Source organism: Streptomyces lothianensis, from assembly GCF_047779955.1.
GTDB lineage: Bacteria > Actinomycetota > Actinomycetes > Streptomycetales > Streptomycetaceae > Streptomyces.
On the sequence record NZ_JBLMKT010000035.1, the window covers coordinates 1 to 45552 of the forward strand.

44 protein-coding genes are annotated in these 45552 nt (G+C 69.1%); 33 read left to right on the top strand and 11 right to left on the bottom strand.

Annotation, left to right across the window (positions count from 1 at the left end):
• Positions 1-354: 354 nt before the first annotated feature.
• The 7 genes from ACLF6P_RS11255 (at position 355) to pstB (ending at position 8654) form a co-directional block, all read left to right on the top strand.
• Positions 355-2580, top strand: coding sequence for an RNA degradosome polyphosphate kinase (locus ACLF6P_RS11255; protein ID WP_415949887.1), 2226 nt, complete (start codon positions 355-357; stop codon positions 2578-2580).
• A 106-nt stretch (positions 2581-2686) separates the two neighbouring features.
• Entirely contained in the window at positions 2687-3685 is a 999-nt protein-coding gene (locus ACLF6P_RS11260; protein WP_415949888.1) for a CHAD domain-containing protein, read from the top strand.
• 16 nt (positions 3686-3701) lie between these two features.
• Entirely contained in the window at positions 3702-4118 is a 417-nt protein-coding gene (locus ACLF6P_RS11265; RefSeq protein WP_415949889.1) for an NUDIX hydrolase, read from the top strand.
• A gap of 243 nt (positions 4119-4361) precedes the next feature.
• Positions 4362-5495 (top strand): phosphate ABC transporter substrate-binding protein PstS, encoded by a 1134-nt coding sequence (pstS, locus tag ACLF6P_RS11270; protein ID WP_415949890.1) that lies wholly within the window; start codon positions 4362-4364, stop codon positions 5493-5495.
• Positions 5496-5734: 239 nt separating this feature from the next.
• Positions 5735-6751, top strand: coding sequence for a phosphate ABC transporter permease subunit PstC (gene pstC, locus ACLF6P_RS11275; protein ID WP_415949891.1), 1017 nt, complete (start codon positions 5735-5737; stop codon positions 6749-6751).
• Entirely contained in the window at positions 6748-7821 is a 1074-nt protein-coding gene (gene pstA, locus ACLF6P_RS11280) for a phosphate ABC transporter permease PstA (RefSeq protein ID WP_415949892.1), read from the top strand. The genes pstC and pstA overlap by 4 nt, the downstream gene beginning before the upstream one ends.
• Positions 7822-7877: 56 nt before the next feature.
• Complete coding sequence (pstB, locus tag ACLF6P_RS11285; protein WP_415949894.1) at positions 7878-8654, top strand: phosphate ABC transporter ATP-binding protein PstB; 777 nt, start codon at positions 7878-7880, stop codon at positions 8652-8654.
• A 266-nt stretch (positions 8655-8920) separates the two neighbouring features.
• Here pstB and ACLF6P_RS11290 read toward each other — a convergent pair whose 3' ends face one another.
• Both ACLF6P_RS11290 and ACLF6P_RS11295 read right to left on the bottom strand, forming a co-directional pair.
• Complete coding sequence (locus ACLF6P_RS11290) at positions 8921-9919, bottom strand: inorganic phosphate transporter (protein WP_415949895.1); 999 nt, start codon at positions 9917-9919, stop codon at positions 8921-8923.
• A gap of 6 nt (positions 9920-9925) precedes the next feature.
• Complete coding sequence (locus tag ACLF6P_RS11295; protein WP_415949896.1) at positions 9926-10546, bottom strand: DUF47 domain-containing protein; 621 nt, start codon at positions 10544-10546, stop codon at positions 9926-9928.
• A gap of 225 nt (positions 10547-10771) precedes the next feature.
• Between ACLF6P_RS11295 and ACLF6P_RS11300 the strand changes: the two genes are divergently transcribed.
• The gene (locus tag ACLF6P_RS11300) at positions 10772-11152 is read left to right on the top strand and encodes a metal-sensitive transcriptional regulator (RefSeq protein ID WP_415949897.1); all 381 of its coding nucleotides are present in this window, start codon (positions 10772-10774) and stop codon (positions 11150-11152) included.
• Positions 11153-11176: 24 nt separating this feature from the next.
• Here ACLF6P_RS11300 and ACLF6P_RS11305 read toward each other — a convergent pair whose 3' ends face one another.
• Positions 11177-11365 (bottom strand): hypothetical protein, encoded by a 189-nt coding sequence (locus ACLF6P_RS11305; protein WP_415949898.1) that lies wholly within the window; start codon positions 11363-11365, stop codon positions 11177-11179.
• 238 nt (positions 11366-11603) lie between these two features.
• On the bottom strand, positions 11604-12515 hold the full coding sequence (locus ACLF6P_RS11310) for an SCO4651 family lipoprotein (RefSeq protein WP_415949899.1): 912 nt from the start codon (positions 12513-12515) through the stop codon (positions 11604-11606).
• Between the two features lie 143 nt (positions 12516-12658).
• Here ACLF6P_RS11310 and ACLF6P_RS11315 point away from each other — a divergent pair, with 143 nt between their 5' ends.
• The gene (locus tag ACLF6P_RS11315; RefSeq protein WP_415949900.1) at positions 12659-12832 is read left to right on the top strand and encodes a hypothetical protein; all 174 of its coding nucleotides are present in this window, start codon (positions 12659-12661) and stop codon (positions 12830-12832) included.
• Positions 12833-13070: 238 nt separating this feature from the next.
• Positions 13071-13418, top strand: a complete 348-nt coding sequence (locus ACLF6P_RS11320) for a hypothetical protein (protein WP_415949901.1) — start codon at positions 13071-13073, stop codon at positions 13416-13418.
• Positions 13419-13523: 105 nt separating this feature from the next.
• Here ACLF6P_RS11320 and ACLF6P_RS11325 read toward each other — a convergent pair whose 3' ends face one another.
• From ACLF6P_RS11325 to ACLF6P_RS11335, 3 genes are all read right to left on the bottom strand, one after another.
• Positions 13524-14378, bottom strand: a complete 855-nt coding sequence (locus ACLF6P_RS11325; protein WP_415949902.1) for a phosphatase PAP2 family protein — start codon at positions 14376-14378, stop codon at positions 13524-13526.
• Between the two features lie 246 nt (positions 14379-14624).
• Positions 14625-15656: a C40 family peptidase gene (locus ACLF6P_RS11330; protein ID WP_415949904.1), complete on the bottom strand. Its 1032-nt coding sequence runs from the start codon at positions 15654-15656 to the stop codon at positions 14625-14627.
• Positions 15657-15841: 185 nt separating this feature from the next.
• On the bottom strand, positions 15842-17365 hold the full coding sequence (locus ACLF6P_RS11335; protein ID WP_415949905.1) for a DUF7059 domain-containing protein: 1524 nt from the start codon (positions 17363-17365) through the stop codon (positions 15842-15844).
• Positions 17366-17505: 140 nt separating this feature from the next.
• Between ACLF6P_RS11335 and ACLF6P_RS11340 the strand changes: the two genes are divergently transcribed.
• Entirely contained in the window at positions 17506-17790 is a 285-nt protein-coding gene (locus ACLF6P_RS11340) for a hypothetical protein (RefSeq protein ID WP_415949906.1), read from the top strand.
• A gap of 130 nt (positions 17791-17920) precedes the next feature.
• Positions 17921-19024, top strand: coding sequence for a PDDEXK nuclease domain-containing protein (locus ACLF6P_RS11345; RefSeq protein WP_415949907.1), 1104 nt, complete (start codon positions 17921-17923; stop codon positions 19022-19024).
• A 247-nt stretch (positions 19025-19271) separates the two neighbouring features.
• Here the strand turns inward: ACLF6P_RS11345 and ACLF6P_RS11350 are convergent, their stop codons facing one another.
• Positions 19272-19733 carry a nuclear transport factor 2 family protein gene (locus tag ACLF6P_RS11350; protein ID WP_415949908.1) on the bottom strand — a complete coding sequence of 154 codons (462 nt, stop codon included), beginning with the start codon at positions 19731-19733 and terminating at the stop codon, positions 19272-19274.
• Between the two features lie 104 nt (positions 19734-19837).
• Here ACLF6P_RS11350 and ACLF6P_RS11355 point away from each other — a divergent pair, with 104 nt between their 5' ends.
• Positions 19838-20398 (top strand): TetR/AcrR family transcriptional regulator, encoded by a 561-nt coding sequence (locus ACLF6P_RS11355; RefSeq protein ID WP_415949909.1) that lies wholly within the window; start codon positions 19838-19840, stop codon positions 20396-20398.
• Positions 20399-20540: 142 nt separating this feature from the next.
• Here ACLF6P_RS11355 and ACLF6P_RS11360 read toward each other — a convergent pair whose 3' ends face one another.
• Positions 20541-21050: a hypothetical protein gene (locus ACLF6P_RS11360; RefSeq protein WP_415949910.1), complete on the bottom strand. Its 510-nt coding sequence runs from the start codon at positions 21048-21050 to the stop codon at positions 20541-20543.
• Between the two features lie 34 nt (positions 21051-21084).
• On the opposite strand from ACLF6P_RS11360, the gene ACLF6P_RS11365 reads away from it, so the two are divergent.
• The 8 genes from ACLF6P_RS11365 (at position 21085) to ACLF6P_RS11400 (ending at position 31308) form a co-directional block, all read left to right on the top strand.
• Positions 21085-23361 (top strand): hypothetical protein, encoded by a 2277-nt coding sequence (locus ACLF6P_RS11365; RefSeq protein WP_415949911.1) that lies wholly within the window; start codon positions 21085-21087, stop codon positions 23359-23361.
• Positions 23361-24056, top strand: coding sequence for a hypothetical protein (locus tag ACLF6P_RS11370; protein WP_415949912.1), 696 nt, complete (start codon positions 23361-23363; stop codon positions 24054-24056). The genes ACLF6P_RS11365 and ACLF6P_RS11370 overlap by 1 nt, the downstream gene beginning before the upstream one ends.
• A 36-nt stretch (positions 24057-24092) precedes the next feature.
• The gene (locus tag ACLF6P_RS11375) at positions 24093-24599 is read left to right on the top strand and encodes a hypothetical protein (RefSeq protein WP_415949913.1); all 507 of its coding nucleotides are present in this window, start codon (positions 24093-24095) and stop codon (positions 24597-24599) included.
• 37 nt (positions 24600-24636) lie between these two features.
• On the top strand, positions 24637-26133 hold the full coding sequence (locus tag ACLF6P_RS11380) for a translation initiation factor IF-2 (RefSeq protein ID WP_415949915.1): 1497 nt from the start codon (positions 24637-24639) through the stop codon (positions 26131-26133).
• 29 nt (positions 26134-26162) lie between these two features.
• Positions 26163-27407, top strand: a complete 1245-nt coding sequence (mycP, locus tag ACLF6P_RS11385; protein ID WP_415949916.1) for a type VII secretion-associated serine protease mycosin — start codon at positions 26163-26165, stop codon at positions 27405-27407.
• A gap of 131 nt (positions 27408-27538) precedes the next feature.
• Positions 27539-27928 (top strand): hypothetical protein, encoded by a 390-nt coding sequence (locus tag ACLF6P_RS11390; protein ID WP_415949917.1) that lies wholly within the window; start codon positions 27539-27541, stop codon positions 27926-27928.
• Between the two features lie 98 nt (positions 27929-28026).
• Positions 28027-30252 carry a hypothetical protein gene (locus ACLF6P_RS11395; protein ID WP_415949919.1) on the top strand — a complete coding sequence of 742 codons (2226 nt, stop codon included), beginning with the start codon at positions 28027-28029 and terminating at the stop codon, positions 30250-30252.
• Positions 30253-30273: 21 nt separating this feature from the next.
• Complete coding sequence (locus ACLF6P_RS11400; protein WP_415949920.1) at positions 30274-31308, top strand: hypothetical protein; 1035 nt, start codon at positions 30274-30276, stop codon at positions 31306-31308.
• Positions 31309-31349: 41 nt separating this feature from the next.
• Here ACLF6P_RS11400 and ACLF6P_RS11405 read toward each other — a convergent pair whose 3' ends face one another.
• On the bottom strand, positions 31350-31805 hold the full coding sequence (locus tag ACLF6P_RS11405) for an ATP-binding protein (RefSeq protein ID WP_415949921.1): 456 nt from the start codon (positions 31803-31805) through the stop codon (positions 31350-31352).
• Positions 31806-31974: 169 nt separating this feature from the next.
• Between ACLF6P_RS11405 and ACLF6P_RS11410 the strand changes: the two genes are divergently transcribed.
• The 8 genes from ACLF6P_RS11410 (at position 31975) to ACLF6P_RS11445 (ending at position 40922) form a co-directional block, all read left to right on the top strand.
• Entirely contained in the window at positions 31975-32820 is an 846-nt protein-coding gene (locus ACLF6P_RS11410) for a helix-turn-helix domain-containing protein (protein ID WP_415949923.1), read from the top strand.
• A gap of 9 nt (positions 32821-32829) precedes the next feature.
• Positions 32830-33192, top strand: coding sequence for a DUF397 domain-containing protein (locus ACLF6P_RS11415; RefSeq protein WP_415949924.1), 363 nt, complete (start codon positions 32830-32832; stop codon positions 33190-33192).
• 305 nt (positions 33193-33497) lie between these two features.
• Positions 33498-33806: a hypothetical protein gene (locus ACLF6P_RS11420; RefSeq protein ID WP_415949925.1), complete on the top strand. Its 309-nt coding sequence runs from the start codon at positions 33498-33500 to the stop codon at positions 33804-33806.
• A 154-nt stretch (positions 33807-33960) separates the two neighbouring features.
• Positions 33961-34848 (top strand): hypothetical protein, encoded by an 888-nt coding sequence (locus ACLF6P_RS11425; RefSeq protein WP_415949927.1) that lies wholly within the window; start codon positions 33961-33963, stop codon positions 34846-34848.
• The gene (locus ACLF6P_RS11430) at positions 34838-36205 is read left to right on the top strand and encodes a hypothetical protein (protein ID WP_415949928.1); all 1368 of its coding nucleotides are present in this window, start codon (positions 34838-34840) and stop codon (positions 36203-36205) included. The genes ACLF6P_RS11425 and ACLF6P_RS11430 overlap by 11 nt, the downstream gene beginning before the upstream one ends.
• Complete coding sequence (locus ACLF6P_RS11435; RefSeq protein ID WP_415949929.1) at positions 36202-37755, top strand: SCO6880 family protein; 1554 nt, start codon at positions 36202-36204, stop codon at positions 37753-37755. The genes ACLF6P_RS11430 and ACLF6P_RS11435 overlap by 4 nt, the downstream gene beginning before the upstream one ends.
• 37 nt (positions 37756-37792) lie before the next feature.
• Positions 37793-39253 carry an ATP-binding protein gene (locus tag ACLF6P_RS11440; protein WP_415949931.1) on the top strand — a complete coding sequence of 487 codons (1461 nt, stop codon included), beginning with the start codon at positions 37793-37795 and terminating at the stop codon, positions 39251-39253.
• Positions 39254-39473: 220 nt separating this feature from the next.
• Positions 39474-40922, top strand: coding sequence for a P-loop NTPase family protein (locus tag ACLF6P_RS11445; RefSeq protein ID WP_415949937.1), 1449 nt, complete (start codon positions 39474-39476; stop codon positions 40920-40922).
• A gap of 44 nt (positions 40923-40966) precedes the next feature.
• Here the strand turns inward: ACLF6P_RS11445 and ACLF6P_RS11450 are convergent, their stop codons facing one another.
• Positions 40967-41512, bottom strand: coding sequence for a GNAT family N-acetyltransferase (locus tag ACLF6P_RS11450; RefSeq protein WP_415949933.1), 546 nt, complete (start codon positions 41510-41512; stop codon positions 40967-40969).
• A gap of 202 nt (positions 41513-41714) precedes the next feature.
• Between ACLF6P_RS11450 and ACLF6P_RS11455 the strand changes: the two genes are divergently transcribed.
• From ACLF6P_RS11455 to ACLF6P_RS11470, 4 genes are read left to right on the top strand one after another with little or no spacing between them, the layout of a single operon-like run.
• On the top strand, positions 41715-42644 hold the full coding sequence (locus ACLF6P_RS11455) for an ABC transporter ATP-binding protein (RefSeq protein WP_415949934.1): 930 nt from the start codon (positions 41715-41717) through the stop codon (positions 42642-42644).
• A complete protein-coding gene (locus ACLF6P_RS11460) occupies positions 42641-43450 on the top strand; it encodes an ABC transporter permease (RefSeq protein WP_415949935.1) in 810 nt (269 codons plus the stop codon). The genes ACLF6P_RS11455 and ACLF6P_RS11460 overlap by 4 nt, the downstream gene beginning before the upstream one ends.
• A gap of 43 nt (positions 43451-43493) precedes the next feature.
• A complete protein-coding gene (locus ACLF6P_RS11465; protein WP_415949938.1) occupies positions 43494-44804 on the top strand; it encodes a sensor histidine kinase in 1311 nt (436 codons plus the stop codon).
• Entirely contained in the window at positions 44801-45469 is a 669-nt protein-coding gene (locus tag ACLF6P_RS11470; RefSeq protein WP_415949936.1) for a response regulator, read from the top strand. The genes ACLF6P_RS11465 and ACLF6P_RS11470 overlap by 4 nt, the downstream gene beginning before the upstream one ends.
• Positions 45470-45552 lie beyond the last annotated feature (83 nt).

Genomic DNA, 45552 nt, shown 5'->3' on the forward strand with positions numbered 1-45552 from the left:
GAGAGTGCGTGCCGGGCGTCGCGGGGCAGAAGCGACTTTCGAAACACGCCCTAGGCACATACACAGGCCACCAGGCGTCACCCCGAGTCCCACTTCTGGCCCATCCAGTGGTGGAAGCCGGCCTGGTGCTCGCGCTCGCCGCGGCCCTCACCGCACTCTGCTTCTGGCTCCTGCGGCGCCGTACGCCTTGAGTGTCCCGGCACGTCATGTCCTCGTAACCGGTGATTAAGCCTCGCTTGCGAGCCTCGGTGGATGCAGGCCCCGCCCGAGCGCCCGACCACCACCTCTCCCCCACACCCCCGCGAAGCGGCAGCCGTAATCGCCCTGACGCCGACCGCGCGGAACAATAAGCACATGAACACGCCCCAGGTCCCCGTGCACGCCCAGCCCTCCGTCGGTTCCATCGCCGCGCACCGGCCGCACACCGTGGCCGCCGCGGTCTCCGACCTGGAGCCGGACCTCGATGCCGACCTCGACGCGTACGAGGACGACGGGGACGGTGCCGAGCTGCCGCAGGGGCGGTTCCTGGACCGGGAGCGCAGCTGGCTGGCGTTCAACGAGCGGGTGCTCGAACTCGCGGAAGACCCGAGCACACCGCTCCTGGAACGGGCCAACTTCCTGGCGATCTTCGCGAGCAACCTCGACGAGTTCTTCATGGTGCGCGTGGCCGGTCTCAAGCGCCGTATCGCCACCGGAGTCGCCACCCGTTCCGCCTCCGGTCTGCAGCCCCGCGAGGTCCTGGACCTGATCTGGAACCGTACGCGTGAGCTGATGGCCCGGCATGCGGCCTGCTTCCAGGAGGACGTCGGTCCGGCGCTCGCCGAGGAGGGCATCGGGATCGTCCGCTGGGCCGATCTCACCGAGAAGGAGCAGGCGCGGCTGTTCACTCTCTTCCGGCAGCGGATCTTCCCGGTGCTCACGCCGCTGGCCGTCGACCCGGCGCACCCCTTCCCGTACATCTCGGGCCTCTCGCTGAACCTCGCGGTCGTCGTACGCAACCCGGTCAGCGGGCACAACCACTTCGCGCGGGTCAAGGTGCCGCCGCTGCTCAACCGTTTCCTCGAAGCCTCGCCCGGGCGCTACGTGCCCATCGAGGACGTGATCGCGGCGCCCGCGCACCTCAAGGAGCTGTTCCCCGGCATGGAGGTGCGCGCGCACCACATGTTCCGCGTGACCAGGAACGAGGACCTGGAGGTCGAGGAGGACGACGCCGAGAACCTGCTGCAGGCCCTGGAGAAGGAGCTGATGCGGCGGCGCTTCGGGCCTCCGGTGCGCCTCGAGGTCGAGGAGTCCATCGACCGGTACGTCCTCGATCTGCTGATCCGGGAGCTGAAGATCTCCGAGGCGGAGGTCTATCCGCTGCCCGGGCCGCTGGACCTCACCGGCCTCTTCAACGTCTCTTCGCTCGACCGGCCCGAGCTGAAGTACCAGAAGTTCGTGGCCGGTACGCACCGGGACCTCGCCGAGGTCGAGTCCGCCTCCGCGCCGGACATCTTCGCCGCGCTGCGCGAGCGCGATGTGCTGCTGCACCACCCCTACGACTCGTTCTCCACCTCCGTACAGGCCTTCCTGGAGCAGGCCGCCGCCGACCCGGACGTGCTCGCGATCAAGCAGACGCTGTACCGGACCTCGGGCGACTCGCCGATAGTGGACGCCTTGATCGACGCCGCCGAGTCCGGCAAGCAGGTCCTCGTCCTCGTCGAGATCAAGGCGCGCTTCGACGAGCAGGCCAACATCAAGTGGGCGCGCAAGCTGGAGGAGTCCGGCTGCCATGTCGTCTACGGGCTCGTGGGCCTCAAGACGCACTGCAAGCTGTCGCTCGTCGTCCGCCAGGAGGGCGAGACCCTGCGGCGCTACTCGCACGTCGGGACGGGGAACTACCACCCCAAGACGGCCCGGCTGTACGAGGACCTGGGCCTGCTCACCGCCGATTCGCAGGTGGGGGCGGACCTGTCCGACCTCTTCAACCGGCTCTCCGGCTATTCGCGCCGCGAGACCTACCGGCGCCTGCTCGTCGCCCCCAAATCGCTGCGCGACGGGCTGATCTCGCGGATCAACGACGAGGTCAGGCACCACCGGGCCGGGCGGCCCGCGTACGTCCGGATCAAGGTGAACTCGATCGTCGACGAGGCGCTGATCGACGCGCTGTACCGGGCCTCGCAGGCGGGTGTGCCCGTCGATGTGTGGGTGCGGGGGATCTGCGCGATCCGGCCCGGCGTCGAGGGGCTCTCGGAGAACATCCGGGTCCGTTCCGTGCTCGGCCGCTTCCTCGAACACTCCCGGATCTTCGCCTTCGGCAACGGCGGCGAACCCGAGGTGTGGATCGGCAGCGCCGACATGATGCACCGCAACCTCGACCGCCGTATCGAGGCACTCGTCCGGGTCGTCGACCCGGCCCACCGGGCAGCACTCAACCGGCTCCTGGAGACCGGGATGTCCGACACCACCTCGTCCTGGCACCTGGGCCCCGACGGCGACTGGACCCGGCAGGCCACGGACCCCGAAGGACAGCCCCTGCGCAATGTGCAGGAGATGCTCATCGACGCGCGGAGGCGCCGGCGTGGCTCAGCGAAACCCTGAGAATTCCCCTGCGGCGAGGATCGGGTGGACCGCGCCGCCCGAGCGGGCGGCCGGCGGCTCCGTCGGCACCCGCGGCCTGTCGGCTGCGGGGGGCAGGGCGTCCGGCGTGGGCTCGCCCGGCCTCCGGACGCCCCCTCCCGGCGGCGGCACCGACGAACTCGTCCGGTACCTGCAGGCCCAGGCCACCGAGTTCCTGCGCGCCCTGCGGCGCCACCGGGAGAGCGGGGTCGAGGACGCCGCCGAGCCCGCGCTCGCGCTGCGGCGTTCCGCGCGGCGGATCAGCGGCTGCCTGCACACCTTCCGGCCGCTGCTCGACGCCGGCTGGTCGGACGGGCTGCGCAGCGAACTCGCCTGGCTCTCCGGCACCCTGGCCCACGAACACGCCTACGCCAAGCGCCTCACCCGCCTGCTCACCGCCCTGCAACGCCTCGCGGGCAGCACCGGGCCCATCCCCGCCCAGGCCACCACCGGCGGCCGCGTCACCGTCGGCGCGGCGAAGGCGGGCGCGCTGCTCGACCGCCGGCTCACCCTGGCCCGCACCCGCGCCCACTCCACGGCCCTGCAGGCCCTCGGTTCGGCCCGTTTCCACGCCGTGGCGGATTCGGTGGCCGTCCTGGCCGGCGATGTTCCGCTGCGCCGGGACGCGGCCGCCCACCCGCTGGCCCCGTTCGCGGCCGATGTCGAGGCCCGCCTCACCGAGGCGGTGACCGCGCTTCCGCTCGTACGGGCCGGTCATCCGTACAACGCGGAGGCGCTCGTGCACGGGCTTGCCGCCGACGACGGGGCACCCGAGTCCCAGGACACCCCCTGGCACCAGGTCCGCCTCCTGCTCCGCCTGCACCGCTACGCCCGCGAGACCCTGCGCGTACGCGATGTGGAGGACCGGCTGCTCGACGCGAGCCGCACCCTCGACCGCCACCGCGACGCCGCCGAGGCGGCCGCGGCCGCCGCCGACGCGGCCCGCACCCCCCGTATCGCCCCGTCCACGGCCTACGCGCTCGGCGTCCTGCACGCGGACCAGCGCCACGAGGTCGAGGCGGCACGTTTCGCCTTCAAGGGCGCCTGGCAGCGGACGGCCTCGGGGCCGCCGGTGAGTACCCCGTGAACGCGGTGAGCACCCCGTGAACGGCGGCCCGGTCCGCGCGGCGGGCTGCGTGCTGTGGCGGATCTCGCCGGTGCACGACACGCTGGAGATCTGCCTCGTGCACCGGCCCAAGTACGACGACTGGTCGCTGCCGAAAGGAAAGCTGAAGCGCGGCGAGGGCGCGCTCGCCGGTGCGCTGCGCGAGGTCGCGGAGGAAACCGGCCACAGCTGCGCGCCCGGCCCGCGGCTGTCCACCGTCGGCTACCTCGCCGGCGGACGGCCGAAAACCGTCGACTACTGGGCCGCCGAGGCGACCGGCGGCCGCTTCACGCCGAACGACGAGGTCGACCGCCTCCTGTGGCTCTCCCCCGCCGCGGCCCGCACCCGCGTCACCCAGCCCCGCGACCGGGAGCTGATCGACGAGGCCGTCGCCCTCCTGGGCACCCACCGCTGAGGCTCCCGTTCCGCGGCCCGCATCCCCCACTCCGTAACCGTCCCGTGACCTAACCACACGGACCGCGTAGGTTCACCTCCCGTTCACTCTCGGCCATGGGCCACTTCACCTGTCCTGCCTAATTTCGGCATTACGCGGTGCGTGTCGCTGGAATCGGCAGCAGGCGCCCCGCCGAGATGACCGAGATGACCTCATCGCACGCCGCTGCAAACAGACGGCGGCTCCTGGAAGGAACTCCCGAAAGTGAAGCTTCAGCGCATGAACCGGCGGGCCCTCACCCTCGGTGCTCTCGCCGTCTCCGGCGCCCTGGCCCTCACGGCGTGCGGCTCCGACGACACGAGCGGCGGCGGCAACGGCGGCGGCGACACGAACACCGCCGCCGCGCCGTCCGACATCAAGTGCGACGACGCCAAGGGCCAGCTCCTGGCCGCCGGCTCCTCCGCGCAGGCCAACGCGGTCCAGACCTGGATCAAGGCGTACAGCGCGGCCTGCAAGGACGTCCAGGTCAACTACAAGCCCACCGGCTCGGGCGCGGGCATCACCTCGTTCCTGCAGGGCCAGACCGCGTTCGCCGGTTCGGACTCCGCCCTCGACGCCGAGGAGATCGCCGAGTCCGCGAAGGTCTGCAAGGACAGCCAGGCCATCGACCTGCCCATGGTCGGCGGCCCGATCGCGGTCGCGTACAACCTGGAGGGTGTCGACAGCCTGGTCCTGGACGCCAAGACCCTGGCCGACATCTTCAACAACAAGATCACCAACTGGAACGACGAGGCGATCAAGAAGCTCAACCCGGAAGCCGAGCTGCCCGACCTCAAGATCCAGGCCTTCCACCGCTCCGACGAGTCCGGCACCACGGACAACCTGACCAAGTACCTGAAGGCCGCCGCGCCCGACAACTGGCCGCACGAGACGGGCAAGGCCTGGCAGCCGAAGGGCGGCCAGGCGGCCCCCGGCTCCTCCGGTGTGGCCCAGCAGGTCAAGCAGACCAACGGCGCCATCTCCTACATGGAGCTGAGCTACGCCAAGGACGGCGTCAAGACCGTGGCGATCGACACGGGCGCCTCCGCCCCGGTCGAGGCCAGCACCGACAACGCCTCCAAGGCGATCGCCGACGCCAAGGTCGTGGGCAAGGGCAAGGACCTCGCCCTTGAGCTGAACTACTCCACCAAGGCCGAGGGCGCCTACCCGATCACCCTCGTCACCTACGAGATCGTCTGCGAGAAGGGCAACAAGGCCGAGACCCTGGCCGCCACCAAGTCCTTCCTCGGCTACATCGCCTCCGAGGAGGGCCAGGCCACGCTGAAGGACCAGGGCTACGCCCCGATCCCGGCCGAGATCGGCGCCAAGGTCCGCGAGACCATCGCCGCCCTGAGCTGAGCCCAGCCGAACCCCGGCCCGTACGAGCCGGCCCGCACGCCCTGACGCGCACGGCTTCGACCCGTACGACCTGACGCAAAGCCGAGTGCGGCCCGGCGGTCGCAGCACACGCACCACACGCGCAGCGCCAGCGCACGCAGCACACGCAGCGCACGCAGCAGCGACCGCCGGCCGTCACCGTCCGGTGCACCGCCGCCAGGAGCAGCCCCCGCGGGCCGCTCCGCAGACCGGAGAACCTCATGGACATAACACCTTCCACCACCGCACCGCCCCCACCACAGGACGCCCGCCCGACACCGCCCGCCGCGCACAAGGCGGACGGCAAGCGCCGCTCCACCCGCCCCGGTGACCGGATCTTCCTCGGTCTCTCCCGCGGCTCCGGCATCCTGCTCCTGGCGATCATGGCCGCGATCGCGGCCTTCCTGGCGTACCGCGCCTCGATCGTGCTCGCCGACAACGAGGGCAACTTCCTCACCACGTTCGAATGGGACGCGAACGCCAACCCGCCGGTCTTCGGTATCGCGGTCCTCGCCTTCGGCACGATCGTCTCGTCGGTCATCGCCATGCTGATCGCCGTCCCGATCGCCGTCGGCATCGCACTCTTCATCACGCACTACGCACCGCGCAGGCTGAGCGGTCCGATCGCCTACGTGATCGACCTGCTCGCCGCGGTGCCCTCCATCGTCTACGGCCTGTGGGGCGCCCTCTTCCTGGTGCCGCACCTGACCGGCGTGTTCAGCTGGCTCGACGACTACTTCGGCTGGACCGGCATCTTCGAGTGGAACGACGGCGCCCCGCGCTCGCTGCTCACCGTCGGCATCCTGCTCGCGATCATGATCCTGCCGATCATCACCAACGTCAGCCGTGAGGTCTTCCGGCAGGCACCCCAGATGCACCAGGAGGCGGCGCTCGCGCTCGGCGCGACCCGCTGGGAGGTCATCCGGATGTCGGTGCTGCCCTTCGGCCGCTCCGGCATCATCTCCGCCTCGATGCTGGGCCTGGGCCGCGCGCTCGGCGAGACGATGGCCGTCGCGACCGTGCTCTCCCCGAGCTTCCTCATCAACGCCAGCCTGCTCGACCCGGGCGGCGGCACCTTCGCCCAGAACATCGCCAGCAAGTTCAACGAGGCGACCGCACAGGGCCGTGACGCGCTGATCGCCTCCGGTCTCGTGCTCTTCGTCATCACCCTGGTGGTCAACGGCGCGGCCCGCGCGATCATCGCCCGCCGCAAGGAGTACTCGGGGGCCAACGCATGAGCCACGCAGTCGACACGAAGCCCCGGCCCGCCGCCCCCGCCGAGCTGCGCGGAGCGCGCCTGCCCAAGTGGGCCCCGTACGTCATCGCCGCCGGATCGCTCGCCGCGGGCTGCGGCATCGGCCTCGTGGGCGGCCTGGAGAGCCGGGTCCAGTGGGGTCTGATCTCCGCGCTGCTGTTCGTCCTGGTGACCTACCTCCTGGCCACGAAGGTCGAGGGCCGGCGCCAGGCCAAGGACCGCATCGCCACCAGCATCGTCTGGGTCGCGTTCCTGCTCGCGGTCATCCCGCTGGTCTCCCTGATCTGGGAGACGGTGGTGCGCGGCATCAAGGTCTTCGACGCCTACTTCCTGACCACCTCGATGGGCTACCTCGCCGACACCGACGTCGGCGGCGGCATCTACCACGCCCTGATCGGCACCCTGGAACAGGTCGGCCTCGCCACCCTGATCGCCGTCCCGATCGGTCTGCTCACCGCCGTCTACCTGGTCGAATACGGACGCGGCAAGCTCGCCAAGGCCGTCACGTTCTTCGTGGACGTCATGACCGGTATCCCGTCGATCGTCGCCGGTCTGTTCATCCTCAGCTTCTGGATCCTGATCCTCGACATGGGCTACTCCGGCTTCGCCGGCGCGATGGCGCTCGCGATCCTGATGATGCCGGTCGTCGTCCGCTCCACCGAGGAGATGCTCAAGCTCGTCCCCAACGAGCTGCGCGAGGCCTCGCTCGCCCTCGGCGTGCCGAAGTGGCGCACGATCCTCAAGGTGGTGCTCCCGACCTCGATCGGCGGCATCACGACCGGTGTGATGCTGGCCGTGGCACGTATCGCCGGTGAGACGGCGCCCGTGCTGCTGCTGGTCTGGGGCAACCCGCTCATCAACACCAACCCGTTCGAGGGGCCGCAGGCCTCGCTGCCGCTGTACATCTACCAGCAGTACGCGAACAGCGCCGGCTCCCCCGCGGCCTACGACCGGGCCTGGGCGGCGGCGCTCACCCTGATCCTCCTGATCATGATCCTCAACCTGGTGGCCCGCGGCATCGCCCGCTGGAAGGCCCCCAAGACGGGCCGCTGAAGCGGCCATTTCAGCGACCCTCCTCGCAAGATCTTCCGAAAGAAGCAGTGATCCCCATGGCCAAGCGAATCGACGTCGGCGGCCTGACCGCCTACTACGGCTCCCACAAGGCGATCGAAGACATCTCCATGACGGTCGAGCCGCGCTCGGTGACGGCCTTCATCGGCCCCTCCGGCTGCGGCAAGTCGACCTTCCTGCGCACCCTGAACCGGATGCACGAGGTCACCCCCGGCGGCCGCGTCGAGGGCAAGGTCCTCCTCGACGGCGAGGACCTGTACGACTCCGGCGTGGACCCGGTGAACGTGCGCCGCACCATCGGCATGGTCTTCCAGCGCCCGAACCCCTTCCCCACCATGTCGATCTTCGACAACGTGGCCGCCGGCCTGAAGCTCAACGGCAACTACCGCAAGTCCGAGCTCGCCGAGATCGTCGAGAAGTCGCTGCGCGGCGCGAACCTCTGGAACGAGGTCAAGGACCGGCTGAACAAGCCCGGCTCCGGCCTCTCCGGCGGCCAGCAGCAGCGCCTCTGCATCGCGCGGGCCATCGCGGTCGAACCGCAGGTCCTGCTCATGGACGAGCCCTGCTCGGCTCTGGACCCCATCTCCACCCTCGCGATCGAGGACCTGATCGGCGAGCTGAAGGAGCGCTTCACGATCGTCATCGTGACGCACAACATGCAGCAGGCGGCCCGCGTCTCCGACCGCACGGCCTTCTTCAACCTGGCGGCCGTCGGCCAGCCCGGCCGCCTCATCGAGATCGACGAGACGGAGCGCATCTTCTCCAACCCGTCGGTCCAGGCCACCGAGGACTACATCTCGGGCCGCTTCGGCTGAGCCCGCCGCGCGGATCCGCCCCGGATCCGCCCCCGGATCTGCTGCGCGGTGCTGCATGGCGGTGCCACCGCACAGCACGGACCCGCCCCCGGTTCTCCGGGGGCGGGTCCTTTTCACAGTGCAGCCCGACCCAGCCCGTCCGGCGTTTGAGGACGAGCGTGTTCAGCGCGGCAGGGGGTCCGGGGCGGAGCCCCAGGTTTCGGGAAGGGGCGGGGCGGGGGGGGGGAGAGCACGCCGCAGGCGCTACTGCGAGCACCCCCACGCCCCTACACGAACGCCAGGTTCACGACCCAGAAGCTCAGCGCGGCGACCGCCGCCGCCGCCGGCATGGTGATGAACCAGCCGAGGACGATGTTCTTGGCGACACCCCAGCGCACCGCGTTGACCCGCTTCGTGGCCCCCACACCCATGATCGCCGAGGTGATGGTGTGTGTCGTGGAGATCGGCGCACCGTAGATCATCCCGGCCGTGAACATGATGCCCGCGCCCGTGGTCTCCGCAGCGAAGCCCTGCGGCGGATCCAGCTCGATGATCTTCCGGCCGAGCGTCCGCATGATCCGCCAGCCACCCGCGTACGTACCGAGCGAGAGCATCACCGCACAGGCGATCTTCACCCATACGGGGATCGGGTCGCCGGGCGCCTCGACGTCGGCGATGACAAGGGCCATCACCACGATGCCCATGGTCTTCTGCGCGTCCTGCAGGCCGTGCCCGAGCGCCATACCGGCCGCGGACACCGTCTGGGCGATACGGAAGCCCCGCTTGGCCTTGTGCGGATTGGCCTTCCGGAAGATCCACATGATCGCGACCATCACCAGATAGCCGACGATGAGACCGACGACCGGCGACAGGAACATCGGGATGACGATCTTCTTGAAGATCCCGGACCAGATGACCCCGATCCCGCCCGCGAGCGCCGCCCCCACGAGACCGCCGAACAGGGCGTGCGAGGACGAGGAGGGCAGCCCGAAGTACCAGGTGATGAGGTTCCAGACGATCGCGCCGACCAGGCCGGCGAACAGGATCCACATTCCCCGGTTGCCGTGCGGGGTCTCGATGATCCCCTCGCTCACGGTCTTGGCGATCCCGTTGCCCAGGAAGGCGCCCAGGAGGTTCATCACGGCGGCCATCGCGAGCGCCGCACGCGGCGTCAGGGCACGCGTGGAGACGGATGTGGCGATGGCGTTCGCGGAGTCGTGAAAGCCGTTCGTATAGGTGAAGAAGAGGGCGACACCGATGGTGACGACCAGTGCGAAGGTGTCCACGAAGCCTCAGGACTCCTTGACCGCGATGGTCTCCACGGTGTTGGCGACGTGCTCGAACGCGTCGGCCGCCTCCTCCAGCACATCCACGATCTGCTTGAGCTTCAGCACCTCGATGGCGTCGTACTTGCCGTTGAAGAGGTGCGCGAGCAGCTTGCGGTGGATCTGGTCGGCCTGGTTCTCGAGGCGGTTGACCTCGATCCAGTACTCCGTGAGGTTCTCCATGGTCCGCAGGTGCGGCATGGCCTCGGCGGTCAGCTCGGCGGCGCGCGCGAGCACCTCGATCTGCTGCTCGACGCCCTTGGGCAGCTCTTCGATGTTGTAGAGGACGACGAGGTCGACGGCCTCTTCCATGAAGTCCATGATGTCGTCGAGGCTGGAGGCGAGGTTGTAGATGTCCTCGCGGTCGAAGGGCGTGATGAACGAGGAGTTCAGCTGGTGGAAGATCGCGTGTGTGGCGTCGTCTCCCGCGTGTTCCGCGGCCCGCATACGCTCTGCGATCTCGCCCCGGGCGGAGGAATCCGCCCCGAGCAGTTCCATGAGGAGCTTCGAGCCTGTGACGATGTTGTCCGCGGACGCGGCGAACATGTCGTAGAAGCTCGTCTCCCTGGGGGTCAGACGAAAGCGCACGTGGGGTCCTCGGGGTGCTTCGGATTCGGTGAGGCTGATGCTAAGCGCATCAACCGGCCACGGCTAACCGGCCGCCACCCAGTGTCGCCCATCGGGGAGCCCACCGTCGGGCGGGGGGCGGGATGAGAGGTCTGGGCCGTCTGGCCGAATTGCGCAAGTCGGGTACCATATACCCACCAGGGGTATCCCGGAGGAGTTCGGGTACGCGACGAGGAGGACGACGGGATGACGACGACCGAGGCCACCGGGGCGACCGCGGCCACCGAGACCGACACCGCCGCCGCACCTGAGCCCGCACCCGCGGTGACGGACCACGATCGCGGGATCCACGGCTACCACCACCAGAAGGGCGAACACCTCAAGCGCCTGCGCCGGATCGAGGGACAGATCCGCGGCCTACAGCGCCTGGTCGAGGAGGACGTCTACTGCATCGACATACTCACCCAGGTCTCGGCCTCCACGAAGGCGCTCCAGTCCTTCGCCCTGCAGCTCCTGGAGGAGCACCTGCGCCACTGCGTGGCCGACGCCGCCGTCAAGGGCGGCGAGGAGATCGACGCGAAGGTCGAAGAGGCGACGAAGGCCATCGCCCGTCTGCTGCGCACATAGGGTCGAGGCCGGCCCAGCCGTGGCCTAGCCGTCCACCTCGACGTCCCCGATTCCCTCGATCTCACCGAAGAGCACCTCGTCGATACGGGCCGCACTGAGCCGCTCCCCGTCGGCGGCCGAGGCCGCGATGATGAGGTCGCCGCACAGCTCGATCTCGGCGAGGGCGACGTGGTCCTGGACCGCTCCCCGGCTCCGGGCCGCCGCCACGTACATCACCTCTCCTCCCGAATCCCGCGTCCGAATCCCGAGTCCGAATCCCCCATGGGCCGACTTCCCAGGGTGTCGACTTCCCAAGGTGTCGACTTCCCAAGGTGTCGACTTCCAAGAGTAGGGATCCGTCTACGCACCGCGCATGGCACCAAAGGACCATTTCGACAGGTGCCGATGGGGCGCGGCGGAGGGACCTTCGGGCCTCGGGCGCGGCCGGGAGCGCCGTCGGCGCGACGGGTGCTCAGCCCTGGGCGATCTTCCCGGCGTAGATGTCCTCCTCGGCGGGCAGCTTCGCCGCCGCCTTCGTGCCGAAGGCGTCAAGCCAGGTCGTCGACATCACCGCCACCGGATCCGTCACCGGTGCGGCCTTCCCGCCCGGGTTGCCGCCGCCCGGCTGCGCGTTGACGAAGCTGAACTCGTGGCGGATCTTGCGCAGCCGCCCCTTGTCGTCCAGAAACGCGTCGAACGGCACGGTGTCCTTGCTGAACCCTTTCGCCGCGGCCCTGAGCACGGCCTTGGTCGCCTTCGGCGCCAGTTCCGCCGCGCGCGCCAGATCGACGACGCCGCGGAAGTGCCGTACGGCCGCGCCGTCCACCTCCGCCGGGCCCACGTACTCCACCGACCGCGAGCCGCGCAGCAGTTCGGCGGCGGTGAGCGGATCGGTCGCACCGCCGGTGACGAGATTGCCGTCCGCGAGCGAGGCCGTATCGATGCGCACCCACTTGTCGGCGGGCACGCCCGCGCCGCGGTTCTTCATGTAGAGCGCGCCGGGCGCCAGCATCTCGGTGATCGGGCCCTGCTGCTCGGCGCCGGACGGGTCCTCGGGCAGCTGCACCTCCAGCCGTCCGACCCGGCGCACGAAGTCGTACGTGCCGGAGCCGCGGATCGTGACGCGCGTACCACCCGAGGCCATCTCCATCGAGGTGCGCGCCCGCGCGGTGCGGGCCTCGACCAGCTCGTCGGCCGCCTGGCGCAGGATGTCGTGCGGATCGCCGCCCGCGTCGTCGGCGGCCGCGCCGCCCGCCGGGGAACAGCCCATCGTGGCCAGAACCAGCGAGGCGAGTCCCACCCCCACCGGAGCGGCGAGGAGACGCCGGCTCCTGTCGCCGTCAGGAGGCGTCCTCCTGGTCTCCTCGAACTGCTGCACCACCATCGCCTGCCTACCCCCAACACTGGCCGTCCGTACGCGGGCCCCCTCAGCCCGCTCCAGGAGCAGGCTCTTGCGATCCGCTTAACGACCGGGTACGGCACCCGTCACGGTGCCGGGCACGGGCGGTGGCCGGTTACGGTTGAAAGGTGCAGCAAACGCCCCCACCCCCAGGCGATTCCGAGCCCGCCGCGGTGCATGACACCACGACGGTCGAGCAGGGCAAGTTCTGCGTCGCGCGCTGCACCTGCGGGTGGCGCGGCCCGGCCCGCAGAGCCCGCTCCAAGGCACGCTCGGACGCGACGGAACACACGCAGGACTGAGCCCCCGGACACACGCAGGACTGAGCCCCCGGCCCAGAACTGCACCCCCAGCGTCCTCTGTACGGCTGCATCCGACCCCATACGGCTGTATCCGCCCCCGCACGGCTGTGTCCGACCCTCGTACGGCCCACGCCGACACGCCCTCGGCTGGCCCATTCCCCGGGCCCGGGGTGCCCTTGATGGACCGGTCATCACCGTGATGGACCGGTCATCACCGCCACACGAGGGCAGGTCCACCATGGAGAGCACCAAGCGGTCCCGTACCCGAATAGCGCCTCTCGGCTCCGTAGCCGCCGCCGCGATGCTGCTCGCGGCCGGTGCGAGTCCCGCGGCCGCGGCCTCCGGCACGGGCGAGCTCGCCGCCGCCCACCCGGAGGCCGGCCCCCTCACCCTCGCCTCCGCCGCGGTGGCCGCCGTGGCCGGCGGGTACGGTCTGCGCCTGATGCGCAGGCGGCAGGCGGAAGCAGCAGAAGCGCCGGCCACGGACTCCGCCGTCGCTTCGGGTACCGACAGCAGCCCGCTCGCACCCCAGCAGGCCGCTCCCGAGAAGGAGTTGGCGGCCGAGCACGTCAACTCTGCGGGCTAGCGCTGGACTCCACGGACTCCACGGACTCCACGGACACCGCCCGCCACCCGGTCGTCCCCGGGTCGACCGCACACCACCCACCCGCAGCGCTCGCGGCGGTGCCACTCACGCCGCCAGATCACTGCGCCTCGACGGCCTCACACCGCCCCCCTCACCCACCGCACTCGCACCGGCCGCATTACCCGCCTCGGCCGCCTGGTCCGCCTCGGCCGCCTCCTGCACCTTGTCCGCCTTGTCCGCCCCGACCGCTTCCTCCGTCACCCGCGGCTCCGGCAGATCCCCGGCGCCGCGGGCGTGCGGGGAACCTCCGGCCCGTACGAGAAAGGCGGCGCGCGAACGGCCGATCGTCCGCACCAGGGGCGTGAGCAGCGCCATCGCAAGCGGGGCGAGCAGCAGCGTCGTCGCGGTGCCGAGCGCGAAGCCGCCCACCACGTCCGAGGGATAGTGCACGCCCATGAAGACGCGGCAGAAGCCTTCGACGAGCGCGAACCCGATCCCGATGAGCCCGAACCTGCGGTTCGCCACGAAGATCCCGACGCCGAGCGCCATCGCGAGCGTGGCGTGGTCGCTGACGAACGAGTAGTCGGTCTTGCCGTCCACGAGCACTTCGAGACCGTCGTGGTCGACGAACGGCCGCGGCCGCTCCACCAGGCCCCGGATCGGGATGTTGACCAGGAGGGCGATGCCCGCGGCGACCGGCGCCCAGACGAGACCGGCGACCGCGGCCTCCGGCTCGGGCCGCCGCCGCAGCGAGGCCCAGCACCACAGGAGAAGCACGGCGAACGCGAGGATGAGCCCGTACTCACCGATGGAGCCGATCGCACGGTCGAGCCACTCGGGGGTGGACCGGGTGAGCCCGTTGATGTCGTGGAGTAGATCCAGATCGGGGTTCGACGCGCCGTCGATCGCGCTCTCCACTGCGGCGGACGCGCCTTGTTCGGCGCTCTCCACTCCAGCCATGGTGCCGAGGCCCCTTGTCTCCTCAGGGGCGCACCGTGGCGCGCCCAATGCCGTAACCCCCGTGCTTCAGCTGGTCAGTGCGTCTGCTGTGTGGTGTCAGGGATCAGTGTTGCGGTCGGTCGACACAAGAACGTTCACTTCCCGGGATTCCGTTCCACTCTCCACTGAAAGATCACCCGGACGTTATCCAAGAGTGACGCATCACCGCAGATCAGAACCTTGGCCGAACGGAGAGTTTCGGCCAGATCAGGCGCTCCCGGCGGCCTGCGTCATGTCTTCGCGCGCCTTTTCCAGGGCCTGTGCCCCGTCCTGGGTGACCCGGGTCGCGCCGAAGTAGTCGGGGGTGTCGATCGGCGCGAAACGGATCACCGCTCCGGGCCTGGGCGCATCGATCATGTACCCGCCGCCGACATAGATTCCGACGTGTCTGATCGCCCGCGAATTGGTCAGATCATCGGAGAAGAACACCAGGTCACCGGGGAGGAGTTCACTCCGTTTCGGATGCGGCCCCGCGTTGTACTGGTCGTTGGCGACCCGCGGCAGCGTCACTCCGACCGTTTCGTACGCGGCCTTCGTGAGCCCCGAGCAGTCGAAGCGCCCGCCGTCCTCCGCCGTCCCGTCACCGCCCCACAGATACTCCGTGCCGAGCTGCTCCTGCGCGAACGAGATCGCTCCGGCCGCCTGCCGGGAGGGGCTGACTCGGCCAATCGGTCGCGCGAAACTCTTCTCCAGGGTCGTGATGGTCTTCACATAGTTCTGCGTCTCGCGATACGGGGGTACACCGCCGTACTTGATGACCGCGTACGCCCCCGCGTTGTACGCCGCCAGCATGTTGTGCGTGGGATCGCCCGGCGCGTCCTTCACGTACTGCGCGAGCTTGCAGTCGTACGAGGCGGCGGAGGGAATCGCGTCGGCGGGATCCCAGACATCCCGTCTGCCGTCCCCATTGGCGTCGAGCCCGTGGGTGGCCCAGGTGCCGGGGATGAACTGCGCTATGCCCTGCGCCTCGGCCGGGCTCTGCGCCTTCGGATTCCAGCCGCTCTCCTGGTACAACTGCGCGGCGAGCAGCGCCGGATTGATGGCCGGGCAGAGATTCCCCCACTCCTGCACGAGTCCCTGGTACGCGGCCGGCACCGCGCCCTTCGCGAGTCCCACGGCCCCCTTGCTCACACCGCTCGCGATATTGCCCGCGGCCACGAAGGTGCCCACGACGAGCAGCAGCACGAAGCCGAGCCCGCCGCTCACACAAGCGGCCGCGACCAGCCAGGCCTTGCGCATCGCCCACCGCCCTTCAGACCTTCAGACCTTCTGACCTACAGACCTTCAGAAGCCGCTGCTTCTCACGCGCCGGAAGTCCGCCGCGGGCACAAGTGTATGAGCGGGCGGACGTCCGTACCGGGACCTGTGGACAACTCATGTTGCGGCCCTGTGGAAAACCATCGGGTTCCAGCCAACACCCCTGCTCAGGGGCCCGTTTCTCCCTTCGCAACCGGCTCCCGGGGCATCAGGCCCTCCGGCACCAATGCCCCTCGCTCCACCAGCCGCGCCACCTCCGGCAGCGCGGCAAGTACGAGGCGGCTGCGGTCCGTGCCCTCGGCCTCGGCGAGCCGGGTGAGGTGTTCACCGAGGGTCTGCTCGTCACGGCCGCTCGCCCCGAGCAGGGCGACGGCGAGCGGAGTGGTGCGGTCGTTCCAGTTCAGCCCGTCCGCCGGGGTCCACAGCAGCTGCTGCTTAAGCTGCCAGCCACGGGCGGCCGAGGCCGCGTCGCCCTCCGGCCGCAGCGCGGCCTCCTGCCACAGCCGCACCCCGACACCCGGCCGGAAACGCGAGGCCAGCGGATCGTGATCCCGCAGCCAGTCCTGCCGTGCGAACCAGTCGGCTACCTGAGCCCCGGTCAGCTCGGCGGCCTCCGGCGACAGTTCCTCGGTCCGTACGACGGGATCGCGCCGGTCGGTCCGCCGCAGCACCACCGTGCCCGTACCCACCCCGGTGATCTTCCGCTCGTCGAACCAGCGCAGCCACGTCTCCCGCTGCCCCAGGTGCTCCTCACCGCCGCTCTGCTCCAGCCAGTGGTCCACGTACGCCCGCGGATCCGACGTACCACGCTGCACGATCCAGGCATCCAGGCCACCACCCGCGGGAATCCACCGCGCGACCCGCTCACGCCAGTCCTCACCCGCGACATGCGCCCAGTTCGCCCGGAACTGCAGATGGCCGCCCTCGGTCAGCAGCTCGGGGGCGGCGGCGACGAGTTCGGCGCACAAGCCGTCGCCGGACCGCCCCGAGTCCCGGTAGAGACAGTGCACGGTGCCGGGCCCCACGGCATACGGCGGATTGGACACAACAAGATCGAACCGTCTCCCCGCCACAGGCTGCGTCATGTCCCCCTCCAACACCTCCCACTCCAGCCCGTTCAACGCGGCCGTGGTGGCCGCGAAGCGTGCCGCGCGCTGCGAGAGATCCGTGGCGACGACGGACTCGGCCCGATCCGACAGATGCAGCGCCTGCACCCCGCACCCGGTGCCGAGGTCGAGCGCGCTCCCGACCCGGTGGCCGAGCATCGCCCGCCGCAACAGGGTCGCGGTCGGCCCGATCGGCAGTACGCGGTCGGCGCGCCGGTCCTGCGCGTCGGGCCGCAGAAACAGCGGGAAGTCGGAGACCACCCACCACTTCTCGTACGGATGCAGGTAGACGGCGGCCCGCACCACACCCTCGCCCGCGGGCTCGAGCAGAGGCACGAAGGCCTCCTCGACATGGGCGATCGGAACGCTGTGCCCGCACATGAACATCCGGATGAGCACACCCAGCGGATCGTCCGCACCGAGCAGCCGCAACGCGGGCTCCGGGTCGTACCGGTTGAGGGCCTGGGCGGCTTCGAGGCCGATCCGCGTGACGATCCCGTCCCGCGTGTAGCCGTACAGCAGGAGTGCGTCGCGCAGCGCCGCGGTGGCCTGAGGCGTGAGCAGTGGCTCTGTGCTGGTCGTCATATGAGGGTATTCGGCGCCCCGCCGGACAGCCTTGACCCCCGGCCCGCACGGTTACCGCCATTGGGCGAACGGACTGAATTGACCTTGCCGCCCGGCGAGTTGACCGCCGAACACCCGATTCACCCTGCTATGGACACCCCATGACCCCCGACACGGCCCCCAGTACGAGCCCCGGCATCAACCGAAGCGCGAGCTCCGGCCCGATCCCCTCCTTCACCCCCGTCCCCCACCCGCGCCGCCTGGGCGCGAGCCTCGCCGGCGGCCTGATCTGCGTAGGCACCACCCTCACGCTGACGACCATCCCCATCCCACCCCACGAGATCATCGCCCCATCCCAGAACTCCACCCCGGCAGACACCACAACCACCCCACACCCCGCCGCGGAGCCGCACACGGGTTTCGGGCCGCTCGGGGCGACGCTGTAGTCCTGGCCGCCCGTTATCCACGGACTGTGGACAGCAAGGGCGCATGCAGGAACGTCACTCCCTCACCCGTTCGACTGATAGGCCCCCAGATGCCCGGCAGAAGCCCTCGCCGCTGACGAATCTCTGTGCCATGTCAAGCAAGAACGAGAGCAAGAGCCAGACGAAGCTGCCTGCACAGGCGGGCGCGCTGCCCTCCTGGTACGGGGACCTGCTGAGCGACATCAAGCAGGCCGTCGACAGCGCCCGGTTGCGCGCACAGCGGGCGGTGAACACCGAGCTGGTGCAGATGTACTGGGAGATCGGGCGGCTCATCCTGGAGCGGCAACAGGCGGAGGGCTGGGGCACCAAGGTCGTTGAGCGTCTCGCGGCGGACCTCCGGACCACCTTCCCCAACCAGCGCGGCTTCTCCCGCCGAAACCTGATGTACATGCAACAGATGGCCCGCACCTGGCCGGAGCCAATTGTGCAACAGCCTGTTGCACAATTGCCCTGGGGCCACATCACCATCCTCATGAGCCGCCTCAAAACAGACGCCGAGCGCGCCTTCTACGCCACCGAAGCCGTCCGCGAGGGCTGGTCCAGGGACCGCTTGCAGAGCTGCATCGCTGAGGAACTGTTCCTCAGGAAAGGTGCCGCGTCCTCCAACTTCCACGCAACGCTCCCCGAGGGAGCCGAGACGGTCGAGGACATCACCAAGGACCCCTACCGCCTCGACTTCCTCACCCTCGACGAGCTGCACAGCGAGCGTGAGCTCGAGGACGCCCTTGTCGCGCAGATGATCCGCTTCCTCACCGAACTCGGAGTCGGCTTCGCCTTCGTCGGCCGCCAGTACCCACTGGTCCTCGACGACCGCGAGTACCGGATCGACCTGCTCTTCTACCACCTCAAGCTCCGCAGGTACGTGGTGATCGAGCTCAAGACACGGGAGGCACACCCCGAACACTTCGGCATGCTCGCCTTCTACGCGGCGGCGGTCGACGAGCTGGTGCGCGACCCGGAACGGGACGAAGGCACCCTCGGGATCCTCATCTGCAAGCACCACAACAAGGCGGCCTCACGTCTCGCGCTGAGCACGAGCAACCGCCCGATGGCCGTGAGCACGTACTCGGCCGGCTCCCTCACCCCCGAGATGCGCGCCTTGCTGCCCAGCGAGGAGGAACTGAGCCGGGTCGCGGCCTCGGTCCTCGGCGGCGAATCCGCGGACCACGGTGATGTGCAGGACGCTGCGTCCTGACCACGGAGAACCCCACCCACGCGCGTATGCGCACTGCCCAGCCCTGTCACACCCTGCGAACCTCGTACGGGTAGCACCTGAACGCGTACCCCACCCCCACATCCGGCCCCGAGCAACGCTCCGTGTGCACGACCACCGGCCCCACCCCGTCATACGCCCCGGGATCCACCCTGCCTCGACCCGAAGGCCGGAGGCCCCGGTGCGGAGACACGAAAAAGGTAACCAGGGGGAGACAACCAGCTACCGCCTACTGCAGCGGGATCTCGATCCCCCGCTCCTCCGCAGTCCTCGGCCCGAAGATCCGCCGCTCGGCCTCCTCGATCCGGACATCATTGATGCTCGCCTCACGCCGCTCCATGAGCCCAGTCGCGCTGAACTGCCACAGCTCGTTGCCGTAGCTGCGCCACCACTGGCCGCCCGCGTCGTGCCACTCGTACTGGAAGCGGACGGCGATACGGTTCCGGCGGAACGCCCACAGGCTCTTGCGCAGGGCGTAGTCGAGCTCGCGCTCCCACTTGCCCGTCAGGAAACGGACGATCTCCTCCCGCCCCCTCACGAACGTCTCGCGGTTACGCCAGACCGAATCGGGCGTGTAGGCCAGCGCCACGCGCTGCGGATCACGCGTGTTCCACGCATCCTCGGCCGCCTGCACCTTCTGGAGCGCGCTCTCCTCGGTGAACGGCGGGAACGGCGGGCGGGGTTCGCTCATGATTCCTTCTCCCTGGCTTTCTGACGACCCGTTGAGAACGACCGTTCTCAACCGTGCTCGACTACCGTAGGGAACGACCGTTCTCAACGTCAAGGAGTCCGCCCGTGCCCGCCCCCATCAGCGAGGAGCAGAAGTCGCGCGCCCGCACCGCCCTGCTGGACGCCGCCGAAGCGCTCTTCTACGAGCGCGGCATCCAGGCCGTCGGCATGGACGCCATCCGCACCGCCGCGGGCATGCCCCTGAAGCGGATCTACGGGCTCTACGCGACGAAGGAGGACCTGGTCGTCGCGGTGCTGCGACGCCGGGACCACAGGTGGCGGGCAAGCCTGACCGCATACGTGGAGCAGCGCACGGACCCCCGCGAACGGGTGCTGTCGGTCTTCGACTGGCTCGAACGATGGTTCACCGAACCCGGTTTCCGCGGCTGCGCCTGGATCAACGCCTACGGAGAACTGGGCTCCACCTCACCAGGGGTCCTCGCCGAAGTGCGTTCACACAAGCGGGCTTTCCACGAGCGGATCGCGACGTGGGTCGCGGCAGCCTCCGACATACCGCCGGAGCCGGTGTGCCTCCTGGCCGAGGGGGCCATCGTCACCGCGGCCATCACGGGCGACGCACGGGCCGCCCGCGACGGCAAGGCGGCCACCGCGGCCCTCATCGACTGAACGCCGACGGCTCCGCACATCCACACGCCGCGTGCTCGCGCACGCACAGAAAGCAGCCAAAACAACTACCACGAATACTCTCAAAGCATCCCAGAGCGGCAGGATCATCCCTTGCGATCGCAACTCCGCGATCAATAGGCTCTCAGTCGCTACGTATGCGCATGCACATACGTATGCGCATGCGCATACGGGCGTCGATGCCGACCGGACGGGGGTTCCTGGCATGCCATGGGACGAATGGGAGCAGCTCAAGGCCGAAGCTGCCGGACGCCACGAACAGCAGATGCAGCTGAACCAACTCCCCGCAGAGGACCGCGGAGGCGGCGGGACCAGCGGCGGAAGCGGCGGCAAGGACCTCGTCGTACGGGACAACGAACTCGGCCGCCTCGGCAACATGGCCTACGACCTGCGGGAACGCTTCCGCGTCGAAAGCGACCGCGCACGCCCGAGCACCTTCGAAGCCTCGGTCGAACTCCTCAAACGACGGACTCGACACCGGCGCGGCCCTCACCGAGCTGCACGACGCGTGGAACAGCAAGACCCGCACCGTGAAGGAAGCCTGCGCCCACATCTCCAACGGCCTTGACTTCGCACGCTCGCAGCACTCGAAGGACGAGACGGACATCGAGACATCGATCAAGGCGTCGGTCATCTCCAGCTACCTGAAGTAGAAGGGCGGACGTCCCGTGCTCACAGTCCCAGAGCTGACCGAACTCCGCCTGGGCAAGCTGAAGGAGGCCGTCGGCGACTGGGAAACGATGGCGGGCAAGCTGCAGCAGCTGACCCACGGCACATCCCACGGCATCTCCGCCGCCGACCTCGCCCAGCAGGCGAACAGCGCCGACTGGAGCGGGGTCAACGCCACGGTCACCCGGACCTTCATCACCAAGACCACGCGCGAGTTCGAGCACGCGGCGGCCGAGACCAAGACGATCCTCGGGCTGCTGCGCGACATCCACCACGACTTCACCCAGCACAAGTCCGCCCTGAACGCCGTGCTCGACGAGGCCCGAACGCACGGCATCATCGTCCTGCCCGACGGCTCCACCACCTTCTCCGCCCCGCCGGCGGTACGCGACGGCGACGGCGACGGCAAGGACGCGGCCGGGGAGGCGTTGCTGAAGTCCCTCGCCGAGCGGGCCGGCCGGATCCTGCGGGAGGCCACGGAGACGGACCGGATCGCCGCCACCGCACTGCGCGCCATCGCGAAGAACAAGCACGGCTTCGACACCGGCGGCCCCACCGACCTCGAAAAGGCAGACGCCCGGCAGGGCAAGGAACAGGCCGCCTACTGGGCGAAGAAAATCAAGGAAGGCGACGTCGGCGAGTGGACCGACGACGAGCTGAAGCGCTTCAACGCGACACTACGGAACCAGCGCGACAACGAGGCCTTCACCGCCACACTGGCCACCACGCTCGGCGCCGAGGACACACTCCGGTTCTGGCGGGACCTGTCATCACCACGCGGAGCCATGGGCGACGACCGGGCGGCCATGCTCACCCACGTCCAGGACAACCTGTCCATGACCCTGGCCAACGCGACCCACGTGGACAGCGGCGCGATGGACCAGTGGAAGCGCGACGTGATCGCCGCCGGCGATCAGCGTTTCCCCGTCCGCGAAGGCGGCATCGGCGGCCCCTACGGCTACCAGCTCGCCAGCAGCCTCATGACCAAGGGAAAGTACGAGTCGGACTTTCTACAGGACTACGGCACCTCACTCCTCACCTTCGAACGCACCAGGGGCACCGCGGACACCACCGTGCTCGGCGAACCGCAACACCTCTGGGGCGGCCTCCCCTACGGGGGCGACGGCACCGACCCCGTGGCCGGGTTCCTCGACGGCCTGGCCCACAATCCCGAGGCGGCACTGGAGTTCTTCGACGCGTCGACGTCCGGCGAGGGCTTGGAGAAGCTCAACAACCTCGCCTATCTGTCGGGCGCGCCCGACGACGGCAAGGCCGTCGACCACGCCCGTGCGTGGCCGACGGACGCCGACGGCAAGCCCCTCGGATACGACAGCCTCGGGCATGCCCTGGAGTCGGCGACGCTGGGGTATGCGTACGACGACCCGTCACCGAGCATCCCAGCTCTCGACACCCCGGCGGCGATCGAGGCGCGCGAGTCCCGAACCGCGCTCATGGACCGCGTCGTCGACCACTACGGCTCCGCCGAGGCGATCGACGCACAGCCGGGGATGCGGGACAGTCTGGCCAGGATGGCCGCAGGTCACGTCGACAGCATTACGTGGTCGATCAGCAACTTCGACGGCAGTCGGGATGTGGCTGGCGTCGACAGCCTCCTCGATGCCAGCCGGCATCATCTGGCCGATTTCGGAGTCGCTGACGCGAAACAGTTCCTTCGGGCCCTCGCCTCGGACCAGGACTCCTACGCGACAGTTTCCTCTGCTCAGCAGATCTACGGGGCAAGCCTCTTGGCAGCGCACGGCAGTGACCACGAGAAGGCCTTGGATGCGGCAGGGTACGGCCTCATGGTCCACGGCATGCTCGACGAAGCCCGGATGGAGGCCATCGGTCAGGAGTTCGCCGCGGACGAGGACAAGAGGAACGAAGCGCTGGAGAAGCAGACCGAATGGCGCAAGTTCGCCGTCGGTACGGTGGTCGGGACCGCGGTCGTTGCGGCTGGGGGGCCTGCGGGCGCTGGCCTCGCGGCGGTCGCGGTGCCGCTCGCGTACTCGACGGCCGGCGAGGCTGCCAACACCTGGGCAGGCAACTCCATGGACTGGCTCAACCCCACGCCGTACAGCAACGACCAGGAGTCCATCGAAACGATTGACCAGGCCCAGGTCGCCTCCCGACAGAATGCGATGGTGCACATCCTCAATTACGCGCACGACAACGGAATCGTCGATGAAACCTGGCGCAGAGATCACCAAGGTCACATGTGGGACATGTACTCTGCCGGCGCCGAGGAGTCAGACACCGACAATACGAGGATCGGCTGATGGCAAGGGAAGTATGCGCGCGGGTCGTCGGCCTTGTCTCCGTGCTACTCACCCTGGGGGCCTGCAGCAGCGGAGGAGGCAGCGCAGACGATCGCCAGCAGGGATACGCAGACGCCTGTACGCACCTGCTGGGCGACGAAGGGATGCGGTGGCTGCGAAGCGGCATCGACGACGTCGAGTTCAACGAACCAGGCTCCATGAAATTTGCACGTTCCCACTTCCGCAAGCAGGTCGGTGACTACCAGCCTGGCGATGTCCCGTACTTCACTGACTCAGGAGTGTGCGGCGCATACAAGCCGGCGGCAGACGGTCCGAGCGAAAAGCGGCTGAGCCTTCGGTACGGAGCTTCCCCCTACCCCTTCGATTGGGACTTCGCCACGCCTGACGAGAACGACCCGGGTGCCGAGGTCGTCACAGTCACCCCGGAGGTCAAGCTCGTCTACGGACCCCACCGGCGGATGGCCGACTCCACGCACTACCGGATCTATGTCAAGTGCGGAGTGGCCGGTGCTGCCGAGAGCAGCATCGACGAAATCCCTTTGCAGGGCTCACTTGTCGACACGCTCACCGGCGACTCTAGCCACCGCGCCCATCTCAAGTACCTCCTGCACTCGTCAAAGGTGGTGGTCGACAGCTTCGGCTGTACCAACAAGCCGGAGATCCCCACCAATGTGCCCGCATCCGTCAGCCCATAAGCTGCTACTTCAACTGCTCGCTACTGGGAGGGTGACATGCCGTCGGGGGACGACTGGTTCGCAGGGATCACCGGTGCCGTGGGGAACGTGGTGGCCGATGTCGTCACCGAGCTTTCATCCTTCACGAAGTTCCGTGACCGGGTCGACGAGCTGATCCGGGAGCTCAAGGAGTCCCCGGCCGGTCCGGGACAGGTGGGCCAGGAGCAGGTGACGCGCGCCCAGTTCGGCGGCGGCTCGGACGGCTGGGTCGAGGCCTCGGACCTGTACCTGACGTACGGGTCCGTGATCACGGAACTGGAGAAGCTCTCGAAGTTGCTCTCGGACTCCATCGAGGGCATGAGCATCGCGGTGCTGGCCTCCCACAAGGGCTACGCGGACATCGACGTCGACGTACGCGAGCGGATGCGCGCGATCAGCGCGGAGACGACCGAGCACTACGGCGGCAGCTACGATCCCGATCGCGCCGCTGCCGGCCACGATGGACGAGCCGCCACACCGGACGGCACCAACGGCGGGGACACGTCCGGCGGTTCCGGCTTCTGACAGGAATGCAGGACTACGGGGAAACGGGGAGCAACGGGTGGTTCACAAGCCGAGTGGCGGAGCGACGTCGTTCGAGAACATGTCCCACGAGCAGATGCTGCAGTGGCTCGACCAGGCCAACAGCGGCTCCGTCCAGGCCGCCGCGGACCGGCTGACCGCCGCCGCCAAGGCGATCCGCGACATCGCGGAAGACCTGAAGATCCGGCCCCAGTACGTGGAGTGGAAGGGCGAGGGCGCCTCCGCCTTCCGCACGTGGAGCGGCGACCTCGCCAACGCGACCTTGCGACTGGGCGATTACAGCGAGGACGCCTCGAAGTGGCTCGCCCGCGCCTCCGACGCCATCGCCGAGGCACAGGCGACCATCCCCCGGGATACGAGGGGTTCGGAGGCAAACCTGGCCGCGGCCCAGGCCCACCACAACGACCCCGACGCAGCGGCCATCACGGCCAAGTCCCTCCAGGAGCTCGCCGCCACGAAGGAGGCGAACCGCCAGGAGGCGGCGGCACGGATGCGGAAGCTGGGGCAGTCGTACCAGTTCTCGGCGCAGCAGATGGCCGGGCTGGAGAGGCCGGCGTTTCCGCCGCCGCCTGCGGACGTCATGCCATCGGAAAGAAGTGTCATCAACGGCCGTGACCTGGCACGACCCGGCGAATCCGCGGGTGGGGTTCCGTCGGCCGGAGGCCCCGCCCCGGACCGCAGTACCTCGGAAGCCCCCGGTGTGGCGGCTCCGGCGAGCGGCGGCGCCGCTGCCGGGCCGACGCCGAGCGAGGTACCGGCCCGAACGCTGCCGCCAGTGGGTATGGAGGTCAACAGCACCGCACCTCCCCTTCAGCAGCCGTCGGCGCAACCATCCGTGCCGGGACCGGCTCCCACCGCGTCGCCCCGGCCAGAGGGAGCCACGCCCCCGGTGATCGGGACTACCCCGCCGCTGTCCCCCACACGCAACACTCCGTCTGCGGGGCCGGGCGTCCAGCAGGGACGGCCATCAGTCGCACCCCGTCCACCGGCGATTCCAGGTCCTGGCACGACGGGCGGAACGGCCGCAGGCCGCCCGCCCGCCAACAACGGGATCATCGGCGGCCGCCCCACCCCACCGGCCGCCGGACGCCCAACAGGGGCGTTCCCGCGTGGCCCGGTCATCGGCTCCGAGCCCACCCCGGGCCGCGTCCCCACTGCCATGGGGCATGGTGCGGGCACGGCTGGCGGAAGCACGGGCCAAGGCAGGTCGGTGCCTGCGGGCCGGTACGCCCGCGAGGCCGGAGGCGTCGTCGGCGGCACCCCACAGCAGGGCCGAGCGAGCGGGGCAAGGTTTACCGCGGGAGGTTCCGGCCTCGTACGTGGCCCCAGCGCAAGCGGGACGTCCGCCCAGAGCGCCGCCCCGATGGGCCGCGGGGCTGCAGGTGTTCCCGCCAGCGGTCGACTCCAGCAGCGACGCCAGGACGACGAGTCCCGCGAGCAGCCGGACCACCTCTCCGAGGACGAGGAGACCTGGCTGCCGGACAACCGCCGCACGGTCCCTCCGGTCATCGAATGACCTGCCCGGATTCCGCAGGAAGGAAGCAGATGCCCGTCACCAGTCGACGCACCGCAGCCCGTGGCCGGGGGTGGCGCCCAGCGGTCTCCGGCACGCTGGGGCTGCTGATGCTGGGTGTCGCGACCGCCCCTGCCCAGGCGGACACCATCCGCTCCCAGCAGTGGCATCTCACGGCCATGAAGGCCGAGGAGATGTGGAAAACAAGCACTGGCGAGGGCGTCACGGTCGCCGTCATCGACACGGGCGTGGACAACACAAACCCCGACCTCCGCGGACAGGTCCTGGACGGCAGGGACTACGCACCGGACGAGCCTGGCGATGAGCACACCGATCTCGACGGCCACGGCACGGCAATGGCGGGGCTGATCGCGGGAACGGGTGAGAGCGGAGGAGGCGACGGGGCCTTCGGCCTAGCCCCGGGGGTCAAGATCCTGCCCCTCCGTATCGCAGATGACGACACGAACATGGCTTCCAGTACTGCGAAGTTCAACAAGTACGCCCCCCGCGCGATCCGGTACGCGACCGACACCGGGGCCAAGGTCATCAACATCTCCCAAGCCGTACCGAAAGGGTCCACAGCCCTGAAGAAAGCGGTGGCGTACGCCCTCAACAACGGAGCTCTGGTCTTCGCAGGCGTCGGCAATGACGGTGACGTGGGCAACGCAACCATGTATCCGGCGGCTACCCCGGGCGTGGTCGGCGTCAGCGCGGTAGGCAAAGACCTGCACAAGACCGACGAGTCCCAGTACGGCCCGCAGGTGGACCTGGCCGCTCCAGGCGACGAAATGGTGTATGCCTGCGGCGGTGAGACCGGGCTCTGCACCGGCCATGGCACCAGCGCCTCCACCGCCCTAGCCTCCGCCAGCGCCGCCCTCATCTGGTCCAAATACCCGGACTGGACCAACAACCAGGTCCTCCGCGTCATGCTCAACACTGCAGGCGCCCCCACCAGCGGCGCAAAGCGCAACGACCACATCGGCTACGGCATCGTCCGCCCCCGCATCGCCCTCAAGACCCCCGGCGACCCCGGCCCCGCCGACGAGTACCCACTCCCGGACCTCGCAGCCGCCGCCGAATCGCCGGCGCCCGACGAGCAGCAGCCGCAGTCCGACGGCAAACAGCCCGAATCAAGCACTGCAGCGGCCGACACCACGGAAGACGGCACCACGGACGACGACACCTCATGGCCCCTCCTGACGGGCCTCGGCGCCGCCGTCCTCCTCGCCGGCGCGGTCACCGCAGTGGCGGTCACCCGCCGCAGGCGAACCACCTGACCCTCACACCACCTCACACCACCTCGCCCCACGCACCGGCGTTTCCTCGAACGAACCCATTCCATAGGGTGGCGGCAAAGGGGTCACCACATCGAGGCACCGGAGCAACGGGGGAGCGCACTGTGACGGATATGCGGCTGAATCAGATTCCCGGACCCTCCGGTGGAGGCGGACTCGTAGGCGGAGGCAACGCCGATCTGGCGTCCACTCCCGCCGAGAAGAAGAAGGCCGCCAACGCGATCGAGAAGGACCTGGAGCCGGACACCGCGCGGGACGGCAAGGCCGCGGAGGAGAGCACGGACGCCGCCGTGAAGGAGTTCGGCGGCAAGGACGGCGACGGCTGGGACACCTCCATCGCGCTGAAGAAGGCGCACGAGAAGTGGGAGGACCAGGTCAAGGCGTTGGGCGGCCGCCTCGCTTCGGAGAAGATCGCCCTGCGCCAGACGACCACGCTCTTCAGCAACCAAGACGTCGGCATCGCAACCCAGGTGCGCGCCTCATCGGTCTTCGACGAGTACTGAGCCGACCCGCACCCATCCGCACCGCCACCGCCACCGCCACCGCCACCGACCGCGAAGCTCCACGGGGAAGCCACACCATGCCCACGTACCACGAGATCATGACCACCGACCTCTCCAAACTCACCTCCGCCGCGGCGAAGTGGGATGAGATGGCCGGCAAGTTCAAGAAGCTCGAAGAGCAGTACAAGAGCGAGGTGCACGGTATCTCACTGGGCCCCAACTGGCAGGGCATCAGCGCCTTCGACGCCTTCGATCGCTTCGACGTCACTCTCAACGAGTACAAGGGCGCGCAGGCAGAAGCCAAGGCAATAGCCGCGCTGCTCCGCGACGCCCACACCCAGTTCGTCGATCTCGTCGGCAGAGTCAAGTCCGCCCGCGCTGACGCGATCAAAGCCGGCATGGCCGTGTCCGAACAAGGCATGGTCCGCTTCGACTTCGCCAACGCCGACCCAACCACAGCGAACGCCGCCCGCCACGACCCCAGCCTCGGGGAGACCGAGGCCAGCTGGGCAAGCCACATCCAGGCAGCCGTGAAAGCCGTCAACGATGCCGACGCGGGCGTGAAGATTGCCCTCGAAGCAGTGGTCGTCGACACGAACCCCAACGACGGCACCCTCTTCGGATTCAACTCCGGCGCCAAGGAGGACATCGAGGAGTACGAGGCCGAACACGCCAAGGACATAGCAACCCGCATCAACAGCGGCGAGAAGGTCTCGGCCACAGACATGGCCGAACTCAAACGCACCTTCCGCGACAACGCACACGACAAGAACTTCAGCGAGACCTTCCTCAAGAGCCTCGGCGCGGAGAACACACTCAAGTTCACCAACAGGCTCAACGGATTCGCCTACTCCGACGACAGAGACCGCAAGCAGGAATATCTTGGCCTTCAGAAGGGCCTCGCCACTACCCTCGCCACTGCAACTAAGGACACCGACTCACAGTTCTACAAGGACTTCCGGTCCGATCTGCAGAAGGCCGGAGTTCGACAGTTCGATGTGGACGGCATCAGTCCGATCCCAGATGAGAAGATTCGCGGCTACCAGAGCCTGGTCACGCTGATGCAGCAAGGAAACGGGTATTCCGGTCAATTTCTCCAGGATGTCGCGCATGACATCAGAAAAGCAGAGGAGTCGCACATAGCAAAGGGGAATATCGAGTCCATCTGGGCCCTGCGGGACGAATTCGCAGGAAAGGAACGCGGCTGGTTCGCCAATGATCCGCTCGACGGCATCCTCGGCGTCATGTCCGAGAACCCGCAGGCGAGCACCGAGTACCTGGATCCGAAGCAGAACGACAATCTGAAGTACCTGCTGGAGGACCGGGACAAGGGTTGGGAAACGGTCATCGACCACTTTGCGACCCCACCTGGGGGCACCACCATAGGGCTGCCCATCATGGCCGAGGATGGGGATGTCAGGACAGGCCTGGGTCTGGCCCTGGAGGCAGGAACGACGGGTCGTGAACCCCTTTCGCCTGGCGCAGAACTCGAACGGCACACCGAGGCTCAGGCACGGATCATGCACGACACGATCAACCTCCTCGATTACGGTGTCGCCGACGGTCACGACGCGGAAGGCGCGGATCCGGCCAACGGAGACAATGTCCTCAAGGGTGAGGACTACGCCCATATGCGGGGTCCGCTCGCCCGGGCCATGGCGTCCTACACGCCCGACATGGTGGACATCCTGGCGGGTGATGGCCCAGGCGGACGGGTCGGTGAGAGGAATGCGCTGGCCGAGGGCGGTGATTCCCAGATCCAGAACAGCAGGGGCAGCATTCTTCGCCTGATGCGCGGTGTTTCTGAAGACTCGGAGAACTTCTTCCTCCTCCACGACGCGGACCGTCGTTACATGGCAGAGCAGCTTGCCTCCGACAACCTCTCCGATCCTGAAGCCCTCAACACCCGCGCGGCGAAGGTCGGTGAGGTGTACGGAGCTATCAATGCGATCGGCGGTGACATCGACCTGAGTGAGCGCGATGCCAAGTTGAGCGCCGCTGGGGACCGGCGAGTCTATGGCTATCACGTGGTGGGAAGTACAGTGACCGGCATTCCTGTCGTAGGCGATATCGCTCAGCGGACGATTGACGGCTACTGGAACGAATGGCTCAAAGGCGTCACCGCCGAAGAAGGCCTCCTCGCTCGCGACAGGATCAGCTCCAGCAACGACGCTGCCGAGCAGGCACTCGACAACTTCTTCCAGAGTTCCGGAGAGGCAAACCACCGCACCGAGACCGAAATCGGCGCATCGCAGCGCGAGGCCCGCCAAAGCTACACGGGCGGACGCGAGTTGGCCTACGACGCGCTTCGCGAGCGCAAGTAGCTCATTGTCAGGAGTCAGGAATTGAAACGCGGGATGAAGGCCGCCTCGTCGGCCGCAGCCGCTGTCGTGCTGGTCGGTGGCGGGTTGTACGGCTGGTGGAACACCGATGTGTTCGGGCAGGGGAGTTTCTGCAATGAGGCGATTGCATCGGATGAGATCAGTGGTGTTCTGGACGGGCAGGGCCGCCTGAGCGCGGCGACGCAGTATGAGTCGAAGGACCCTTACGGGTTCCGCTGTACCGTGCAGCGCACGAGCAAGTTCGTGGGGGGCGCTCAGCCCAGCGTTGGCATCGATCTCACGTCGGATTCCGTGAGCGCCCCGTTCGGGTCGCGCCTCTGGAAGAATCCCTCAGCCCTTTCGTATCTCAAGGGCGACAACGCTGCTGGCGGGGCATCGACGACGCGAGCTTGGTTGCTTCTTCCCTCGTCGTGCTGGGAGAAGTTCTCGTCCCGGCAGGGGGCCGTGCCCACCGTCACGGTGGCGCTGCGGCACGGGCAGGCTACCGAGGGGCAGCTGATGGGCCTGGCGTTCAGTGCGGCAGGGCATATCGCGAAGTCCGTCGGCTGCCCCGCGCCGCCCCGGCCCGACAGCATCGAGTTCGCGGCGCCTTCTCCCGCAAACCCCTCGCGGCAACCGAAGCGGACCGAGGCGGACGAGGTGTGTGGACTGAAGGGCTTCACCCTTCCACGCGATGCGCTGATCAACGCTCAGCTCGCGCCGGGCACAGAACGTGCGACCTCCACCGGGGCCCGGACCTGGGCCTGCGACCTCGATCTGGAGGGCCCGGGCGGACCCCAGCTCGGCTTCGCCCTCAGCCAGAACCCCGATGTCGTGGCCGGCGTACGCCGTGACACGAGCCCCGGGGGCCGCTACCTGAAGGTGCTGAAGTGCGAGGAGGGCGCCATGTTCGTCACGACGACGGCCAACGACGCCTACGACGACGTAGCGCTTGACGCCTGGGAGGGCACGAAGGGCGACAAGTTCGGCGAGGTACGCGCACAACTGCTGGAGTCCTTCGCCGATGCGGCGGCGGCCGATCGCGGATGCGATGGATGACGTGCGATCCGCGCACCCGTGAGGTGGTGAGCGAGCGTGGGTCACGTCCGGGCCGCGCCGCATTCCGCCCAGAGGTATTTGCCCGGGGTGCGCAGCGTGTAGGCGCCGTAGCGGTCGGCGCAGGCGCCCAGGAGGAGGAGGCCTCGGCCGCCCGGGGCGGTGGGGTTGGTCGTGAGGGGCGGGCGCGGGTCCGTGAACGGCGGGTGCGGGTCCGTGAACGGCGGGGGGATCTGCGGGTTCGCGTCCCAGACGCCCACGCGGAGGCGGCCGTTCGGGCGTGGGGCGATACGGAGGCCGTACGGGCCGTTCGAGCCGCCGTGCAGGTGGGCGTTGGTGACGAGTTCGCTCGTGAGGAGTTCGGCGGTCGGGGTGAGTTCGTCGAGTTCGTACGTGTGGAGGATGGCGCGGAGGGTTGCGCGGGCGATGCGTGGAGCTCGGGGGTCATGGGCGAGTTGGAGGGTGTACGCCCAGGGTGGCGTCCCGGATACGGTGTCCATCGAAGTCTCCGTTGATGTACGGCGGTTGGTTCCCGGTGGCTCTGCCATGGCGTCCCACGGTGCACTTCCGGGCGGAAGGCCTGGCATCAAATTAGCGGCTGGTCTATAGGATTAGACCGAGTTGCCGAGGCAACCACTCATGTGGGTGACGAGGAGTACCAACGTGGGCATGAGGGCCAATCCGACCGGCCGCCAACTCCGACTGGGACGTGAGCTACGGAAGCTTCGTGAGCGCTCGGGCCTTACGGCAACAGATGCCGCAGCGCTGATCGGCATCAAGGCCAATCAGGTCAGCAACATCGAGGCCGGACGACACGGGGTGAGCGCCGAGCGAGTACGGGCCATGGCATGCCATTACGCCTGCCCCGACAAGGACTTGGTCGAGGCGCTGGCCGCGATGACCTCGGAGCGCAAACGGCAGTGGTGGGAGGACTACCGCGAGACCCTGTCGGCCGGGCTGCTCGACCTGGCCGAGATGGAGGTCCACGGGCACGGCTTTCGCACAGCACACACGTCGGGCATCCCTGGCCTGCTCCAGACACCGGAGCACGCACGGGAAGTATTCCTCCAGGTGGTGCCGGAACTGTCGCCGAGGGAGATCGAGCAGCGCGCGTCCTTCCGGCTGAAGCGCCAGGCGGTGCTGTTCCACGGGAACGCACCTCACTACCAGGCGATCATTCACGAAGCCGCCCTGCACATGCGCTTCGGCGGGCGGGACGTAGCACGCCACCAGCTCAAGCACCTGCTCAAGATGACCGAGCACCCCAACATCTCGATCCAGGTGCTGCCGTTCGACGCGGGCGGCTACCCAGGGGCAGGCCAGCCCATCTACTACGTCCAGGGACCCGTCCCCCAGCTGGACACGGTTCAACTCGACCAGTCACACGGAGTGGCCCTGCTCGACGCCGAGGCTCAACTGCTCAAGTACCGGACCGTGCTTGACCGGCTGGCCGCACTGAGCCTCATCGAGCTGGAATCCCGGGCGCTCATCCACCGGATCATCCGCGAACTCTGAGGGGAACCCATGCACTGGCAGAAGTCCTCGTACTGCGGCGAAGGCGAATCCTGCGTACACGTCGCAAGCGAAGGAGCCGCCGTCCTCCTGAAGGAAAGCTCCGACCCGCGCGGCGCCGTGCTCCGGATGCGCCGGGACGAGTTCGCCGAGCTGCTCGGCCGCGTCAAGGCCGGCGCCCACGACCCCCGCCCCACCCCAGACGGAACGATCCGCCTGGGCCCCCTCACCACCACCACACCCAAGTGGGACGCCTTCCGGCGAGGCGTACGAAACGGCGAATTCGACCACTTCGCCACATGCCCCGATCCGGGCCCGAACGGCTTGCGGGACGATTCGCCTCACCGGGATCGGCGCGATTCGGACACCCAGTGAGACGATTCATCCCCCGACACCCGTAACGGGGAGAGAGACCCGCTCGTTGCCCGCTGTCACCTCGCGTGATACACAGAGTGATCATACGGAACCGCGCATACCGCCCGGGTCTCCCCAGCCAGGCATCGGGGGGCGCCGGGCGGTAGTCGTGGGTCCGTGTGCGCCTCCGGGACCACTCTGGCAACTGATGGCCGTAAGTCGACATGCGCCGGGCGAATCTCGGAGACAATGGTGCCTGGACTCTGCTCAGCGGCAGGGCCCGCGGACATACCGGAACTACCCATAAGGGGCGGTGAGTTACAGACATGCTTCTGGCAGCCGAGAAAGGCGACATCACCACCATCATCGGCGGGATCGCCCCGAACTGGGGGCCCTTCGGAAGCCTGGGCAACGAAGCGCGCGTGATGATCGAAGTGGTCATGGCGATCGCCATCCTGATCTGTCTGGGCATCGCGATCTGGGGCGCGGCGAAGCAGCGCATCGGCGCCACGGCCCTGCGGGACACGTTCAGCGCCGAGCAGGGCAAGGGCCTGATCGTCGCGGGCCTGACCGGCGTCTTCATCATCGGCTCACTCGGCACGGTCTTCACCATCGTGTACGGGATGGCCGTCTAGACGCCGCCCACGCCGTCCCCAGTCCATCCGTCCGTCGTGCCCACCGGCTGAGGTTGCGTCTCCTGATGTCCAGTCACTCCGCGCCAGCGCGGCAAGCGGCACGGCTACCGTCGTACTGCGCGATTCAGCAATCGGTCGAGGGGGCGTACGCGTCATGAGTCTGGGCGGCGGTGGCGAACACGGCGGCTACGGCGGATACGAGGGTGATGACGGGCGCCGCGTCCCCGGTGACGAGGGTGAGTTCTACGGGGGTACGGGGACGACGCGGACCCGGCTGCCGGAGGGCCCGGAGGGGTACGGGGGGCCGCGCCGCGCCCCGGTACGCGCTTCGCGCTCCCTGGTCACGGTGGTCGGCGTGGTGGTGTTGCTGATCGCGGCGATCGCGTTTGCCAATCAGGGGGATGGTGGGGGTGGTGCGGAGGGGTCCGGTAAGGGCGGCTCCGGTGGGGGTTCCCATCCCACGGCTCCGTCGGGTGAGCAGCCGGTGACCGGCGAACGAGGCGGAATCCCTGCCGGTTTCGCGCACAACGCCAAGGGGGCACAGAGCGCGGCGGCGAACTACGCTGTTGCCTTGGGCGGCGACGGCATGTTCAACAAGGCCACGCGCCACACCATCGTCGACACCGTCTATACGGAGCAGGCCGCACGTAAGCTTCAGGGCCCCATGGACAAGGCGTACTCACCTGAGTTCCTGGCTAAGTTGGGGCTCGACGAGGACGGAAAGGCCCCCGAAGGCAGCACCTTCGTCTCACGCACCATGCCAGTGGGCACGAAGACCCTGAAGAGCTCGGCGGACAGCGCAACGGTCGAGGTCTGGTACGCCGGCCTGATCGGAATGTCCGGTGCGGCCTCGACGGATCCTGTGCGCACGACCTGGAAGACCTGGACCTTCGAGCTGACGTGGGCCGACGGCGACTGGCGCATTGTGAGCGACACGCAGAATGACGGTCCCACCCCCGTGCCGGGTGACGACCCCGCTTCCACGTCCAAGGAGATCAGCGAGGCAGTCGAGCAATACGGAGGGTTCACTTATGCCCGGTAGGAACCCTCGAATCCGCTCCTTGGCTGCGGCGGTCGCCACTGCGCAGACGGCTGCACTAATGTTCGCCACGCGGGCCGCGGCGGCTCCGGAGCCCGAGGACGACCCGTGTGACCTCCTCATCGGCCCGGCGAAAAAGTACTGCGAGGAGGGCGAATCCGGCGCAGGCGACGCCCCCAAAACCCCCGCCGACGGCGCCCTAGACGCCCTGGACCCCCTCAGCTCCCTCGCCAAGGGCTGTGCCGACGCCGCCTCCTGGACGATCGACAAGCTCAGCGACGCCGTCTCCAAGACGGCCGACGTCGACTTCACCAACGACAAGTTCCTGCAGAGCTACGCCGTCGTCTTCGCCGCCTCCACCATCCTCACGCTCCTCCTCTGGCTCCTCGCCGTCGCCAAGCGCGCCGTGCGCGGGGTGCCGCTCAATACCGCGATCGGGGAGGCGATCGGCTTTCTGTGGCTGACCGTGCTCGCCTCCGCGTTCACGCCGCTGATCCTGTACACCGTCGTCTCCGCCACCGACGCGGTCACCGATGCCATCGCGAAGGCGACGGGGAATCAGACGGACGCGTTCTTCGGGACGTTCTCCGAGGCGCTGCGCAAGGGCGAGGACATCGGGGGCGGGCCGATCATGCTCGTCGTCGTGTCCCTCGTGTCGATTCTCGCGGCCGGTGTGCTGTGGCTGGAGCTGGTGATCCGGGCCGCGCTGCTGTACGTGGGGGCGCTGCTCGGGACCGTCGTGTACGCCGGGCTCGTCGACAAGAACCTGTGGGGGCATGTGCGGCGCTGGGCCGGGATCATGATCGCCGTGATCCTGGTCAAGCCGGTCATCGTGATCGTGCTGGGGCTCGCCGGCGCGCTCGCGGATGCCGACGGGCCGAATGCGTTCTCCGCCGTCGTGTCGGGCCTCAGCATCATCCTCCTCGCGATCTTCGCCAGCGCGATGATCTACCGTTTCGTGCCCGGGTTCGGTGACGAGATCGCCGCCGGGCGCAACAACCGGATCATGAGCGGGGCGGAGAGCAAGGCCGCCGCGGTGATCTCCTCGCCCGCCGCGCTCGTCTCGCAGGGCATCAAGACCCACAGCGCCCGCGGCCGGGGCGGCGACGGCGGCGGGGGTGGCGGCGCTCAGGCCGCGCCCGCCAACGCGGCCGCCGGCGGCATGGCTGCCCACAGCAGCCGTGGCGGCTCCTCGAACGGCGGCGGAACTGTCCCCTCCGCCGCTCCCCCACCCCGTACGGCACCCGGCGCGAGCACCCACGGCTCGCACCGCGCCGCCGCCCCGCACTCGACCGGCCGCGACGCCGCAAGCCGCACCGGTAACAGAAACAGCAACCGCTCTGGAGGTGAAGGGCGTTGACGACCCAGTCCCATCCGGTCACGCCCCGCCGCACCTATCTCATCGGCCGCGCCCGGCCGAACGCGATCATCGGCAAGAACCGGGAGACCGGCGAGATCGCGCTGATCATCGCCGGGGCGTTCCTCGGCATGATGTGCGGGCTGCTCGTGCCCGTGCTCAGCCTGCGGATCGTGCTGCTCATGGGCTTTCCGCTGCTCGCGATCGCCGTGGTGTACGTGCCGTACAAGGGGCGGACGTTCTTCAAGTGGTTCGAGATCAATCGGAGTTATCGCAGGACGCTGCGGCAGGGGACGACGGCCTATCGGTCCGGTGCCGCGGAGGCCGGGGTGCGGCTCGACGGGCGTGAGGTCGAGGTCGGGCCGCCGCCCGGGATCGGGCGGATCACCTGGCTCGCGGCGCCCTTCGGTCCGGACGAGATCGCGGTGCTGCTGCACGCGGACCGGCGTACGGTCACGGCCGCGATCGAGATCGAGGGGCCGGGCGTGGGGCTGCGCGATTCGGAGGACCAGGAGGCCCTGGTCGACCGTTTCGGCACGCTGCTCAAGCATGTGGCCAACGGCGACGGTTTCGTCACCCGGCTGCAGATGCTGGCCCGTACGCTCCCGGCCGACCCCGACGCGCACGCCAAGGACGTCGCCGTACGCGGGGACGAGCGCGCGCCCGTATGGCTGCGGGATTCGTACGATCAGCTGCAGTCGATGGTGTCCACGAGCAGCGAGCAGCACCGCGCCTATCTCGTGGCGTGCATGCACTACAGCCGGGACCTGGCCGCCGAGGCGGCGGCGATGGCGCGGGCGACCCGGCCGCTCGGCGGGCGCAGGATCGACAAGGACGCCGGGCTCGCGGTGGTCATGGCGCGCGAGCTGACCGACATCTGCTCGCGGCTCCAGGAGGCGGACATCCGCGTACGGCAGCCGCTCGGGCAGGGCCGCCTCTCCTCGCTCGTGCACTCGATGTACGACCCGGACCACCAGATCGACCACATCCAGGCGATGACGAAACGGAACGCCTGGCCGGCCGAGTTGGACGCCCGCGAGGCCACGTATCTGCAGGCCAAGACTCGGGAGTCCTCGACGCGGGCGCCCTGGTGCCATGCGACGGCCTGGGTGAAGGAGTGGCCGATGACGCCGGTCGGCGTCAACTTCCTCGCGCCGCTGCTCGTGCACACGCCCGATGTGATCCGTACGGTCGCGGTCACGATGGACCTGGAGCCGACGGAGATCGCCATCGAGCGGATGCTGACGGAGAAGACGAACGACGAGGCCGAGGCCTCCCGTCAGATGAAGATGAACCGCACCGTCGACCCGCGCGACCTCGCCGCCCACTCCCGCCTCGACCAGCGCGGCGAGGACCTGGCGAGCGGCGCGGCCGGCGTCAACCTCGTCGGCTACATCACCGTCTCCGCCCGCACGCCCGAAGCGCTCGCCCGGGACAAGCGGACCATCCGGGCCTCCGCCGGCAAGTCCTATCTCAAACTGGAGTGGTGCGACCGCGAGCACCACCGGGCCTTCGTCAACACGCTGCCGTTCGCGACCGGCATCCGCCGATGACCGGCTACCGCCGATAGCGCCGATAGGGGCCACTGCGATGCGAGATCCGCTGACCGCGCTCACGGACGCGTTCACCTCCTTCCTCTTCGGGAAGGTGGAGACCACCCGCCTGCCCGTGCGTACGAGTACAGGCCAGGCCCAGGCCGTCTACCTGCCGACGGCCGCACCCGGCCTCGGCGACTCCGGCGTGATCATCGGCCGCGAGGTCTACAGCGGAAAGGGCTACATCTACGATCCCTTCCAGCTGTACGGGCAGCAGTTGCCCGCTCCGCACTGGCTGGTGCTCGGGGAGTCGGGCAATGGCAAGTCCGCCCTTGAGAAGACATATGTGATGCGCCAGCTGCGCTTCCGCGACCGGCAGGTCGTCGTGCTCGACGCGCAGGGCGAGGACGGGGTCGGCGAGTGGAACCTCATCGCCCAGGAGCTGGGGATCACCCCCATCCGGCTCGATCCGACGGCAGCCTTGGACATGGGGATCCGGCTGAATCCCCTTGATCCCTCGATCACGACCACCGGTCAGCTGGCCTTGCTGCGGACGATCATCGAGGTCGCGATGGGGCACGGGCTCGACGAGCGCTCCGGGTTCGCGCTGAAGGTCGCGCACGCGTACGTCAACGAGACGATCGTCGAACGGCAGCCCGTCCTGTCGGACATCGTGGAGCAACTGCGCCACCCCGAGCCGGAGTCTGCCGAGGCGATGAACGTCGCCCTGGAGGACGTACGGGCGTGGGGGCTGGATGTCGCGCTCGTTCTGGACCGTCTGGTCGACGGTGACCTGCGGGGGATGTTCGACGGGCCGACGACGGTCGGGATCGATCTGGACGCGCCACTGACGGTCTTCGATCTGTCGCACATCGACCGCAATTCCATTGCCATGCCGATTCTGATGGCGATCGTGGGCGTGTGGCTGGAGCACACCTGGATCCGACCCGACCGCAAGAAGCGCATCTTCCTGGTGGAGGAGGCGTGGCACATCATCAACTCCCCCTTCGTGGCCCAGCTGTTCCAGCGGCTCCTCAAGTTCGGGCGTCGGCTCGGTCTTTCGTTCGTGGCGGTGGTTCACCACTTGTCGGATGTCGTGGACGGAGCGGCCGCGAAGGAGGCCGCGGCCATTCTGAAGATGGCGTCGACGCGGACGATCTACGCCCAGAAGGCTGATGAGGCGCGGGCCACCGGGAAGGTTCTCGGTTTGCCACGCTGGGCCGTGGAGATCATCCCCACACTGACGCCCGGCATCGCGGTCTGGGACGTCAACGGCAATGTGCAGGTCGTCAAGCACCTGATCACGGAGACGGAACGGCCGCTGGTGTACACGGACCGCGCGATGACGGAGTCGTCGGCGGGGACCGCCGGGCCGGCGGGCGGCTCCGGCTCCGGCTCCGGCGACGGATTCGGGTCCGGTTCGGAGGAACTGCTGGCCGCGGAACGGGAGGCGGAGGAGCGGGCGTTGCGCATGGAGAGGCAGCTGGGGTCTTCCTCCGAGTCCACGGTGGCGTGAGAGCGGTGACGTGACGGCAGTGGCGTGAGAGCGGTGACGTGAGATGCGGGACGGGCGGTACGAGGGCGAGTACCGGCGCGGGGGCGAGTACCGGCGCGGGGGCGAGTACGAGCGCGGCCTTCGCGGGGATCCGCGGCAGGGGGCCGACGGACGTGGCGGTGGCCTCGGCGGTGGCATCCCGGACGGGCTGCTCGTCGGGCTGCTCGCGTTCGTGCTCGGGATGTCGGTCCTCATCTGGACGGCGACGGGGCTCGCGGGGCTGCTCGCCCACGGGTCCTGGCCCTCGGAGGTCACGTTCGCACGGACCCCGCTCGCGATACGGCACCTGGTGTCCGCGCCCCACGACCTGGCCGGGGCATGGCCCGCCACGCCGCCCGCGGAGCTGTCCGGGTACGGGTTGTTCTGGGGGCTGGTGATCGGGCAGGCAATGGTGCTTGTGGTGCTCACGGTGTTCGTGATGGGGACGTGGGTTCGGTGGCGGGCGGTTCGGGCGAGGGCGCGGGCACGGGCGCGGGCGCGGGCGGAGCAGTTTTTGGGCGAGGATGCGGGGAAGGGCCCGCATCCCCCGGCCCGCGCCGGAGGCGCGGAGCAGCTCGGGGTGCCGGAGGCGCCCAGGGCCCGGACGCCGGAGGCGGTCGAGGCGGCGCCGGAGGCGGCGGTGGGGTCGGCGCCGGAGGCGGCGAAGGCTGTGGCGCCGGAGGCGGCCAACGGATCCGGCCCGGAGGGGCGGAGCACGGTACCGGGCCAACGGCTCGTCCTGGGCGACCCCCGGACCCGTAAGCCCCACGCCGTACAGGCGATCCAGGACGCCGAGGGCGCAGCCCTCATCCTCACGAGCGACCCCGCCCTCTGGGAGGAGACCAAGGACGCACGGTCCAAGCTCGGCCCGGTCCTCCTCTACGACCCGTCGCACCTGTGCGACACCCCGGCCCGCATGCACTGGAACCCCGCTTCCGGCTGCGAGGACAAGCAGACCGCGCGCCTCCGCGCCGAGGCCCTGCTCGCCCCGGTCCGCCCGACCGCCAGGCTGGACAGCGCGACGGCCGCCACCGCCCAGACGCTGCTGCGCAGCTATCTGCACGCCGCGGCCCTCGACGGCCGCGCCGTCAAGCATGTGCACCGCTGGGCGCAGGGCGCCCAGGTCCAGGACGCGGTACGGATCCTCCGTACACATCCGAAGGCCGCCGCCGGTTCCGCGGGCGAACTCGAGGCCGAACTGACCGCACACCCCGAACGCCGGGACATGGCCCATGAACTGACGGCCCGAGCACTCTCCGCACTCTTCACGGTGCACATCCGCGAGGCCTGCACGGCCAACCGGGCCGATGCACTCGCCCTGGATTCCTTCGTCGCCGAAGGGGGCACCCTCTATGTGGTGGGTGAAGCCATCGAGGACCCCCGGACGCAGCCCGGTGCGATGCCTTTGCTCACGGCTCTCGTTTCGAGCGTGGTCGAGCGCGGCCGGCGCATGGCCGAAGGGTCACCCGCCGGCCGCCTCGACCCACCACTGAGCCTCGTCCTGGAGGACGTGGCGGCGGTCGCCCCGTTCCCGCAGCTCCCTGAGCTCCTCTCCCCCGAAGCGGAACACCGCGGCCTGCTCCCGGTGGCCCTCCTGCGCTCCCGCGAACAGGCCAGGGCCCGCTGGCCCGAGGCGGCACTCCCCGGGTAGCTCGTCAGCTCGGCAGCTCGAACCACCACATCGCGCGCGTGCGGTCAGGGTCTGGCGAGCACCATCTCGTACTCCAGCTTCGAGGGGTCGTTCTCCATGGGGACGATCGCTCCGCTGCGTACGAAGCCGCACTTCTTGTACGCGGCCTGCGCCCGGTGATTGTCCTGGTGCACGAAGAGCCGCGCCCGCTCCACGCCCTCGACGGACCACGACCACTCGGCGGCGGCCGCGAACAGCCGCTCGACAAGTCCGGCGCCCCGGTGCCCCGGATGCACGTACACGCCGACGAAGTGCGTGCCGGTCACGGGCATCTCGGCGCCGAAGTAGTCCGTCGTACCGGCCCGCTCCACGATCGCCATCGTCGCGCCCACCCAGCTCCCGTCCCCGGCCACCGCCACGAACTGCCGCCCGTCCGTACCGTGCGAGGCTCCGGCGGAGCGTTCCTGCCAGAAACTGTCGGGCCGTTCGAGCGCGTTCCCGTACGTCTCCAGATAGGCGATGGGCGCGGCCGGGTCCTGGAGCGCGAGCAGCCGCAGGTCCCTGACCTGCCGCCATTCCTCGGCTCGTACGGGACGTATCTCGTATTCCATACGGAGATCGTCACCACCGGTCAGGCACGAGCGCAAGGCTTTATCCCCGCGGCGTCACTGCGACGTCCCCGCAGCATCCCCGCGGCATCCCCGCGGCACACCCTGGTGCCGGCACCCGTAGTACCCAGGTACGAGGCGGGCGGCCCGCGATGCCGTCCCCGGTCCGACGGAACGCCCCCGCGTGCTCCGTAGCGTCGAAGACATGATCCGAGCCAGCGAACTCACCAAGCGGTACGGCGGCAAGCCCGGCAAGTGTGCAGTCGCCGACCTGAGCTTCGAGGTGCACCCCGGCACCGTCACCGGCTTCCTCGGCCCCAACGGCGCCGGCAAGTCGACCACCATGCGGATGCTCCTCGGCCTCGACGCCCCGACCAGCGGCACCGCCACCATCGGCGGCCGCCGGTACGCCGCACACCCCGCGCCCCTCACCGAGGTCGGCGCACTCCTGGAAGCCCGTTCGGTCCACCCGGGCCGCAGCGCCCACGCCCACCTCACCGCGCTCGCGCTCACCCACGGCATCCCGCGCAAGCGCGTCGACCACGTACTCGACCTCACGGGCCTCACCGACGTCGCCCGCCGCCGCGTCAAGGGCTTCTCGCTCGGCATGGGCCAGCGCCTGGGCATCGCCGCCGCGCTGCTCGGCGACCCGGCGACGGTCATCCTCGACGAGCCGGTCAACGGGCTCGACCCGGAGGGCGTCCGGTGGATCCGCAACCTCCTCAAGTCCCTGGCCGCGGAAGGCCGTACGGTCCTGGTCTCCTCGCACCTGATGAGCGAGATGGCCCTCACGGCCGACCACCTGGTCATCATCGGCAAGGGCCGCCTCCTCGCGGACACGACGGTCGACGCGTTCGTACGGGAAGCAGGAGCCGGAGCCGTCAAGGTGGTCACTCCCTCTGCGACGGAACTCGCGGCCCTCCTGGCCGGCCCGTCGGTCTCGGTCAGCCGCGAGAGCGCCGAAACGCTTCTCGTAGTCGGCGCCGAGGCCGAGGACATCGCCCGCATCGCCGCCGCCCACACCATCCTCGTCTTCGAACTCACCCCGCAGGCCGCGTCGCTCGAACAGGCCTTCATGGACCTGACCCATGACTCCGTCGAGTACACCGCAACGCTGAAGGGACACGCCGCATGAGCACCACCACCCTCACCCGGCCCGCCCGTACCACCGCCTCCTCCGCGCATACCGTGACCGCGGTACGGGTGCTGCGCTCCGAGTGGCACAAGTTCTGGACGATCCGGTCCACTTGGATCACGCTTCTCGCCTCCGCCCTGCTGATCCTCGGCCTCGGCCTGCTCGTGGCCGCCAACTACGACAGCGGCAGCCGCGAGTTCGTCGACCCACTCGGGGTCGGTCTGGCCGGCGCTCAGCTCGCGCAGATCTCCCTGCCCATCCTGGGCGTCCTGATGATCGCGGGCGAGTACACCACCGGCATGATCCACTCCACGCTCACCGCCGTACCGAAGCGGGTACCGATCCTGTGGTCGAAGGCCGCCGTCCTCGCCGGCATCGTCTTCCCGCTGACCTTCCTCACCTCTCTCCTCACCTATCCACTGGCCCAGAGGTTCCTGGCGGGCACCGACCAGGAGGCCGCGCTCACCGATCCCGGCGTCCTCGGCGCCATCACCGGCCTCTCCGTCGGCATCACGGCACTCTCCGTCTTCGCCCTCGGACTCGGCGCGGTGCTGCGCTCGGTCGCGGGCGGCATCACGGCCTTCGTCGGCGGCATCATGATCCTGCCCGAGGTCGTCTCCATGATCCCGGTGGACGCCGTGGACACCGCGGTCGAGTACTTCCCCGTCCAGGCCGCGGGCAACATCGGCACTCTCGACGGCTTCGCGGGTGCGCCCTCCCCGCTCGCCTCCTTCATCGCCCTGACGCTGTGGGCACTCGGCTCCGTCGCCGTCGCCGCGTACTTCCTCAAGCGGCGAGACGTATGACCTGCGGTGACCGGGGATGGTGACCGAGGATGGGGCGGTGAGCATGAATGATCGGCGAGGAGACGGTGCGGCGCGCGACGCGGGCACCGTCTCGTCCACCGGCCGGCTGCGGCAGCTGCTGCAGTCCCTGCGCGCCTTCGACAAGCGCCGCCCCTGGGTATGGGACCTCACCGTCACCCTGTTCTGGGTCGGCGCGGCGCTCACCGACTTCGCGAGCAGCGGCTGGCGCTCCACCGCACAGAACCTGGACGTGCCGGACTGGCTCCTGATCACTCTCAGCCTCGGCTTCACCGTCCCGATCTACTGGCGCCGGCGTCACCCGATGGCCGTACTCCTCGCCACCTCACCGTTCGCCCTGGCCAACGGGCTCTCCGGAGCCATCCTGCAGTCCCATCTCGCCCAGCAGGTCGCCGTGTTCAACCTGGCCGTGCACCGCCCGCTGAAGCGCCTGGTCCCAGCGGCCCTGATCGTCCTGCTGCCGCTCGTCCCGGGCGCCCTGCGCTATCCGCTCGCCACCTGGGACGGCTCCTTCGGACCGGCCGTCTGGGGCTTCGCCCTCTGCGCCCTGCTCGGAATCGCGGTTCGCTCCCGCAAGGACCACCTCGCCTCCCTGGAAGAGCGCGCCCGCCGCCTCGAAACTGAGCGCGACAAGGAGGCCCAGCTCGCCGCCGCCGCCGAACGCACCCGCATCGCCCGCGAGATGCACGACATCATCGGACACAACCTCTCCGTCATCACCGGCCTCGCGGACGGCGGGGCGTACGCGGCGAAGAAGAACCCGGACCGCGCGGTCCAGGCCCTGGACGCCATCGGCACCACGAGCCGCCAGGCACTCGGCGAACTCCGCCGCCTCCTGGACGTACTCCGCGAGGAGTCCCCGACCGCCGACCTGGCCCCCGCCCCGGCGCTCTCCGACCTCGACTCCCTGGTGGAGGGCGTACGTGCGGCCGGCCTCCCGGTCCGCATGGGGATCGAGGGCATCCCGGCCGGGCTGCCTCCCGGGCTGGAACTGACCGTGTACCGGGTCATCCAGGAAGCACTCACCAACACCCTCAAGCACGGCGGCCCTTCGGCGACAGCGGAGGTACTCGTCTCGTACGGGGGCGACGCGGTGGCCGTGACGGTCACCGACACCGGACGCGGAGACAGCAGACCTGGGGACAGCAGACCTGGGGAAAGCGGACCTGGAGAAAGCGGACGCGGTGGGACCGGGGACACGGACGGGACCGGCCGCGGACTGGCCGGCATGCGCGAGCGAACCGCCCTCTACCAGGGCACACTTGAGGCCGGACCCGGGCCGTCCGGCGGCTGGCGGGTCCACCTCCGTATCCCCCTGGAAGGGCCCACACAGTGACAACTGTGCTCATCGTCGACGACCAGCCCATGCAGCGCTTCGGCTTCCGCATGCTCCTGGAGAGCCAGGACGACCTGACGGTCTCCGGCGAGGCGGCGAACGGCACGGAGGCGGTGCGAATGGTCTCCGAACTCCGCCCGGACGTCGCCCTGATGGACATCCGCATGCCCGGCCTCGACGGCATCGAGGCCACCCGGCGCATCGTCTCGGCCGGCGACCGCACCCGTGTCCTGATCCTCACGACGTTCGACCTCGACGAGTACGCGTACGCGGGGCTGCGGGCCGGAGCCTCCGGCTTCCTCGTCAAGGATGCCCAGCCCGAGGAACTCCTCGCCGGTATCAGGGCCGTGGCCTCCGGAGACGCGGTGGTCGCCCCGAGCCTGACCCGCCGCCTCCTCGACACGTACGCGGACAAGCTTCCCGCCCCCGGAGAGGCGGAGCAGACCTCCCAGGACTCCCGCCTCGACCAACTCACCGACCGGGAACGGGAAATCCTCACCGTCATCGGCCGGGGCTGGACGAACACGGAAATCGCCGAGCGCTTCCATCTCGCGGAGTCCACGGTGAAGACCCATGTGGGGCGGATCCTGGCGAAGACAGGGGCACGGGACCGCGTCCAGGCAGTCATCCTGGCGTACGACGCCCGCCTCGTGGAGCCTTCCTGAAAACCCAAAGCCCCTGAAGCCCCTGAACGCAAGAAAGCCCCCGAGTCGATGACTCGGGGGCTTTCCCTAAATTTAGTTCGGCG

Coding starts and splice junctions, on each gene's coding strand:
- ACLF6P_RS11345 (WP_415949907.1), top strand. CDS start 17,921: ATGTCAAGCAAGAACGAGAGCAAGAGCCAGACGAAGCTGCCTGCACAG.
- pstC (WP_415949891.1), top strand. CDS start 5,735: ATGGACATAACACCTTCCACCACCGCACCGCCCCCACCACAGGACGCC.
- ACLF6P_RS11350 (WP_415949908.1), bottom strand. CDS start 19,733: ATGAGCGAACCCCGCCCGCCGTTCCCGCCGTTCACCGAGGAGAGCGCG.
- ACLF6P_RS11410 (WP_415949923.1), top strand. CDS start 31,975: ATGAGGGCCAATCCGACCGGCCGCCAACTCCGACTGGGACGTGAGCTA.
- ACLF6P_RS11445 (WP_415949937.1), top strand. CDS start 39,474: ATGTCGGTCCTCATCTGGACGGCGACGGGGCTCGCGGGGCTGCTCGCC.
- ACLF6P_RS11255 (WP_415949887.1), top strand. CDS start 355: ATGAACACGCCCCAGGTCCCCGTGCACGCCCAGCCCTCCGTCGGTTCC.
- ACLF6P_RS11370 (WP_415949912.1), top strand. CDS start 23,361: ATGGCAAGGGAAGTATGCGCGCGGGTCGTCGGCCTTGTCTCCGTGCTA.
- ACLF6P_RS11375 (WP_415949913.1), top strand. CDS start 24,093: ATGCCGTCGGGGGACGACTGGTTCGCAGGGATCACCGGTGCCGTGGGG.
- ACLF6P_RS11300 (WP_415949897.1), top strand. CDS start 10,772: ATGACGACGACCGAGGCCACCGGGGCGACCGCGGCCACCGAGACCGAC.
- ACLF6P_RS11405 (WP_415949921.1), bottom strand. CDS start 31,805: ATGGACACCGTATCCGGGACGCCACCCTGGGCGTACACCCTCCAACTC.
- ACLF6P_RS11325 (WP_415949902.1), bottom strand. CDS start 14,378: ATGGCTGGAGTGGAGAGCGCCGAACAAGGCGCGTCCGCCGCAGTGGAG.
- pstB (WP_415949894.1), top strand. CDS start 7,878: ATGGCCAAGCGAATCGACGTCGGCGGCCTGACCGCCTACTACGGCTCC.
- ACLF6P_RS11440 (WP_415949931.1), top strand. CDS start 37,793: ATGCGAGATCCGCTGACCGCGCTCACGGACGCGTTCACCTCCTTCCTC.
- ACLF6P_RS11360 (WP_415949910.1), bottom strand. CDS start 21,050: ATGACCGACGCCTTGATCGATGTCTCGATGTCCGTCTCGTCCTTCGAG.
- ACLF6P_RS11450 (WP_415949933.1), bottom strand. CDS start 41,512: ATGGAATACGAGATACGTCCCGTACGAGCCGAGGAATGGCGGCAGGTC.
- ACLF6P_RS11430 (WP_415949928.1), top strand. CDS start 34,838: ATGCCCGGTAGGAACCCTCGAATCCGCTCCTTGGCTGCGGCGGTCGCC.
- ACLF6P_RS11455 (WP_415949934.1), top strand. CDS start 41,715: ATGATCCGAGCCAGCGAACTCACCAAGCGGTACGGCGGCAAGCCCGGC.
- ACLF6P_RS11415 (WP_415949924.1), top strand. CDS start 32,830: ATGCACTGGCAGAAGTCCTCGTACTGCGGCGAAGGCGAATCCTGCGTA.
- mycP (WP_415949916.1), top strand. CDS start 26,163: ATGCCCGTCACCAGTCGACGCACCGCAGCCCGTGGCCGGGGGTGGCGC.
- ACLF6P_RS11335 (WP_415949905.1), bottom strand. CDS start 17,365: ATGACGACCAGCACAGAGCCACTGCTCACGCCTCAGGCCACCGCGGCG.
- ACLF6P_RS11305 (WP_415949898.1), bottom strand. CDS start 11,365: ATGTACGTGGCGGCGGCCCGGAGCCGGGGAGCGGTCCAGGACCACGTC.
- ACLF6P_RS11390 (WP_415949917.1), top strand. CDS start 27,539: ATGCGGCTGAATCAGATTCCCGGACCCTCCGGTGGAGGCGGACTCGTA.
- ACLF6P_RS11465 (WP_415949938.1), top strand. CDS start 43,494: ATGAATGATCGGCGAGGAGACGGTGCGGCGCGCGACGCGGGCACCGTC.
- ACLF6P_RS11340 (WP_415949906.1), top strand. CDS start 17,506: ATGACCCCCGACACGGCCCCCAGTACGAGCCCCGGCATCAACCGAAGC.
- ACLF6P_RS11460 (WP_415949935.1), top strand. CDS start 42,641: ATGAGCACCACCACCCTCACCCGGCCCGCCCGTACCACCGCCTCCTCC.
- ACLF6P_RS11420 (WP_415949925.1), top strand. CDS start 33,498: ATGCTTCTGGCAGCCGAGAAAGGCGACATCACCACCATCATCGGCGGG.
- ACLF6P_RS11395 (WP_415949919.1), top strand. CDS start 28,027: ATGACCACCGACCTCTCCAAACTCACCTCCGCCGCGGCGAAGTGGGAT.
- pstA (WP_415949892.1), top strand. CDS start 6,748: ATGAGCCACGCAGTCGACACGAAGCCCCGGCCCGCCGCCCCCGCCGAG.
- ACLF6P_RS11425 (WP_415949927.1), top strand. CDS start 33,961: ATGAGTCTGGGCGGCGGTGGCGAACACGGCGGCTACGGCGGATACGAG.
- ACLF6P_RS11320 (WP_415949901.1), top strand. CDS start 13,071: ATGGAGAGCACCAAGCGGTCCCGTACCCGAATAGCGCCTCTCGGCTCC.
- ACLF6P_RS11330 (WP_415949904.1), bottom strand. CDS start 15,656: ATGCGCAAGGCCTGGCTGGTCGCGGCCGCTTGTGTGAGCGGCGGGCTC.
- ACLF6P_RS11310 (WP_415949899.1), bottom strand. CDS start 12,515: ATGGTGGTGCAGCAGTTCGAGGAGACCAGGAGGACGCCTCCTGACGGC.